Annotated in this window: 56 protein-coding genes, 3 tRNA genes and 1 riboswitch; of the genes, 33 read left to right on the forward strand and 26 right to left on the reverse strand. The window is 35.7% G+C overall.

What is annotated here, in order from left to right:
- Positions 1-88: 88 nt before the first annotated feature.
- From ACEWK1_RS12315 to ACEWK1_RS12350, 8 genes are all read left to right on the forward strand, one after another.
- Positions 89-163 (forward strand) — tRNA-Asn (locus ACEWK1_RS12315).
- 4 nt (positions 164-167) lie between these two features.
- Positions 168-258 (forward strand) — tRNA-Ser (locus ACEWK1_RS12320).
- 17 nt (positions 259-275) lie between these two features.
- A tRNA-Glu gene (locus ACEWK1_RS12325) sits at positions 276-347 on the forward strand.
- Between the two features lie 643 nt (positions 348-990).
- Entirely contained in the window at positions 991-2913 is a 1923-nt protein-coding gene (gene glgB, locus ACEWK1_RS12330) for a 1,4-alpha-glucan branching enzyme (RefSeq protein WP_416636345.1), read from the forward strand.
- On the forward strand, positions 2870-4036 hold the full coding sequence (locus ACEWK1_RS12335) for a glucose-1-phosphate adenylyltransferase (protein ID WP_121663167.1): 1167 nt from the start codon (positions 2870-2872) through the stop codon (positions 4034-4036). Before glgB ends, ACEWK1_RS12335 begins: the two co-directional genes overlap by 44 nt.
- A 152-nt stretch (positions 4037-4188) precedes the next feature.
- Positions 4189-5217, forward strand: a complete 1029-nt coding sequence (locus tag ACEWK1_RS12340; RefSeq protein WP_251406706.1) for a sugar phosphate nucleotidyltransferase — start codon at positions 4189-4191, stop codon at positions 5215-5217.
- Positions 5214-6659, forward strand: a complete 1446-nt coding sequence (gene glgA, locus ACEWK1_RS12345) for a glycogen synthase GlgA (protein WP_416636346.1) — start codon at positions 5214-5216, stop codon at positions 6657-6659. The genes ACEWK1_RS12340 and glgA overlap by 4 nt, the downstream gene beginning before the upstream one ends.
- Positions 6649-9054: a glycogen/starch/alpha-glucan phosphorylase gene (locus tag ACEWK1_RS12350; RefSeq protein ID WP_121663164.1), complete on the forward strand. Its 2406-nt coding sequence runs from the start codon at positions 6649-6651 to the stop codon at positions 9052-9054. Before glgA ends, ACEWK1_RS12350 begins: the two co-directional genes overlap by 11 nt.
- 779 nt (positions 9055-9833) lie before the next feature.
- On the opposite strand, the gene ACEWK1_RS12355 is transcribed toward ACEWK1_RS12350, so the two are convergent.
- From ACEWK1_RS12355 to ACEWK1_RS12370, 4 genes are all read right to left on the reverse strand, one after another.
- Positions 9834-10628 (reverse strand): TIGR00266 family protein, encoded by a 795-nt coding sequence (locus tag ACEWK1_RS12355; protein WP_121665075.1) that lies wholly within the window; start codon positions 10626-10628, stop codon positions 9834-9836.
- Between the two features lie 144 nt (positions 10629-10772).
- On the reverse strand, positions 10773-11744 hold the full coding sequence (locus ACEWK1_RS12360) for a bile acid:sodium symporter family protein (RefSeq protein WP_121663162.1): 972 nt from the start codon (positions 11742-11744) through the stop codon (positions 10773-10775).
- 144 nt (positions 11745-11888) lie between these two features.
- Positions 11889-12644 carry a TraR/DksA C4-type zinc finger protein gene (locus tag ACEWK1_RS12365; RefSeq protein ID WP_121663161.1) on the reverse strand — a complete coding sequence of 252 codons (756 nt, stop codon included), beginning with the start codon at positions 12642-12644 and terminating at the stop codon, positions 11889-11891.
- A gap of 123 nt (positions 12645-12767) precedes the next feature.
- Positions 12768-13700, reverse strand: a complete 933-nt coding sequence (locus ACEWK1_RS12370) for a 1,4-dihydroxy-2-naphthoate polyprenyltransferase (RefSeq protein ID WP_121663160.1) — start codon at positions 13698-13700, stop codon at positions 12768-12770.
- Between the two features lie 382 nt (positions 13701-14082).
- Between ACEWK1_RS12370 and ACEWK1_RS12375 the strand changes: the two genes are divergently transcribed.
- The 10 genes from ACEWK1_RS12375 to ACEWK1_RS12420 all read left to right on the forward strand — a co-directional run bounded on the left by ACEWK1_RS12375 (position 14083) and on the right by ACEWK1_RS12420 (position 26208).
- Positions 14083-15498, forward strand: a complete 1416-nt coding sequence (locus ACEWK1_RS12375) for an isochorismate synthase (protein WP_212137052.1) — start codon at positions 14083-14085, stop codon at positions 15496-15498.
- The gene (menD, locus tag ACEWK1_RS12380; protein ID WP_416636347.1) at positions 15485-17236 is read left to right on the forward strand and encodes a 2-succinyl-5-enolpyruvyl-6-hydroxy-3-cyclohexene-1-carboxylic-acid synthase; all 1752 of its coding nucleotides are present in this window, start codon (positions 15485-15487) and stop codon (positions 17234-17236) included. The genes ACEWK1_RS12375 and menD overlap by 14 nt, the downstream gene beginning before the upstream one ends.
- Complete coding sequence (gene menH, locus ACEWK1_RS12385; RefSeq protein ID WP_121663157.1) at positions 17233-18036, forward strand: 2-succinyl-6-hydroxy-2,4-cyclohexadiene-1-carboxylate synthase; 804 nt, start codon at positions 17233-17235, stop codon at positions 18034-18036. The genes menD and menH overlap by 4 nt, the downstream gene beginning before the upstream one ends.
- Before the next feature lie 11 nt (positions 18037-18047).
- On the forward strand, positions 18048-18866 hold the full coding sequence (gene menB / locus ACEWK1_RS12390) for a 1,4-dihydroxy-2-naphthoyl-CoA synthase (RefSeq protein ID WP_121663156.1): 819 nt from the start codon (positions 18048-18050) through the stop codon (positions 18864-18866).
- An 89-nt stretch (positions 18867-18955) separates the two neighbouring features.
- Positions 18956-20425: an o-succinylbenzoate--CoA ligase gene (locus tag ACEWK1_RS12395; protein ID WP_251406694.1), complete on the forward strand. Its 1470-nt coding sequence runs from the start codon at positions 18956-18958 to the stop codon at positions 20423-20425.
- Entirely contained in the window at positions 20422-21528 is a 1107-nt protein-coding gene (gene menC / locus ACEWK1_RS12400) for an o-succinylbenzoate synthase (RefSeq protein WP_416636348.1), read from the forward strand. Before ACEWK1_RS12395 ends, menC begins: the two co-directional genes overlap by 4 nt.
- A gap of 580 nt (positions 21529-22108) precedes the next feature.
- Entirely contained in the window at positions 22109-23056 is a 948-nt protein-coding gene (locus tag ACEWK1_RS12405) for a metal ABC transporter solute-binding protein, Zn/Mn family (protein WP_162987442.1), read from the forward strand.
- Positions 23057-23159: 103 nt separating this feature from the next.
- The gene (locus ACEWK1_RS12410) at positions 23160-23909 is read left to right on the forward strand and encodes a metal ABC transporter ATP-binding protein (RefSeq protein WP_251406689.1); all 750 of its coding nucleotides are present in this window, start codon (positions 23160-23162) and stop codon (positions 23907-23909) included.
- Positions 23910-23990: 81 nt separating this feature from the next.
- Positions 23991-25307, forward strand: a complete 1317-nt coding sequence (locus tag ACEWK1_RS12415) for a metal ABC transporter permease (protein WP_121663152.1) — start codon at positions 23991-23993, stop codon at positions 25305-25307.
- Positions 25297-26208 (forward strand): metal ABC transporter permease, encoded by a 912-nt coding sequence (locus ACEWK1_RS12420; protein WP_416636349.1) that lies wholly within the window; start codon positions 25297-25299, stop codon positions 26206-26208. The genes ACEWK1_RS12415 and ACEWK1_RS12420 overlap by 11 nt, the downstream gene beginning before the upstream one ends.
- Before the next feature lie 46 nt (positions 26209-26254).
- On the opposite strand, the gene ACEWK1_RS12425 is transcribed toward ACEWK1_RS12420, so the two are convergent.
- The 5 genes from ACEWK1_RS12425 to ACEWK1_RS12445 all read right to left on the reverse strand — a co-directional run bounded on the left by ACEWK1_RS12425 (position 26255) and on the right by ACEWK1_RS12445 (position 31718).
- Positions 26255-26440, reverse strand: coding sequence for a hypothetical protein (locus ACEWK1_RS12425; RefSeq protein ID WP_121663150.1), 186 nt, complete (start codon positions 26438-26440; stop codon positions 26255-26257).
- Between the two features lie 71 nt (positions 26441-26511).
- The gene (locus tag ACEWK1_RS12430; RefSeq protein ID WP_212137038.1) at positions 26512-27552 is read right to left on the reverse strand and encodes a cytochrome d ubiquinol oxidase subunit II; all 1041 of its coding nucleotides are present in this window, start codon (positions 27550-27552) and stop codon (positions 26512-26514) included.
- 24 nt (positions 27553-27576) lie between these two features.
- Entirely contained in the window at positions 27577-28929 is a 1353-nt protein-coding gene (locus ACEWK1_RS12435) for a cytochrome ubiquinol oxidase subunit I (protein ID WP_121665074.1), read from the reverse strand.
- A gap of 606 nt (positions 28930-29535) precedes the next feature.
- Entirely contained in the window at positions 29536-30444 is a 909-nt protein-coding gene (locus tag ACEWK1_RS12440; protein ID WP_416636350.1) for a nuclease-related domain-containing protein, read from the reverse strand.
- Between the two features lie 92 nt (positions 30445-30536).
- The gene (locus ACEWK1_RS12445; protein ID WP_416636351.1) at positions 30537-31718 is read right to left on the reverse strand and encodes a metal ABC transporter solute-binding protein, Zn/Mn family; all 1182 of its coding nucleotides are present in this window, start codon (positions 31716-31718) and stop codon (positions 30537-30539) included.
- 214 nt (positions 31719-31932) lie between these two features.
- On the opposite strand from ACEWK1_RS12445, the gene ACEWK1_RS12450 reads away from it, so the two are divergent.
- The gene (locus tag ACEWK1_RS12450) at positions 31933-32496 is read left to right on the forward strand and encodes a beta-class carbonic anhydrase (protein WP_212137031.1); all 564 of its coding nucleotides are present in this window, start codon (positions 31933-31935) and stop codon (positions 32494-32496) included.
- 22 nt (positions 32497-32518) lie between these two features.
- On the opposite strand, the gene yidD is transcribed toward ACEWK1_RS12450, so the two are convergent.
- Entirely contained in the window at positions 32519-32758 is a 240-nt protein-coding gene (gene yidD / locus ACEWK1_RS12455) for a membrane protein insertion efficiency factor YidD (RefSeq protein ID WP_416636352.1), read from the reverse strand.
- Positions 32759-32894: 136 nt separating this feature from the next.
- Between yidD and ACEWK1_RS12460 the strand changes: the two genes are divergently transcribed.
- Positions 32895-33368 carry an S-ribosylhomocysteine lyase gene (locus ACEWK1_RS12460; RefSeq protein WP_121663144.1) on the forward strand — a complete coding sequence of 158 codons (474 nt, stop codon included), beginning with the start codon at positions 32895-32897 and terminating at the stop codon, positions 33366-33368.
- Between the two features lie 37 nt (positions 33369-33405).
- On the opposite strand, the gene folE2 is transcribed toward ACEWK1_RS12460, so the two are convergent.
- Positions 33406-34314, reverse strand: coding sequence for a GTP cyclohydrolase FolE2 (gene folE2, locus ACEWK1_RS12465; protein WP_121663143.1), 909 nt, complete (start codon positions 34312-34314; stop codon positions 33406-33408).
- Positions 34315-34532: 218 nt separating this feature from the next.
- Between folE2 and ACEWK1_RS12470 the strand changes: the two genes are divergently transcribed.
- Together ACEWK1_RS12470 and ACEWK1_RS12475 are read left to right on the forward strand one after the other, a co-directional pair.
- Positions 34533-35537: a permease gene (locus ACEWK1_RS12470; protein ID WP_121663142.1), complete on the forward strand. Its 1005-nt coding sequence runs from the start codon at positions 34533-34535 to the stop codon at positions 35535-35537.
- Between the two features lie 22 nt (positions 35538-35559).
- Positions 35560-36501: a TIGR03943 family putative permease subunit gene (locus ACEWK1_RS12475; RefSeq protein ID WP_121663141.1), complete on the forward strand. Its 942-nt coding sequence runs from the start codon at positions 35560-35562 to the stop codon at positions 36499-36501.
- Positions 36502-36521: 20 nt separating this feature from the next.
- Here the strand turns inward: ACEWK1_RS12475 and ytzI are convergent, their stop codons facing one another.
- Positions 36522-36695: a YtzI protein gene (gene ytzI, locus ACEWK1_RS12480; RefSeq protein ID WP_212137025.1), complete on the reverse strand. Its 174-nt coding sequence runs from the start codon at positions 36693-36695 to the stop codon at positions 36522-36524.
- 157 nt (positions 36696-36852) lie between these two features.
- Between ytzI and ACEWK1_RS12485 the strand changes: the two genes are divergently transcribed.
- Positions 36853-37293: a Dps family protein gene (locus ACEWK1_RS12485; RefSeq protein WP_121663139.1), complete on the forward strand. Its 441-nt coding sequence runs from the start codon at positions 36853-36855 to the stop codon at positions 37291-37293.
- A gap of 38 nt (positions 37294-37331) precedes the next feature.
- On the opposite strand, the gene ACEWK1_RS12490 is transcribed toward ACEWK1_RS12485, so the two are convergent.
- The gene (locus ACEWK1_RS12490; RefSeq protein WP_121663138.1) at positions 37332-37547 is read right to left on the reverse strand and encodes a DUF6154 family protein; all 216 of its coding nucleotides are present in this window, start codon (positions 37545-37547) and stop codon (positions 37332-37334) included.
- 141 nt (positions 37548-37688) lie between these two features.
- On the opposite strand from ACEWK1_RS12490, the gene ACEWK1_RS12495 reads away from it, so the two are divergent.
- Positions 37689-38021: a hydrolase gene (locus tag ACEWK1_RS12495; protein WP_121663137.1), complete on the forward strand. Its 333-nt coding sequence runs from the start codon at positions 37689-37691 to the stop codon at positions 38019-38021.
- Between the two features lie 66 nt (positions 38022-38087).
- Complete coding sequence (gene ytkD, locus ACEWK1_RS12500) at positions 38088-38558, forward strand: RNA deprotection pyrophosphohydrolase (protein ID WP_121663136.1); 471 nt, start codon at positions 38088-38090, stop codon at positions 38556-38558.
- 47 nt (positions 38559-38605) lie between these two features.
- On the opposite strand, the gene ACEWK1_RS12505 is transcribed toward ytkD, so the two are convergent.
- Genes ACEWK1_RS12505 through ACEWK1_RS12515 form a run of 3 tightly spaced genes read right to left on the reverse strand, consistent with a single transcriptional unit; the run spans position 38606 to position 41180 of the window.
- Positions 38606-39421 carry an ABC transporter permease gene (locus ACEWK1_RS12505; protein WP_121663135.1) on the reverse strand — a complete coding sequence of 272 codons (816 nt, stop codon included), beginning with the start codon at positions 39419-39421 and terminating at the stop codon, positions 38606-38608.
- Complete coding sequence (locus tag ACEWK1_RS12510) at positions 39408-40178, reverse strand: ABC transporter ATP-binding protein (RefSeq protein ID WP_121663134.1); 771 nt, start codon at positions 40176-40178, stop codon at positions 39408-39410. The genes ACEWK1_RS12505 and ACEWK1_RS12510 overlap by 14 nt, the downstream gene beginning before the upstream one ends.
- Positions 40179-40190: 12 nt before the next feature.
- Positions 40191-41180, reverse strand: a complete 990-nt coding sequence (locus tag ACEWK1_RS12515; protein WP_121663133.1) for an ABC transporter substrate-binding protein — start codon at positions 41178-41180, stop codon at positions 40191-40193.
- A 282-nt stretch (positions 41181-41462) separates the two neighbouring features.
- On the opposite strand from ACEWK1_RS12515, the gene ACEWK1_RS12520 reads away from it, so the two are divergent.
- Positions 41463-42242 (forward strand): alpha/beta hydrolase family protein, encoded by a 780-nt coding sequence (locus ACEWK1_RS12520; protein ID WP_416636353.1) that lies wholly within the window; start codon positions 41463-41465, stop codon positions 42240-42242.
- Positions 42243-42328: 86 nt separating this feature from the next.
- Entirely contained in the window at positions 42329-42571 is a 243-nt protein-coding gene (locus ACEWK1_RS12525) for a DUF2584 domain-containing protein (protein WP_098794920.1), read from the forward strand.
- 42 nt (positions 42572-42613) lie between these two features.
- On the opposite strand, the gene ACEWK1_RS12530 is transcribed toward ACEWK1_RS12525, so the two are convergent.
- Positions 42614-43108, reverse strand: a complete 495-nt coding sequence (locus ACEWK1_RS12530; protein ID WP_121663131.1) for a CBO0543 family protein — start codon at positions 43106-43108, stop codon at positions 42614-42616.
- A gap of 117 nt (positions 43109-43225) precedes the next feature.
- Entirely contained in the window at positions 43226-44818 is a 1593-nt protein-coding gene (gene pckA, locus ACEWK1_RS12535; protein WP_121665073.1) for a phosphoenolpyruvate carboxykinase (ATP), read from the reverse strand.
- A 329-nt stretch (positions 44819-45147) separates the two neighbouring features.
- A riboswitch (SAM riboswitch) is annotated at positions 45148-45482 on the forward strand.
- Positions 45483-45706: 224 nt separating this feature from the next.
- Here pckA and metK point away from each other — a divergent pair.
- Entirely contained in the window at positions 45707-46903 is a 1197-nt protein-coding gene (gene metK / locus ACEWK1_RS12540; protein ID WP_098794921.1) for a methionine adenosyltransferase, read from the forward strand.
- Positions 46904-46928: 25 nt separating this feature from the next.
- Here the strand turns inward: metK and ACEWK1_RS12545 are convergent, their stop codons facing one another.
- From ACEWK1_RS12545 to ACEWK1_RS12555, 3 genes are read right to left on the reverse strand one after another with little or no spacing between them, the layout of a single operon-like run.
- Positions 46929-48365: a sensor histidine kinase gene (locus ACEWK1_RS12545; RefSeq protein WP_251406680.1), complete on the reverse strand. Its 1437-nt coding sequence runs from the start codon at positions 48363-48365 to the stop codon at positions 46929-46931.
- Positions 48349-49035 (reverse strand): response regulator transcription factor, encoded by a 687-nt coding sequence (locus ACEWK1_RS12550; protein WP_121663129.1) that lies wholly within the window; start codon positions 49033-49035, stop codon positions 48349-48351. The genes ACEWK1_RS12545 and ACEWK1_RS12550 overlap by 17 nt, the downstream gene beginning before the upstream one ends.
- A complete protein-coding gene (locus ACEWK1_RS12555; RefSeq protein ID WP_121663128.1) occupies positions 49025-49990 on the reverse strand; it encodes a hypothetical protein in 966 nt (321 codons plus the stop codon). Before ACEWK1_RS12555 ends, ACEWK1_RS12550 begins: the two co-directional genes overlap by 11 nt.
- 180 nt (positions 49991-50170) lie before the next feature.
- Between ACEWK1_RS12555 and ACEWK1_RS12560 the strand changes: the two genes are divergently transcribed.
- Complete coding sequence (locus ACEWK1_RS12560; RefSeq protein WP_121663127.1) at positions 50171-50578, forward strand: FixH family protein; 408 nt, start codon at positions 50171-50173, stop codon at positions 50576-50578.
- Positions 50579-50690: 112 nt separating this feature from the next.
- On the opposite strand, the gene ACEWK1_RS12565 is transcribed toward ACEWK1_RS12560, so the two are convergent.
- From ACEWK1_RS12565 to ACEWK1_RS12575, 3 genes are all read right to left on the reverse strand, one after another.
- A complete protein-coding gene (locus tag ACEWK1_RS12565; protein ID WP_416636354.1) occupies positions 50691-51833 on the reverse strand; it encodes a glycosyltransferase family 4 protein in 1143 nt (380 codons plus the stop codon).
- A gap of 71 nt (positions 51834-51904) precedes the next feature.
- On the reverse strand, positions 51905-52459 hold the full coding sequence (locus tag ACEWK1_RS12570) for a phosphatase PAP2 family protein (protein WP_121663125.1): 555 nt from the start codon (positions 52457-52459) through the stop codon (positions 51905-51907).
- A 366-nt stretch (positions 52460-52825) separates the two neighbouring features.
- Complete coding sequence (locus ACEWK1_RS12575; RefSeq protein ID WP_121663124.1) at positions 52826-53353, reverse strand: gamma carbonic anhydrase family protein; 528 nt, start codon at positions 53351-53353, stop codon at positions 52826-52828.
- 127 nt (positions 53354-53480) lie between these two features.
- On the opposite strand from ACEWK1_RS12575, the gene ACEWK1_RS12580 reads away from it, so the two are divergent.
- The gene (locus ACEWK1_RS12580) at positions 53481-54275 is read left to right on the forward strand and encodes an alpha/beta hydrolase (RefSeq protein ID WP_121663123.1); all 795 of its coding nucleotides are present in this window, start codon (positions 53481-53483) and stop codon (positions 54273-54275) included.
- Positions 54276-54327: 52 nt separating this feature from the next.
- Positions 54328-55407: a tetraprenyl-beta-curcumene synthase family protein gene (locus tag ACEWK1_RS12585; protein ID WP_121663122.1), complete on the forward strand. Its 1080-nt coding sequence runs from the start codon at positions 54328-54330 to the stop codon at positions 55405-55407.
- A 32-nt stretch (positions 55408-55439) separates the two neighbouring features.
- Here the strand turns inward: ACEWK1_RS12585 and ACEWK1_RS12590 are convergent, their stop codons facing one another.
- A complete protein-coding gene (locus ACEWK1_RS12590; RefSeq protein ID WP_251396138.1) occupies positions 55440-56012 on the reverse strand; it encodes a class I SAM-dependent methyltransferase in 573 nt (190 codons plus the stop codon).
- Complete coding sequence (locus ACEWK1_RS12595) at positions 56012-56974, reverse strand: TIGR01212 family radical SAM protein (protein WP_251396140.1); 963 nt, start codon at positions 56972-56974, stop codon at positions 56012-56014. The genes ACEWK1_RS12590 and ACEWK1_RS12595 overlap by 1 nt, the downstream gene beginning before the upstream one ends.
- A 180-nt stretch (positions 56975-57154) precedes the next feature.
- Between ACEWK1_RS12595 and ACEWK1_RS12600 the strand changes: the two genes are divergently transcribed.
- Together ACEWK1_RS12600 and ACEWK1_RS12605 are read left to right on the forward strand one after the other, a co-directional pair.
- A complete protein-coding gene (locus ACEWK1_RS12600; protein WP_121663119.1) occupies positions 57155-57427 on the forward strand; it encodes a YtzC family protein in 273 nt (90 codons plus the stop codon).
- The gene (locus ACEWK1_RS12605) at positions 57424-57594 is read left to right on the forward strand and encodes a glycogen biosynthesis protein GlgD (RefSeq protein WP_121663118.1); all 171 of its coding nucleotides are present in this window, start codon (positions 57424-57426) and stop codon (positions 57592-57594) included. The genes ACEWK1_RS12600 and ACEWK1_RS12605 overlap by 4 nt, the downstream gene beginning before the upstream one ends.
- Positions 57595-57671: the final 77 nt, after the last annotated feature.

Consider the following 57671-nt stretch of genomic DNA (forward strand, 5'->3'; position numbering starts at 1 on the left):
CCTATAGCTCAGCTGGTTAGAGCGCACGCCTGATAAGCGTGAGGTCGATGGTTCGAGTCCATTTAGGCCCACCATAAAATGTTATTGATCCGCAGTAGCTCAGTGGTAGAGCTATCGGCTGTTAACCGATCGGTCGTAGGTTCGAGTCCTACCTGCGGAGCCAAATTGGGGAAGTACTCAAGTGGCTGAAGAGGCGCCCCTGCTAAGGGTGTAGGTCGCGTAAGCGGCGCGAGGGTTCAAATCCCTCCTTCTCCGCCAGTAAATTATATTGTTAAGGCCCATTGGTCAAGCGGTTAAGACACCGCCCTTTCACGGCGGTAACACGGGTTCGAATCCCGTATGGGTCATTAAAAGCACTGCAATTTTGCAGTGCTTTTTTATTTTTTAGAAATATAGAAGTCAAATATAAAGCAGCATTTCTTTTAAGCAAATCCTTATAATTATAAAGATTTGCTATTTCCCTATTATTGAATATGCTTATATTTACAAAACATGCTTCGTTGAAAAACAATTATTCTCCTAATAAATATTATATAAAATATAATGTTTATTCCTTTCATCTCTACTAACATTTCCTATAAAAAACATACACATGGTTCTTTTGTTTAGCCTTTTGCTTTTTAAAATACCTTCAAACTCTGCGAAAATTTCTTTCAACAAAATTCTACAAAAAGTCGAAAAAATTATTTTGTTTATATAACATCCTCTATGAGTAATTAGTCTCCCATTAAGTAGGTAAAACGGTTTCCTTCATTAAAAATATATTATTTTCAACTCATAAATTTTTTCCTAAATCACTAGTGTTTTCTTATATTATTGTCAGTTATGGTAACAAACTGCTTTATTTGTCTACATTTTAAAAGAATAATAATACAAAAGTATTGTTATCCTCTTGTTGGTTTATGTCGGAAAAAAGAACGTTTTCATTAAAGGGAATTATTTGTAAGTCTTGAATGTTTAGCATAGATAATAAGAGGAAGGGTGAATTCTGTGATGCTCATGTGTCCATCAGACTTTGATATTCATTTATTTCATGAAGGACAGTCTTTTGAAAGCTACCGGTTCTTAGGAGCTCATGTACAGGAACAAAATGGTGTCCTGGGTACAAACTTTTGTGTTTGGGCACCACATGCGAGACAGGTAAATGTAGTAGGGAATTTTAACAAATGGAACGGTCAGGAACATCAAATGAAGAAATTAAATGAGGAGGGCATATGGAGCTTATTTATTCCTACAGTTACTGAGGGTGAGATCTATAAATATGAAATACATTCTTCAACTGGTCAAAAGCTTCTTAAGTCAGACCCATATGCTTTTCATTCTGAAGTAAGGCCTCATACTGCATCGATTGTTTATGATCTATCCGGGTTTGAATGGTCAGATCAAAAGTGGCAAAGAAGGAGAAAGCTAAGAGAAGTGTATGATCGTCCATTAGCTATTTATGAAGTTCACTTAGGTTCTTGGAAAATAAAAGAGGACGGTGAGCTATATAGCTACATTGAACTGGCGGAGATGCTTATTCCTTACGTAATAGAACACGGATTCACTCATATTGAGCTTTTACCTATAATTGAACATCCATATGATCGCTCTTGGGGATATCAAGGAACAGGGTATTATTCTGCTACAAGTCGTTTTGGATCGCCAAAGGATTTTATGGCATTTATCAATGCTTGTCATGAAGAAAATATTGGTGTCATCATTGATTGGGTTCCAGGTCATTTTTGTAAAGATGCTCATGGATTATATATGTTTGACGGGCTTCCAACGTATGAGTACACAAATGAAAAAGACCGTGAAAATTATATCTGGGGTACTGCAAATTTTGATTTAGGCAAAACAGAAGTACAAAGTTTCTTAGTGTCCAACGCGTTGTTTTGGATGGATTATTTTCATATTGATGGGTTTAGAGTTGATGCAGTCGCCAATATGCTCTATTGGCCAAATTCAAATGAACTTGTTGAAAACCCTTATGCTGTTTCCTTTATTAAAAAACTTAATGAAGCAGTATTTGCAAATGATCCGAATATACTTATGATTGCTGAGGATTCAACTGATTGGCCGATGGTTACCTCTCCAACCTCGTCAGGTGGTCTTGGCTTCAACTACAAATGGAATATGGGTTGGATGAACGATATTCTATCTTATATGGAGGCCTCTCCAGAGAATAGAAATGAACTCCACCATAAAGTTACATTCTCCTTTTTATATGCTTTTTCAGAAAACTTCATTTTACCTTTTTCTCATGACGAAGTTGTTCATGGAAAAAAATCATTATTAAATAAGATGCCGGGTGATTATTGGCAAAAATTTGCCCAATTAAGGCTTCTTTATGCATATATGTTTACACATCCTGGAAAGAAACTCCTTTTTATGGGAGGTGAATTTGGTCAGTATGATGAATGGAAGGATTTAGAGCAACTTGATTGGATATTGGAAGACTATGAGATGCATAACAAAATGCGGAGCTATTTTAAGCATTTGCTTTCAAATTATAATAAGCAAAAGTCATTGTTTGAAGTAGACCATTCATTTGAAGGTTTTGAGTGGATAGATGCAGATAACCGCGATCAAAGTATTTTTTCTTTTATTCGAAAAGGACAAAAAGAAAATGAAATGCTTGTTGTTGTTTGTAACTTTAAACCAATTGTTTATTATGATTACAAAATTGGGGTACCTATTGACACAGAATATGTAGAGATTGTAAATAGTGATGCAGAAGAGTTTGGTGGTTCAAATCAAATGAACAAAAAGAATCTTAAGGCAATAGAAGGCGAGTTTCATGGGAGGCCATATCATCTATCTATGACAATTCCACCGTATGGAGCAGTTATTCTACGTGCAGTTAAAAAAAGAGGGGAGAATAAGAATGGGAAAAAAACAATGCGTAGCAATGTTACTAGCAGGGGGTAAAGGTAGCAGGTTAAGCTCCCTTACTAAAAATTTGGCAAAGCCGGCAGTTCCGTTTGGTGGAAAATATAGGATCATAGATTTTACTTTAAGTAATTGTACCAACTCAAGCATTGATACTGTAGGGGTATTAACACAATATCAACCACTAGTTCTAAATTCATATATAGGAATTGGAAGTGTTTGGGATTTAGATCGTAAAAATGGTGGGGTAACCGTTCTTCCTCCTTACTCTGAATCCTCTGAAATGAAGTGGTATAAAGGGACAGCAAGCGCAATCTATCAAAACATAAATTATATTAAACAATATGATCCTGAATATGTACTAATTTTGTCGGGAGATCATATCTACAAAATGGATTATTCTAAAATGCTTGACTATCATATTGATAAAAATGCTGATGCCTCAATTTCTGTTATAGAAGTGCCGTGGGATGAGGCTAGTCGATTTGGAATTATGAATACCAATGACAAAATGCAGGTAGTTGAATTCGATGAAAAACCTGCTAATCCTAAAAATAATTTAGCCTCAATGGGAATTTATATTTTTAAATGGTCACTTTTAAAAGAATACTTGGAGATGGATGAACGTAATCAATATTCAAGTCATGATTTTGGTAAAGATATTATTCCTTTATTACTAGAAGAGAAACGCAATGTTGTTGCTTATCCTTTTAAAGGATATTGGAAGGATGTAGGAACGGTTAAGAGTCTTTGGGAAGCGAATATGGATTTATTAAATGATGAGTCGGAGCTAAATTTATTTGATCGAGACTGGAAGATCTACACGGTTAATTCTAATCATCCACCTCAATTTATTGCTGAAAATGCGGTAGTAACTGATTCTCTTGTTAACGACGGTTGTGTCATTATGGGAAATGTTCATCATTCCGTTTTATTCCAAGGAGTTACTGTTGGTAAAAATACAAAAATAAAAAATACGGTCTTAATGCCTGACACTATAATCGGGGAAAATGTCTACATTGAAAATGCAATCGTTCCATGTGGATTAGAAATTCCAGATGGTACTGTGATATGTCCTGATACGAATTCAGATGAAATTTTACTTGTTACAGAGGAAATCATAGATGAAATCATATCCTTGACAGAGAACAAAGTTAACTAATAGAAAAAGATCAACTGACTACAATACATTGGAAGTAGGAAGGTTAAGATGTTAGCATGTTTTTTCTTTATTATTGCATTTATTCTTTTTTAATTATTTCCAGCATGTGAAACATAAGACCTTACCTTTTCCAAAAAGGGGAGAAGGAAGAAATGAGTAATAAAATGTTAGGTGTTATTGATGCTACAGCATATAAACCGGAAATTGAAGATTTAACGATCCATCGTTCATTAGCAGCAGTTCCTTTTGGTAGTCGATATCGTTTAATAGATTTTGTTCTATCTAGTATGACAAATTCTGAGATTGAAAGTGTTGCTATTTTTCCTAAGTATTCTTATCGCTCCCTAATGGATCACATTGGATCCGGAAAACAATGGGATCTAAATCGTAAAAAAGATGGGTTATTTTTCTTCCCATCTCCTCATTTACACAATGAATATGATGAATTTGGATCTTTCCGACAATTTTCTGATCACATTGATTTCTTTTTAAGAAGTAAACAGGAGTATGCTGTTATTACCAATAGTCATACAGTTTGTAATATTGATTTTCAGAAGGTATTAAGTCGTCATATTGAAAATGGCTGTGATATAACAGAAGTTCGAAAAGATGGTCAGTCTTTACAAATGTATATTATGTCAACAAAGCTTCTTCTTGATCTTATTCAGGATAAAGAAAAAACCGGCTGCAAAACACTTGCTGACGTTATTATAGAAAATCAACATAATTTCACTATTTGTGATTATGAATTTAGTGGCTATGCCGCAGTAATAGATTCATTAGCCAACTATTATAAACATAGTATGGAAATGCTTAACCCAGCTATATGGAAAGAAATTTTCATGAAAAACCGACCGATTTTAACCAAAGCCAAAGATGAGCCACCAACCAAATATGGAAAAAATGCAGTTGTGAAGAATTCCTTAATTGCTAATGGATGTAAAATAGAAGGTTATGTGGAAAATAGTATTATTTTTAGAGGCGTTCATATCGGAAAAGATACAGTCATTAAAAATAGTGTCGTTATGCAAAAGACAAATATTGGAGAGAACTGTGTACTAGAGAATATGATTACAGATAAAGATGTAAAAGTATTGGACTATTCTAAATTAAGTGGATCACATTTAGAGCCAACGATACTAAGAAAAAGAACCATTCAAGGAGCGATGATGAACTCGTGAAAGTATTATTTGCTGTTTCAGAATGTGTACCTTTTGTAAAATCAGGAGGATTAGCTGATGTTGCAGGTGCATTACCAAAGGAATTAAAAAAACTAGGAGCTGACATTAGAGTCATTCTTCCCAAATATTCTTTAATATCAGAGTCTTATCGTGAAAAGATGACGAAAATACATGAGATCATTGTTCCGGTTGGATGGAGACAGCAGTATTGTGGAATTGAAAAATTAGAGGTTGATGGAATTACGTATTATTTCTTGGATCATGAATATTATTTTTATCGTGATTCTTTGTATGGACATTATGATGATGGTGAGCGCTTCTCATACTTTTGTAGAGCAGTACTAGAAACATTAGAAGCTATTGATTTTCAGCCTGACATCATACATTCACATGATTGGCATACAGGAATGATTAGTTATTTATTACAAAAAGAATATAGAGAGAAACCTTTTTATGAGGAAATAAAAACGGTGTTTACGATCCATAATCTCCAATTTCAAGGTGTATTTCCATACAGTATTCTCCACGATCTTTTAAATCTAGGGGATGAAGACTTTAAAAACCTAGAATTTTATGGAGATATTAGCTTTATGAAGGCAGCAATTATCTCATCAGATTTTATAACAACTGTTAGTCCAACTTATAAAGAGGAAATCCAGACAGCCTACTATGGAGAAAGGCTGGATGGTCTATTAAGATCCCGAAATACTTCTCTTTTAGGAATTTTAAATGGCATTGATGATACAGTTTATAATCCTGAAACAGATGAAAATATTCATTCACAGTTTACACCGGAAACACTCATAAAAAAAGCGGAGAATAAAGCTGCCCTACAAGCTGCTTTTGGGTTAACTGAGAGTAAAGATACACCAATTATTTCAATGGTAACTAGGTTAACGAAGCAAAAAGGTTTAGATTTAGTTAAACGTGTTTTGGATGAGGTATTAGCTAAGGATGTTCAGGTGATCATTCTTGGTACAGGAGAAAAAGAATTTGAAGATTATTTTAAGCATATGGAATGGGTTTATCCGACAAAGTTTAAAGCATACATAGGATTTGATGAGAAACTTGCACATCAAATTTATGCCGGCTCCGATTTATTTTTAATGCCATCAAAATTTGAACCATGTGGTTTGGGGCAGTTAATTGCTCTAAGATATGGGACTATTCCAATTGTCCGGGAAACGGGCGGATTAAATGACACAGTGTTTCCTTTTCAGGAAGAGTTAAAAGAAGGTAATGGATTTACGTTTAGTCATTTTAATGCCCATGATATGTTGTATTCAATAAATCGCGCTATTGAGTATTATCACCAAGATGAGGTTTGGCAAAAGATCGTCAATACTGCCATGACACAAGATTATAGTTGGAGCCAATCAGCATTAAAATATAAGCAGCTTTACACTGAATTGATCACTGGGAGTGAAGAGCATGTTCTCTAATAAAGATTCATTTAAAAAAAGCTTTTTAAAAAGGCTTGAAAGTATGTGTGGCAAAGGCTTTGAGGAATCAACTAGACGTGATCAGTACTTTACATTAGGGAATATGGTAAGAGAATATATTAGCTCTAAATGGATTGATACGAACGAGCTTTACCGAGCTGAGAATAAAAAGCAAGTATATTATTTATCAATTGAATTCCTCTTAGGTCGCTTACTTTGTCAAAACTTATTAAACCTAGGAATTAAAGAGGTTGTTGAGGAGGGTCTGGCAGAGCTTAATATTCACTTAAATGAAATAGAAGAGTGTGAGTCAGACCCAGCTCTAGGAAACGGTGGATTAGGAAGATTAGCAGCATGCTTTTTAGATTCATTGGCTACATTAAATCTTCCTGGTCATGGATATGGACTTAGGTATAAACACGGACTATTCGACCAAAAAATAGTGGATGGATATCAAGTTGAGCTCCCGGAGCAATGGTTACGACATGGAAATGTGTGGGAAGTACGGAAGCCTGATCAAGCTGTTGAGGTCTCATTCTGGGGCAGAATAGAATCAAGTTATGAAGGAAATTCTCTCATTTTTAAGCATGTAGGAGAACAAAAGGTGTTAGCCGTTCCTTATGATATGCCTGTTGTTGGCTACCAGGTCGATACCGTTAATACGTTGAGGCTTTGGAATGCAGAGCCTGCCTCATTTGGTCCAAATCAAGATGTTTTATCTTATAAGAGAGATACTGAGGCAATTACAGATTTCCTTTATCCTGATGATACACATGATGAGGGCAAAATTTTGAGGTTAAAACAGCAGTACTTCCTTGTGTCTTCAAGTTTACAAAGTATCATTCAGTCGTTTAAAAAAGAGAATTCTAACATTAGAGAACTCCATCATTACGTGGCAATTCATATAAATGATACACATCCTGCTTTGGCTATCCCTGAATTAATGAGAATATTAGTTGATATTGAAGGATTAACTTGGAATGAAGCATGGCATGTAACAACAAATACAGTGTCCTATACAAATCATACGATCTTAGCGGAAGCACTAGAGAAATGGCCAATTTATTTGTTTAAGCCATTACTTCCTAGAATTTATATGATCATAGAAGAAATTAATGAGAGATTTTGTGCAGAGCTCTGGGATCGATATCCGGGAGAATGGCAACGTATTGAGCATATGGCCATTATTGCTCACGGCCTTGTAAAAATGGCTCACCTCGCGATAGTTGGGAGTAATAGTATTAACGGGGTAGCCAAAATCCACTCCGATATTTTAAAAAATAGGGAAATGAAATCTTTCTATGAGGTTTATCCCGAAAAATTCAATAACAAAACAAACGGGATTACACATAGAAGATGGCTGCTTAAAGCAAATCCTGAATTAACAAACTTAATTAAAGAAACGATTGGTGAGGATTGGGTAAAACAGCCTGAAAAATTAATAGATTTAAAGAGACATGTTTATCATCCAACAGTAAAAGAACAGTTTGCACAGGTGAAAAGAAAACGTAAGGAAATACTAGCTAAGAAAATAGCAGAAAAAAATGGGATTCTTGTAGACATTGATTCTATTTTTGATGTTCAAGTTAAAAGATTACATGCATATAAAAGACAATTATTAAATGTTCTTCATATTATGTATTTATACAATCGAATAAAAGAAGATCCTAATTATGTTATACAGCCTCGTACATTTATTTTTGGAGCAAAAGCATCTCCAACGTATTATTATGCAAAGAAGGTTATAAAGCTTATTCATTCCTTAGCTGATAAAGTAAACAATGACCCAAGAGTTTCGCAGGTTATAAAGGTTGTATTTATGGAAAATTATCGTGTTTCACTGGCAGAGGATATCTTCCCAGCTGCAGATGTTAGTGAACAGATTTCGACTGCAAGCAAAGAGGCATCTGGTACAGGAAATATGAAATTTATGATGAATGGTGCTTTAACAGTCGGGACATTAGATGGTGCAAACATTGAGATAATGGAGGAGATTGGTAAAGATAATATTTTTACCTTTGGTCTAACTGCACAAGAGGTGCTCAAGTACGAAGAAAACGGCCGTTATCGATCAATGGAATATTATCATCATGATTTAAGAATTCGACAAGTTATCAATCAATTAACGAATGGGTTTTTCTCAGAGGATGAAGGAGAATTTGAGTCAATTGCTGATTCCTTACTCGTCCAAAATGACCAATATTTTGTTTTGCGTGATTTTGCCTCTTATATTGATATACAAGAAAAGGTCGGAATAGCTTATCAAAACCGAGAAAAATGGCTGGAGCAAGCATTAATAAACGTTTCACATTCAGGCTTCTTCTCAAGTGACAGAACCATTTCGCAGTATGCTGAAGGAATTTGGAATATTGAGCCGCTTGGAGTGAAAATGTAAAGAAAAGGGTTTGTTGAATCAAATCTTCTTTGCCTATGAAAAAAGGTTATGACAATAGTAGTAACGGCATCTGTTTCCGAATGTAAATACTAAATTAGCACACCAATTAGCAGTCTTATTAGCAACTGAATAAGACTGCTTCTTTTTAGCCTAATAAAATGGAGTTTTATAAAGTGGACAGTGGCGGAAAATACGCCCGAAATTTTGCCCCCCTTTTAACATGGTGATATAAGTTTGGCAGCATGAAAATGCGCGAGCTCAATTTTATTCATTTGTCTGTCTGCTAAAAATGATATTTAATTACCAGGGCGTGGGTGATGATGTCTCAGAGGCGGAAAATAAAGCAACTCTTCTTGCTTATCCTCAATTGAGTAACCGAAAGTTTAAATAGGCGGAGTTTTTCCGGTTAGACTAAAGAATGGGATTCGGTTTGGGGGATATAAGCGGAGTTACTCCGCTTAAGCAAAGTGAAATGATCCATTTTCAGTTTTTTTGATTAAATAGGCGTAATCTTTCCTTCTAATTAGTCGATTTTTCTTGGTATTTCCTCACTAAGAGGAATTTCTCCGCTTATTTCCTGGTGATTTTTAAAGATTGGAAATCGCTTAATTGAGTGCTTTTTTTGGTATAAAAAATGCTTGGAGCATATATGTCTCCAAGCATTTTTCTTGATTTGCTGAGTACGAATTGCTATACGAAAAGCAATGTTTATTCGTATTTTATCTTTCAAAACTGAACCCGTTACTATAAATAACAGCATATTTAATTTATAGGTTTTATCATCGATCACCATCTAAAAATCGACCTAAACCGCCAAGTATACTGCCTTCACCACGAGCTTCTCCACCAGCAGATGGTGCACTTGCAATCACTCGATCTGCTAAGCGGCTGAATGGTAAAGTTTGAACCCAAACTGTTCCTGGTCCTTGTACAGTAGCAAAGAATAAACCTTCTCCACCGAAGAACGCAGTTTTTACTTTTCCAACATATTCAATATTATAATCAACTTCTTTTGATAATGCGACTAGGCAACCTGTATCAATTCTTAATTTCTCTCCAGGTTGAAGATCACGGCGGATAATGGTTCCTCCTGCATGTAAAAAGCTAAGACCATCTCCTTCAAGCTTCTGCATAATAAAACCTTCTCCACCAAAAAAACCAGTCCCAAGCTTCTTCTGAAAATCAATCCCAATTGATACACCTTTTGCTGCACAAAGGAAGGAATCTTTTTGACAAATAATTTTTCCACCAAGCTCACTTAAATCAATAGGTATGATTTTACCAGGATAAGGCGCCGCAAACGAGACACGCTTTTTACCAACACCTTTGTTTGTAAATACCGTCATAAATAAACTCTCGCCTGTGAGTACACGTTTACCAGCTCCAACAAGCTTACCCAAAAAGCCTTTTTGGTTGTTGTCCCCATCACCAAAAATGGTTTCCATATCGATGCCATCTTCCATCATCATCATGCCACCAGCTTCAGCTACAACACTTTCATTTGGATCTAACTCAATTTCAACACATTGCATGTCATCGCCATGTAAAACATAATCAATTTCATGAGCGTTCATCAGGATCCCTCCATATGTAAGTAGCAGGTTATTTGCGGTAAATTCCTGCTTATCTTTTATTTTACTAGTTAAAGTAATTTTTGGAAGAAAAACTAAAAGAAAATTTTGGCATAATGAAAGGGAGCACGAATGCCCCCCTCATCTTTATGCCTTTTTTGAATTGTCAGTAGTCATTTCTAAATGAGATTCTTGCTCCATTTTTTTCCCCCACCATGTAGCGAGTAAAGGACCTGATATATTATGCCAAACACTGAAAATCGCACTTGGAACGGCAGATAATGGGGAAAAATGTGCAACAGCTAAAGCTGCACCAAGCCCGGAATTTTGCATACCGACTTCAATAGAGATAGCTTTTTGATCTGCAAAGTTTAATTTTAATGCTTTTGCTAATACAAATCCTAATAAAAGGCCTAGTAAATTGTGTAGAACAACAATGGTGAAGATTAAAAGACCTGTTTCTGCAATTTTCTCTGCATTCACAGCAACTACAGCTGAAGCAACCGCAACAATTCCTATTACAGATATTAGAGGTAAAACAGTTACACTTTTTTCAACTTGCTTTTTAAATAATAGCTTCACAACAATCCCTAAAATAATTGGAATAAGTACGATTTGAACAATTGATAAAAATAAGGAACCAGCAGAAACCGGCAGCCATTTACTAGCAAACAAAAGTGTAAGAGCTGGTGTTAAAATTGGTGCAAGTAATGTTGAAATTGACGTTACAGCAACAGATAATGCTGTATTTCCTTTCGCTAAAAATGTAATAACATTAGATGCTGTCCCACCAGGACAACAGCCTACCAAGATTACTCCAACAGCAACTTCAGGTTGTAACTGAAAAACTGTAGCAAGTAAAAAAGCCAGTAAAGGCATAATCGTAAACTGTGCAACAACACCTAATAGAACACTTTTTGGTGCTTGAAACACTGCTTTAAAATCTTGTAGAGATAAAGTTAGCCCCATTCCAAACATGATAATACCTAATAATAGTGCAATATGAGGGGCAATCCAAGTAAAGCCACCAGGAATAAAAAACGCTAACACAGCAAAAATAATGACCCAAATTGCAAAAGTGTTTCCAGCAGCCTTACTAATTTTTTCTAAAATTTGCATATTCATACAACCTCCTTTTTGAAATTATATAACTATATATTCAAAAGATTCAATAATTAAAGATCGGTTATTATAAAAATTTCAAGTAAAAGGGAAGAAAAGCTTACACAAAAAAACTCCCCTATGTATGGGGAGTTTTTAATATTATACCTCGTCCTCTGTATAAGGATCTTTCTCGTAAGGAGGTAAATCACCAAAGATCGTCATTGTACCTTCTTCATCTAGCATGTCTTCATATTGCTGATGTTGATTTGAAGGGTATATGGTAATTTCTTTTCCTTCTATATCAGTGCCGACAAAGTTTTCATAAGCCTCAACATATCCATCAGGGTCATTTGATTCCATATATACATCATTGTAGTGATCCTGTGGATCATAAAAATCAGATGGAGTTTCAGATGATCCGTAACTATTTACAATTTGATAAGCATCTTCTGCATCAAATGCTACGTTCTCATCTTGATCATCATAATCAAATTTTCCGAAAGGAGGCATTAAAACTCCTTCTTCTATTGGGCGATTATGTGAAACAACCTGTTCAGGTGCATGTTCTTTACAGGTAGTAGCTGTTGGAATTGCATCAAGTCTTTCAACAGGTATATCAATTCCACAAACTTCACATTTACCATAAGAACCATTGTCGATCGCTTGAAGAGCTCTTTCAATATCTAATAATTGTTCTTCTGTATGTTCATTTAAGGCAATATCTTTCTCTCTTTCATATAATTCTGTTGCATCATCTGCTGGATGATTGTCATAACTTGAGAGTTCCCCCATTGATTCATGCCAATGACCTTCTTCAAGACCAAAGTGACCATTCATCTCGAAGCGATCTTTTATCTCTTTTTTCATTTCGTTTAGCTGTGAACGGAAGGTCTCTACTTGTTGTGAACTTAGCATGCCATCCACGCTCCTTCCTTAAATAAATGTTTCTATACCTATTATGAGCAGTCAGGAGGAAAACATGATTGTTAAAATTGCACAAAAAAACACGGTATTTGAACATACCGTGTTAAGAAATAATTATAAGTAAAGACTGACAAATAAACCTAATGCTAATAAGAAGCCAAATTGTACATTTGTTTGAGCAGTTGCTTTCATTGCTGGCATCATTTCAATTGGAGCTGATTTCCCAATAAATTGTTTTACTGCAGAATATGCTTTAGGAACACTAATTAATACGAGCAATGCCCAAGCTGGTGCTAAACCTACAATAAGTAGTACAAATACAATGAAATACGCTGTAATAAACATACCAGCTAAAAAACGAATGGAGTTTTTTCTTCCTAGTAAAATGGCAAGTGTTTTTCTGCCATTTTCTTTATCACCATCTAAATCTCGAATATTGTTCGCAGTTAAAATAGCTGCAATTAAGATCGCAATAGGAATGGATAAAAGTATGCTGCCTAATGAAAGTGTCTCAGTTTGAATAAAATAAGCAATTAATACAATAACATTTCCCATAAAAAAGCCGGCAACAATTTCACCAAATGGCGTATAGGCAATTGGAACAGGGCCTCCTGTATAAAAATACCCAGCTAGCATACATACTATTCCTATAACAGCAATCCACCAAGTGGACATCATACAAATGTAAACACCTAATAATGTGGCAATACCAAAAAATGAAAAACCTAATGTTAAAACTGTGTTTGCCTTTATTCCATTTCTAACGATGGCACCACCTATACCAACAGATGATTCATTGTCTAAACCACGTTTATAATCAAAATACTCATTAAACATATTTGTTGCTGCTTGAATTAAAATAGAAGCTACAAGCATAGCTATGAATAATGAGAGCTTTATTGATCCTTCATGCAAAGCTAACACAGTCCCAATTGTAACAGGAATAAATGCTGCAGATAGTGTATGCGGTCTTAATAGCATCCACCAAACTCTCCAGCCTTTGTCCTTTTTAATCATAGGAGCATGTGGCGTTGTCTGAGGTTGCATAATATCTCTCCTTTTTTTAGCAAAAAACAAATAGAACATGTAAAACGACTCCATAACATAGTTTAGAAAAATAACCAAGGGGTGTCAATGCTTTTCAAATCAAAGATCCTAGCTTATTATTACCATTTGTACCTATAAAATGACTTTGTCATCAAGACGTTTTCATTTTAATCCTGAACAACAAGATATATAATAAGCTTATAACAATTTGGTTCTAAAAACAGAATTGATAAAATATGAACTTAGTTTGGTGTATAGTTTTAAAAAGCCTAATCAAGGCACAGGACGGGCAAGTTAAGGTGCCGCGCGCTTTTCTATATTGACACACAACCTAGCTAGGTGTATCTTAATATAAGCAATTTTTGGTGTCGGGGGGATAAGCTTGATAACTACTTTGGATCATACAATAAAAGAATTTATACAGCAGGCATTGGAAGAGGCAAAGCAGACGAATCAATCTGTGATCGTTAGCAGCGTAAAAGAAGTGGATGCAATGGACCCCCTTCATTTCTTTGCTTCCGGTGAAGAACTTTCCTTAGGAGAACGATTTGTTTGGTCAACACCTGAACGGGATTTTACGATGGTTGGTCTAGGAAATGAATTAGTTATCGAAAATAATAAAGAGTCTAATCAAAGATTTCAGGAAATTGAAAAAGAATGGAAGCGCTTCCCTAAAAAGGTTATTTCTGATCGGAAGAATGAAATAGGGACAGGCCCACTGTTATTCGGAGGTTTTTCATTTGATCCTATAAAAGAGAAAAGTCCTCTTTGGGATTCATTTGCAGAAGCAAAATTTGTACTTCCAACTACAATGCTTTCAATTGTTCAGAATAAAACATATCTTACTATTAACAAAATCATTTCACCTTACGATGAACTTGATGTTTGTATTAAGCACTTTGAAAATAGTATTGAACTTAGTCATTCGTTTCCTTATTCATTAGATTGTGAAAAGGTTAACGAATTTTCAACTATTGAGTATAAAACGTCTGAATGGTTAAAGGCAGTCCAACAGGCAACTAAGGATATTCAATCAAAAGAAATGGATAAGGTAGTTTTAGCTCGTGAAGTACATCTAAAGTTCACAGAGAAAATAAATTCTTATCAAGTCATAAATAATCTTCTAAAGGAACAGCCAACAAGCTATGTTTTTGATTTTGAAATTGGAAATCAGCACTTTGTTGGGGCTACTCCTGAAAGATTAATTAAAAAGAAAAACACTCAGGTATTATCAACCTGTCTGGCTGGGTCCATTAAAAGAGGGAAAACAGAAGAACAAGATCAAGGATTAGGTCATCAACTATTAAATGATGACAAAAACTTAATTGAACACAGTATTGTTGTTAAAATGATCAAGGCTGCTATTGATACTTGCTGTGATGAAGTAAGTGTACCGAAATATCCAATCTTATATAAAACGAAAAATATCCAACATCTCTACACTCCTGTGAAGGGGATTGCCAAAGAAGGACTTTCCTTTCTTTCAATGGTAGAAAGATTACACCCCACACCTGCTTTGGGTGGGTATCCTAAAGATAAAGCGATTGAAAAAATTAGAGAGCTTGAACCAATGCATCGCGGATGGTATGCAGGTCCAATTGGTTGGCTTGATCATGATAATAACGGTGAATTTGTTGTAGCAATTCGCTCCGGGTTATTGGAAGGTCAGAATGCTGCATTATTTGCAGGATGTGGAATTGTGGAAGAATCAGATCCGAAATCGGAATATCTAGAAACTAAAATAAAACTTAAGCCAATGCTGTCTGCTTTGGGAGGAATCGTAAATGAAGACTGGTGATACACTAACCAGATACGTCGCCAACTTTGTTGATGAACTGGCTCGTTTAGGAGTTGCAGAGGTTGTTATTAGTCCAGGTTCTCGCTCAACTCCTTTGGCCATTTTAATGGCGGAGCATCCAGATCTTACTTGTTACATTAATATTGATGAACGATCAGCAGGCTTTTTTGCACTTGGTATAGCTAAGTGTAATAAAAGACCTGTTGTATTAGTTTGTACATCTGGTACTGCAGCAGCTAATTATTATCCAGCAATTGTTGAAGCGCGTTACTCAAGAGTTCCATTAATAGTCATAACTTCTGATAGACCTCATGAGTTAAGAGATGTTGGAGCACCACAGGCAATTGATCAAATTCAAATGTATGGCCATTACCCAAAATGGTTTGTCGACGTAGCCTTACCTGAAGAACAAGTAGGAATGTTTCGATATGTTAGGACAATTGCAGGTAGAGCAGTGTCAATTGCTTCTGCACATCCTGAGGGAGTGGTTCATTTGAATTTTCCATTTAGAGAGCCTTTACTGCCCAATTTAACTCTTAATGACTTATGGAGTACAACAGAAGATCGAACAACTTATTTACATACTACACTAGGTGAAGTACTTTTAACGAAAGAACAAATGGAGATGTCGGTTCAACTTGTGAACAGCTTTTCTAAAGGAATTATTGTGTGTGGAGAACAAAACGATCCAGATTTTATTACAGAAGTGAATAAGCTTTCTGAAAAACTAAAATTCCCGATCCTTGCCGACCCTCTTTCTCAACTAAGAGCAGGTAAGCATAAAAAGCAAGGTATCATTGATGGATATGACTCGATATTAAAAGATCCTGAATTAGTTAATGAGCTTAAACCAGAAGTGATTATTCGGTTTGGCCCTATGCCTGTTTCCAAGCCTCTTATGCTTTTATTGAAAAATAATCCGGATATTGTACAGGTTATTGTCGATTCAAGTGAAGAATATCGGGACCCAACTTTAAATGCTTCACATCTCATTACTTGTATGCCGCATTATTTTTGTAAGGAGCTTGGGAACATAATACCAGCTAAGGAATTCTCGGATTATTATAATAAATGGTTGTTATGTAATCAGGTCTTTTCAGAAAGAATTAATCATAAGCTGGTTAAAATCGATGAGTTATTTGAAGGAAAGGTAGTAAGTGAACTTCAACAACTCTTACCTGATGGTAGCCGATTATTCGTCGGAAACAGCATGCCGATACGGGATGTTGATACGTTTTTTAGAAATCATGATAAAGAAATAGAGATCATTGCTAATAGAGGAGCCAACGGTATTGATGGAATTGTATCTACGGCATTAGGTGTTAGCGTAGATCAGAAAAAGCCTACGTTTTTATTAATAGGTGATTTATCGTTCTTTCATGATTTAAATGGTCTTTTAGTAGCAAAAATGAACCAGCTTAATCTAACGGTCATTTTAGTTAATAATGATGGTGGCGGGATCTTTTCTTTTCTTCCTCAGTCAAAAGAAGAAAAGCATTTTGAAACACTTTACGGAACTCCGACTGGATTAAATTTTTCGAAAGTGGTAGAAATGTATGAGGGGAAATATGTGAAGATTGAGAGCTGGAATGAACTCCAGAATTATCTTACAAATGAATGGAACAACAGCGGATTACAGGTTGTTGAACTTGAAACAGATCGACTGACACGTGTCAAGATTCATCGGGAATTGTTAGATCATGTTTCCCAGGAAATAAGAAAAGTGTTGAAACAATGAAAATAAGAGGTATCGATTATAACGTTGAAGTCATTTCAAACGGTGAACCACTTGTTTTACTACATGGTTTTACAGGATGTATTGCCAATTGGAACCATATATTAGCTGAATTTCCACAGCATCAACTTGTTTTAATTGACATTATTGGACATGGTAAAACAGAATCTCCTTCAGATCCTTCAAGATATGAAATGAATGAGGTTGTTAAAGATATTGTTGAAATATTAGATACTTTATCAATTAACCGTGCGAATATTTTAGGATATTCTATGGGAGGAAGATTAGCTTTATCTGTTGCTGCTTCATTCCCGGAACGAGTAAAAACACTGATTCTTGAGAGTAGTTCACCTGGTTTAAATAACCCGAAGGAACGACACAATCGAAAAGTATCGGATGAAAAGCTTGCTGAAGAAATTTTGAGTCATGGAGTAGAAAAATTTGTACAACGATGGGAGGAAATTCCCTTATTCTCCACGCAAGACCAATTATCACTGGAAACAAAACAAAAACTGAGATTACTTAGGCTACAAAATAATCCTGTAGGACTTGCTAACAGTTTAATTGGGATGGGGACAGGATCTCAACCATCCTGGTGGGAGCAGCTCCCAAGTATAGAGATCCCTGTGTTATTGTTGTGTGGTGAATGGGATATAAAGTTTTGTGATATAGCTAAAAATATGCACAAATACCTTCCTACTAGCTACTTAAAGGAAATAAATCATGCAGGACATACAATTCATGTAGAACAACCGCGAATTTTTGGTAAAATAGTAAGTGAGTTTTTATCTCAAAATAATTAGGAGGTACAAAAATGGCATTTGAATGGGTTACACAGCGTGAGTATGAAGAAATTATTTATCAAACATATAATGGAATAGCAAAGATTTCAATTAACCGTCCACATGTACATAATGCATTTACACCGAAAACGGTGACAGAGTTAATTGATGCATTTGCTCGAGCTCGAGATGATGAAAATGTAGGTGTCATTATTTTAACAGGTGAAGGTGGAAAAGCCTTCTGTTCAGGTGGAGACCAAAAAGTGCGTGGCCATGGTGGTTATGTAGGTGATGATCAAATTCCCCGCTTAAACGTACTTGATTTACAACGATTAATTCGTGTCATTCCAAAGCCTGTTATCGCGATGGTTGCAGGATATGCAATCGGTGGTGGACATGTATTACATATCGTTTGTGATTTAACAATTGCTGCGGATAACGCTGTATTTGGACAAACTGGTCCTAAAGTGGGAAGCTTTGATGCAGGGTATGGCTCAGGTTACCTAGCTCGCATAGTAGGACACAAAAAAGCACGTGAAATCTGGTATCTATGCAGACAATATGGTGCACAAGAAGCTTTAGATATGGGCTTAGTCAATACAGTTGTTCCATTAGAACAATTAGAAGAAGAAACGGTAAAATGGTGTGAGGAAATATTAGAAAAAAGTCCAACAGCTATTCGTTTCTTAAAAGCAGCATTTAATGCGGATACAGATGGACTTGCAGGAATTCAGCAATTTGCTGGGGATGCAACATTGCTTTATTATACAACGGATGAAGCAAAAGAAGGCCGCGATGCGTTTAAAGAAAAACGTACTCCGGACTTCAAACAATTCCCTCGTTTCCCTTAAGCCTTATACGATTTCAAAAGCTTGGTGATCCTTTTCTCATCAAGCTTTTTTTATTAAAAATATATATTAAAGGAGGTAAGGTATTTTTTATGAATGAGACATTCCCTAACTGGTTAAAGCAACGAGCAAATCTTACACCAAATCGTTTGGCTGTTAAAGTAGAAAATGAAGAATTGACGTTTGACGAGCTTTATAAACGTGTTCAAAAGAGAGTAAAACAATTAATCTCTCTTGGGGTAAAAAAGGATGAGCATATAGGGGTGCTCATGAAAAACAGCATAGATATGATTGAAGTGATTCATGCGCTCTTCTCTGTCGGGGCTATAGCTGTATTATTAAATCATCGCTTAACAAATCAAGAGCTAGCTTTTCAACTATCAGATGCTGAAGCTGTTTCTGTTATTTGTCATGAAGAATTAGCGGAAAAACTAGATGATCATGCAAATTTAATTGTTGTAGACCACCTCAAAGATATAGAAAGTCCTGTTTACATACAAGAAATTGAGGAGTACAAGGCAGATCAAGTGGCAACCATCATGTATACATCTGGAACAACAGGATATCCAAAAGGTGTACTACAAACGTTCGGAAACCATTGGTCAAGTGCAATTGGTTCTGCATTAAATCTGGGACTAGTACAAGAAGATCGTTGGTTGTTAGCTGTTCCGTTATTTCATATTAGCGGATTATCGATTTTGTTTCGAAGTGTTATTTATGGAATCGGCATCATCTTATTTGAGAGATTTGATGCTAAAAAAATGAATCGAGCTATCTTTGAAGATGGGGGAACCATTGTGTCAGTTGTCACAACAATGCTAAATCAAATGGTAGATGACCTTGGCCATAACAAATACCCGGAGAGCTTTCGATGTATGCTTGCAGGAGGAGGACCAGTTCCAAAAGACTTGCTTGAAAAAAGCCTCACAAAACAAATCCCCGTTTTTCAAACGTATGGAATGACCGAAACCTCTTCACAAATTGTTACCTTATCTCCTGAATATAGCATGAAAAAGATAGGATCAGCAGGTAAACCATTATTTTTATGTCAAATGAAAATCATGCAAAATGGAAGAGAATGCTCACCGTTCGAAGAGGGCGAGATTTTCGTTAAAGGACCAACTATTACAAAGGGTTACTGGAAGCGGGAGGAAGCGACAAAAAGCGGATTTACAAATGGTTGGTTTCACACAGGTGATCAAGGTTATATCGATAATGATGGTTTTTTATATGTATTAGATAGAAGATCAGATTTAATTATTTCTGGTGGAGAAAATGTATATCCTGCAGAAATCGAAAATGTCTTACTCTCATACCCAGCTGTCCAGGATGCGGGTGTTGTTGGTATAGAAGATAAGAAATGGGGACAGGTCCCTTATGCTTTTCTTGTTACAACTGAAAAAATGGATCGTGAAGATCTTCTTGCATACTGTCAAGAGCGATTGGCAAAATACAAAGTTCCTCATCATATAACATTTTTAGAAGAGCTTCCAAGAAATGCATCTAATAAGCTTTTGAGAAAAGAACTTAGAAAATATCTAGAAAAAGGAATGTCTATATGATTAAAGTTGAAAAAGTCACATTGTATCATATAACTCAGAAGTTGAAAGTCCCGTTTACATCAAGCATAGGATATGTTTCGGATCGAGATAGTATTTTAGTTGAGGTGATTGATTGTGATGGAGTAAGTGGATGGGGAGAGGTAGTGGCTTTTTCAACGCCTTGGTATACAGAAGAAACGATTTCAACCTGCTTTCATCTTCTTAAAGACATTCTTATCCCATTAGTCATTTCTGAGACATTTGAACACCCAGATGAACTGCAGGAGATTTTTAAAAGAATAAAACGAAATCAAATGGCTAAAGCCTCTCTAGAGGGGGCAATATGGGATCTTTATGCTAAGAAGAAAAATATATCCTTATCAACGGCATTAGGTGGCGTAAGAAATGAAATTGAGTGTGGTGTTGTTGTCGGGATATCTTCCCTTTCAAATATGATCGAGCAAATTACTCGATACAATGAGGAAGGATATAAACGATTTAAAATAAAGATATCACCAGACCAAGATATGAAAATAGTAGAGGAAATACGCAAAAGGTTTCCTGATTTACCTTTAATGGCAGATGCCAATTCTTCCTATACACTGAAAGATGTTGAAAGATTAAAAGAACTAGATCAATTTGGATTAATGATGATTGAACAACCACTCGCAGCAGATGACATTATTGATCATGCCAAGCTTCAAGAGAAACTATCAACTCCTATATGCTTAGATGAAAGTATTAGAACTAGTGAAGATGCCAGAAAAGCAATTGAATTGGGAAGTTGCCAAGTTATTAATATTAAACCGGGGCGCGTAGGTGGGTTAACTGAATCAAAGAAAATACATGATCTATGTCTTAAAAATGATATACCCGTCTGGTGTGGTGGAATGCTTGAAACAAGTATTTCAAGGGCACATAATCTTGCATTAGCATCACTAGCAAACTTTACAATTCCGGGAGATATCTCATCATCCTCAAGATATTGGGAGCAGGATATCGTTGATCCGGAAATAAAAAGTGTTGCAGGGAAAATTAGTTTACAAAATGGACTAGGGATAGGGTTTGATGTGAAAAAAGATATGATAAAGGAACTCGCAACATCAATTACAACTATAAAATAGGTAATGTTGTAAAATATCTATAAAAACATATTTTTGATGGGAATAACAGGTTAAAATTAAATTTTCAGCTTAACAAAATTAAATTTTAGAGTCATTTTTTGAGGCAAAATAAAATGATCAAGATTTTTATGAGAGCAAGCAACCGAGTATAATCATGGTGAAAGATTAACAAATTTACTGAAAGTTAGTTTCTCTTTCTGCTCTTTTAAGGATAACTCAAGATTATGAATTCAGTATAACCACTGAGTGCATAGTTAGAGTTGTCCTTTTTTTTACGATCAGAAAGTATATAAATTTTATGGGCGATCGTATAAGAAAAACGAAGGCTTTCGCCATTAGGACTGGTGATAAGCAAGTTTTTCTAATACTGCAAATTGTCGAGAAAAGATGATTGACATAAAAGTCCAGATGTTTTATTGTTGCCTTAAGGAAACTTTTTTAGATCGACTAACAAAAAATGATACGAGTAAAAAAAGTAGCACACATACTAAATTACTACATAAACTACTTTTGACCCAGCAAAAATAGGAAAGTTTCAACCATGAATATAAAAATGAAACGCGAAATGGAGGAGTAAAAGGTGAAAAAATGGTTGGCGAGTGTAGGAACAGCAATTCTAGCAGTATTTTTATTATCGGCATGTGGTAGTGAACAGACAAATGGTGATGTAGCTGAAGGAAACGGAACTTCTAGTGAAACAATTAATGTTACAACAACTACAGGTCAAGTAGCAGATATCGTAAAACATGTGGGTGGAGATAAAGTGGAAGTTACTTCATTAATGGGACCAGGAGTCGACCCTCATCTTTATCAAGCTTCTCAAGGAGATATCCAGAAATTAAATGAAGCAAATATGATTTTTTACAATGGTCTTCATTTAGAGGGTAAAATGGGTGAAATTTTTGAAAAAATGTCAGAGGATAAAGCGACAGTTGCTGTTGGTGATTCAATTCCAGAAGATCTGTTATTGGCAGCAGATGATTCAACTGCACACGATCCTCACGTATGGTTTGATATCAAAGCATGGATTCATGCTGTTGATGCAGTTGAAGAGGAATTAACAAAGCAATCTCCTGATAATGAAGAATTATTTAAGGAAAATGCGGCCAACTATAAAAAAGAATTAGAGGATTTGGATGCTTATGCAAAAGAGCAAATTAAAACCATTCCAGAAGAAAGTCGTGTTCTAGTAACAGCTCATGATGCCTTTGCTTATTTTGGGCATGCATATGGATTAGAAGTAATGGGATTACAAGGATTGAGTACTGATTCTGAATATGGACTAAAAGATGTTCAAGCGTTGGTAGATACATTAGTAGAGAGAAACATTAAAGCTGTGTTTATTGAAAGTAGTATTTCAGAGAAGTCAATTAGTGCAGTAGTAGAAGGTGCAAAAAAACAAGGTCATGAAGTAGTAATCGGTGGTGAGCTTTTCTCTGACGCTATGGGTGAAGAAGGAACAGAAGAAGGCACATACGTTGGTATGTTCAAACACAATGTAGACACAATTGTATCTTCTTTAAAATAGAGTAACGATAGGTTATAAGGGTTGATAGCTAAGAATGAAAACAATTTGTTCTTAGCTATTGGTATATATATAAGTGAAACCGCAAAAAGGTTGGTGTTAATGAATGTATCCTGTTACAGTTGAAAATTTAACAATTGCGTATCATCAGAAGCCTGTTTTACAGGAAGTAAGTTTTGAGGTACCTGAAGGAAAATTAATTGGCATTATTGGCCCAAACGGTGCTGGAAAGTCAACCTTAATTAAAGGAATTTTAGGGTTAATTCCAGCAGCTTCTGGTGAAGTAAATATATTTGGTGAACAATACAAGAAGCAAAGAAAGCGTGTGGGCTATGTTCCACAACGTGGATCTGTGGATTGGGATTTCCCAACAAATGCTTTAGATGTTGTTTTAATGGGGAGATATGGTCATGTTGGCTGGTTTAAACGACCAGGTAAGAAAGATAGTGAGTTTGCTAGAGAGTGTCTTAAAAAAGTAGGAATGCTTGAGTTTGAAAATCGTCAAATCAGTCAGCTTTCTGGTGGGCAGCAGCAAAGGGTTTTTTTAGCAAGAGCACTTGCTCAAGATGCAGATGTTTACTTTATGGATGAACCATTTGTTGGAGTGGATGCAGCAACTGAAAAAGCCATTATCGCTCTACTAAATGAATTAAAGGCAAAAGGGAAAACGGTTCTAGTTGTTCATCATGATTTACAAACAGTAGAAGAGTATTTTGATTGGGTTCTTCTATTAAATATGAGAAAAGTTGCGTTTGGTCCAACTAAGGATACTTTCTCAATCGATAATCTTCAAAAAACGTATGGTGGAAAACTAACATTTCTACAAGATCAATCGGTTGTTGTTAAAGGGAAATAAAATGAAAGATAGTAGATCATGGCTTTCTTAAAGAAGGATACGGAACGGTTAGTTCCTTTAGAATAAATAGGAGTGAAGCAAATGTTTGAAGAACTATTGTTACAACTTCAAAATCCAAATACCCAATGGGTACTAATTGGCACAATGCTCCTGGGGATTGCTAGTGGAGTTGTCGGGAGCTTTACGTTATTAAGAAAGCAAAGCTTAATAGGTGATGCGATGGCTCATTCGGCTTTACCTGGAGTGTGCATTGCCTATTTACTATATGGTTCAAAATCGCTTCTTTGGTTTTTAATTGGAGCTATAATAGCAGGCTTAATTTCTTCGTTTTTCATTCAAGTGATTATTAATCATTCCAGAATAAAAGAGGATTCGGCACTTGGTATTATCATTTCTGTGTTTTTTGGATTCGGGATTGTTCTATTAACCTATATCCAACATAATGGTGCTGGAAATCAAAGTGGTTTAGATGACTTTATTTTCGGGCAGGCAGCTTCAATGATTGCAGCAGATGTACAATTAATTACAATAATAGCGATCATCTTATTGGCGATTACGGCAGTCTTTTACAAAGAATTCAAATTGCTTACATTTGATCCTCAGTTTGCAAAAGGAATTGGGATACCGGCAAAATTCTTTAATGGGCTCTTACTCTTACTCATTGTTTGTTCAGTTGTCATTGGCTTACAAACAGTTGGTGTTGTGTTGATGGCAGCTATGCTCATTACTCCTGCGATTAGTGCAAGATATTGGACTGAGAAATTAAGCTCAATGATTATTATTTCAGGCTTTATCGGCGGCATTTCTGGAGTATTTGGAACACTATTAAGTACAATTATGGAAGGGATGGCAACAGGTCCACTTATCATTATTGCTGCAACAATCTTATTTATCATTTCGCTCATTTTTGCTCCAAAAAGAGGCTTGCTTGCAAAGGCAATAAAACAACTACATTTAAGAAAACGAACAGCAGTAGAGCAAATTTTCTTAAGCTTTTATGATGTAGCAGAAGGCGGAAACCTGCGTGAAATTACTGAAGAAGAGGTTTTATTAAAAAGAAAGGTTACACCAAGCCTTTACCAACATGCTAAAAATGTATTGGAAAAGAAGGAGTATATTAAACCATCAAGTAATGGTAAATGGATGTTAACCGAAAAAGGCATTGAGTCAGGATACGAACTAGTTTTACAACAGCGACTATATGAAATGTATTTAATGCATGAGATGGAATTTGCCCATTTAGAGTTGAAAACAAGAGACGATCTTAATTTAAATGCCATTTCAAAAGAAACGAAAGATCAGCTGCTTAAATTGTTGCGTATCCATGATCGTGCACCATTACTGATACCGAAGTCAACGAGTCTGGGAGATAGGAGAGTGATGGTAAATGACTTATGATGCTTGGATTATCATCACAGGGTCATTAGTAGGCATTACATGTGCAATGATTGGGTGTTTTCTCGTTTTAAGAAAAATGGCGATGCTAGCGGATGCGATCTCACATACTGTTTTATTAGGAATAGTCGGTGGATATTTAGTTAGCCGTAGTCTAGATGGTCTATCCCTTTTAATTGGTGCAGTTGTTGTAGGCTTATTAACAGCCTTACTTGTTCAGGTATTGAGTGGTAAGGGTGTTCAAGGTGATGCTGCGATTGGGATTGTGTTTACATCTCTTTTTGCCGTCGGAGTTATTCTTCTTTCTGTTTTTGCAGGAAATATCCATTTAGATGTGGATCACGCCTTAATGGGGGAAATTACATTTATCCCGTGGGATACAGTCGAGTGGAATGGGATGGAATTGGGTCCAAAAGCAGTTTGGCTTCTAGGTTTTGTGTTTATTGTCAATTTATTAATCATTATCTTCTTTTATAAAGAATTTAAGATTAGCTCATTCGATCCTGAAATGGCTGTAGCCATTGGAATTCCCGTCTTATTTATTCATTACTTACAGATGGGTATGCTCTCAATTACTACAGTTGCCTCATTCGATAGTGTCGGTGCCATTTTAGTTGTGGCAATGCTCATTGTCCCTGCCTCTACAGCATATTTACTAACAGATAAATTACTAAATATGCTGTTTATTAGCGCGGGAATCGGTGTTTTCTCTGCGATAAGTGGTTATTACATGGCAACCTTATTAAATGTGTCGATTGCAGGTGCGATGGCAACGTCAACTGGTGTTCTTTTCGCCCTTGCATTTTTATTTTCACCAAAGCATGGATTGCTTGCAAAAAAACGAGCACAAAAAAAGCTATCAAAAGCTACTGCTAAAACTGCAACAACAAATCCCGGCATCTAACAGCCGGGATTCTTTAAGTATTAAGGGTATCATTAGTATGTTATTGTTATTCCATTAATCCATATTCAATTGCACGATCAGCAACTAAGTCATCAACATCTTGTGGAAGGTCATCCAGTGAACCGAACTCATAGTCCCATAAATTTGTAAAAGAATCTACAAACATCGGAAACGAGTCAGCATTTGAATTTTTCACATCTTGACGGAATGACTCAATCAGGCTTTCTTTCATGTTACATCCCCCTTGCTCGTTTTATCACCACTTTATTTTTTCTAAAAGAAGAAAAAATATGTAAGACTTATTTAAGATTCATTTTGTTTTAAATAGCGCTTATCTTTCATAAATAGTTTCCAAAAGTAAACGAATCCTGGGAAAAGAATAAGAAATCCAACAATATATGTGATGAATAACGCTCGAAACGTATTCGGATGTGTAAAACCAGATTCAATTGTAACGTCAGGATAAATCATATATGGAAGATGTGCTCGTCCATATGCGTAACTTGCTAATAAATATTGAATGGTTACAGCAACTACTGCTAATCTAGGTCTTCCAATTCGTTGCTTATGCTTTGCTGATGGAAGAAATAAAGCAGCACCAGCAACAACAAACAAAAGAACTGACCCAATTAAAAAGGGGAGGTACTCAAGCATATTCGTATAAAGCCAATTTGCCTCGACTCTTAAGGTTAGCATAATTAAAAACGCTGTAAATAAAGAAAGGGGACCAAGAATTAATGCATCACGACGATAAACACGATAAGCTTCGAGTTCATCCGCCACATTTGAATAGTCTGCAAGCAGCAGTGATGATAAAAACAGTGTACTACTAACAGCAAATCCAATGAAGGCGTAGATGTTCGGACTTGTAAATAAAGCACCGAAGTTAAGCTGATGTACACCATTTACAACATCAATATAGCCACCATGTGTAATCGGCAACACAAGCATAAGTAACGCTGGAATAATAAATCCTGAAATTCCGGAAACATAGGTTAAACCTTTTTCATAGTCCTTTGCAACATGTGAAAACACTAAAAAACCACTTCGTAAAGCTAATAGTATTAAGATGAAACTCCCAGGAAGGAGTAGGACTGTCCCCAAGATAAATGTTGCTCCTGGGAAGAAGCTAACTAGCGCGATAACAATGGCCACAATGAATACATTTGTTACTTCCCATGTGGGAGAGAGATAACGGTTCGCGATGTTTGTTGCATTTGTTTTTTCTTTATTAAAATAAACCATGGACCAGAAGCCTGCTCCAAAATCCATTGTAGCCATAACAGCATAAATAAACACGAACCCCCATAATACTGTGATTGCGAGTAATGAATCTGCAGTCATTTTGATTCACACCTTTTCTAAGGATTAATAACTAAGATTATTTTGGTTAGGTACTCCTCCATCAAGCTCATCCTCAACAGGGTGGCGCTTGAAGTAATATCTTAATACAGCTAAAACCGCAATACCTAAGACAACATAAATTAGAGAGAAAAGAACAAACAACATCCCAATTTGGGTTGACTTTGTTACGACATCTTCGGTAGCTAAAATACGATAAATCACCCATGGTTGTCTCCCAGTACAGGCAAAAATCCATCCAAATTCAATGGAAAGAAGGGACAGTGGTCCTGCTAAAACGAAGGCATACATAAATAGCTTAGGAAAATGTGGTTTTTTCAAAAATTTGTTCCAAACAAACCCAGCAAGGGATAAAAAGATTAAAAAGCTCCCAATAAGAACCATGCCGTTAAAAAGTGTGTGCACAAATAACGGTGGCCAGTATTCTTCAGGAAAGTCATTTAAACCAACAACCACAGTTTCAAAGCTATTTCCTGCTAAAAAACTTAATGCCCACGGTATTTCAATCCCATACTTTATTTCTTTTGTTTCTCGGTCTGTAAATCCTCCAATAGCTAGGGGAGCGTAGTCCTGTGTTTCAAAAAGGCCTTCTGCTGCAGCAAGCTTTTCAGGCTGGTATTCATGTAACATTTGAGCCGACTCATGGCCGTTGATTGCCGTGAGAAAAGAGAAGATTCCACCAATAACCAAACTTAACATAAGCGCTTTTCGATGAAATTTGTATACACGTTCATTTTTCCTGCTTTTTAACATTTTGAACGCTGCAATTGTACTAATCATAAAAGCACCGGTCATATAAGCTGAAACAGCTACATGTGCAGCTGAAATGAAGAAGCTAGGGTTAAAAAACGCAGCCCATGGATCCACATCAACAATTTCCCCATTCTCTATCCTGAAACCAGCGGGAGTTCCTTCAAATGCATGAACATTCGTAATGAGAACGGCAGAAGCACTTGCCCCTATGAGAACGAGGGTAACACTGATGATTCTCATTCTAGGAGAAATTCGATCAGCCGCATAAACATAAATGCTCATAAACAAGGCTTCAATAAAGAAAGCATAAATTTCAATTTGGAAAGGTAATGACATTACTCTCCCTATTACCTCCATAAATCCCGGCCATAATAATGCGAGCTGAACCCCGGCAATTGTTCCTGTTGGAATGGCAACCCCAAGTAAAACAGCCTGTCCTTTTGTCCATCGCTTTGCCATGATGGCATAATCCTGATCCTTTGTTTTTTGAAAAAGAAGTTCCGCACATAATATCATTAAAGGCAACCCAACACCCAAAGTGGCAAAAATGATGTGAAAGCCCATTGTGGTTCCGAACAGTGAACGCGCTAATACTAAATCATCCATTGCGATCCGCCTTTCTCTTCCTACCTTGTCGTAATCACCCATAGTGTCCACTATTTTCTAGAGAATATTCTAGTGGGTTTTTCAATGTTTTGGAGTGAGTGTATAGTTTCGTTCCGTTCATAAGAGGGTGAACGACAAAAGTGAATGAGATAGAGCGGATGGTGTCGTTCATAAGGGGTATGAACGACAAAAGTGATTGAGATAGAGCAGGTGGTGTCGTTCATAAGGGGTATGAACGACAAAAGTGATTGAGATAGAGGGGGTGGTGTCGTTCATAAGGGGTATGAACGACAAAAGTGATTGAGAAAGAGTGTGTAATGTCGTTCATAGGTGGTATGAACGACAAAAGTGCTTGAGAAAGAGTGTGTAATGTCGTTCATAGGTGGTATGAACGACAAAAGTGCTTGAGAAAAAGTTTCCAGTGTCGTTCAAAGTTCCGCTCATTAAATCAAGTAGGGGGTATTAAAGAAAAAGAAATATCGTTCTTTAAGGCAATGAAGGACAAACAATTAGCAAAGCAAAAAACACTAAGTGTTGTCCTTCATATAGATAATTACAAATTTTAAACAAAAGAATTAAGAGAATTTCAAGGCACCTAATTGCATTTTATTCAACATAATATGCCCATTGATGAGCTCCTTTAATTTTAAAGTTTTTCTCTAGAATTCTTTGTATTCTCCTTTTGCATGTTACAATTTCACACCAATCGTGAATGGCATTTGTTGTTATTTTTTGTTCTGGAAAAAGAAGTTGAAACTCCTTCACATTACGCATTACTGCAGTTTCGACTATTTCTTTTTGTCCACATTTTTTACATATACAATGTTTACCCAAAACAGACATTGATAAAGACAAACACTCCCCACAAATAACCCCTTCACGAAGCTCCTTATACTCAAAGCTAGGTAATTCTCTATAAGGAGAGTCCATGACATGTAATGAAAGTAACTTGTCAGCAAGCCTCTTATGATCATCAGTTAACTTCGACGATACAGTATTTAGTTCTTTCAAGTGCCTATAAATTTGAGTGGGAAAAATAAATGGTTTGTTCAGGGGTGATTGATATAGAGTGAATTCAGGGTTGATGAAAACGACTGAAGCAAAAATCGAAGTAGGGTATCCAAGATGTTTGAGTAATTGTCTAAATAATGATTCGGTTCTATTTAATTGAATGAGAGGATTGATTATTTCTTTTTGGTTTTTCTTATATAGTCGATCAGAGTCGTAATAATAGTCTCCTTCATAATTTTTCACCTCATAAAGGTAAAGAGAGTCTTGTGTGATCAGTAAAGTGTCAATTTGGAACAACGTGTTATTTTGTTTTAAGAGCAAATCATTTAGGATAAGGCATTCACAGGTAAGCTTTTCTATTAATCTATCGAACATTACCTCGCCCTCATACCCTTTCTTAAGGTTAGCATAATACTGCTTGTCCTTTTCATCCAATCTCATTCGGGTATCTAGGTTTTTCAGAATAAGTAATTCACTAGGTATTGCACGCTGCTTGTAAATCATATTTCACATCCTTTTTATTTTTTGAAGATCAAGTTGATTATATGATAGATGCATCTTTCTGTCTAAATAAAAAAAGTGAGCGAAATATTCGCTCACTTACTAGATAGTGCTGTTTTTAATGTTTCTAAATTTCTTTCCATAATACTAAAATAATCCTCATTATTTTTTACATCTTCTTCTGTAATAGACTCTAGGTTGCTAAGGGTTAATGCTTCTGCACCAATTTCAGCTTGAACGATATCTGTTACATTGCTTGTAACATTTGTTTCAAAAATGATGTAGTTGATCTCATGTTCCTTAGCTGTTTCAATAATTGTTTGTAATTCTTTTTGTGAAGGTTCCTCGGTTGGAGAAAGCCCTAGTACACTGATTTGTTCAATTCCATAACGGTTTTCCCAATAACCGTAAGCAGCATGAGATACTAGAATCTCTTTCTTTTCTGCATTACTTATAACTTCTTTAAAAGATTGATCAAGGTCTTCAAGCTGCGTTTTTAAAGCTTGAAAGTTATCCTCAAATGTTTGCTTTCCTTCTGGATTAAGTTCTATTAATGCATCTTTGATGTTTTCTGCTAGAGTAATAGAATGAATAGGGTCAATCCAAACGTGAGGGTCCTGATCACCGTGATCGTGTGCGTGTTCAGTTTCATCATGAGCGGCTTCGTCCTCAGCATGCTCAGTTTCATCATGAGCGGCTTCGTCCTCAGCGTGTTCAGTTTCATCATGAGCGGCTTCGTCCTCGGCATGTGCACTTTCATCATAAGCGGCTTCATCCTCAGCATGTGCACTTTCATCATGAGCGGCTTCGTCCTCAGCATGCTCAGTTTCATCATGAGCGGCTTCGTCCTCGGCATGTGCACTTTCATCATGGGTGGCTTCTTCTTCGTGTCCTTCGATATATTCGATTCCTTCACCAGCATTGATAAAGGCAACATCTTCAGATTTTAATGATTTTTGAACTTTTTCTGTAAAACTTTCAAATCCTACACCTGTATAAATGAATCCGTCTGCTTCAGCGATTTCAACCATCGCCTTAGTAGTAGGTTCGTATGTGTGGGCGTCAACCCCAGGAGGAAGAATGTTTTCAACTTCAACTAGGTCTCCACCTATCTTTTTTGCGAAGTCTTCTAGTGGATAAATAGTAGTATAGATTTTTAATGTATCTTCAGTATTTGTTTCATTCGCCGATTTTCCTTCTTCGTTACTTGCATTACAGCCGATTAATAAGCTTGATAGTAACAGGAATGAGCTCATGAGTAATGTGTGCTTTTTCATGTATATCCTCTCCTTTCAATAAATCAGTATGATTACGATTAAGACTTCATTATTATATCTTAATGATTACGGTTTGAGAACTAATTTTTAGTAAAAAACAAATAGTAACTGTTACGATTTAATGTCCTTAACCATATTAACTCATCGTTAGAGAAAATTCAAGAGTTATGATATGATAAAAAAACAGAAAACTAGAATAGTGGAGGAATAAAATATGGGATTAGTAGATGAGATTTTAGCACATAATGAAAAATTTGTAGCAGATAAAGAATTTGAAAAATTTGAAACAACAAAGTTTCCTGAGAAAAAGCTTGTCATCTTATCTTGTATGGACACTAGACTAGTTGAGCTTTTGCCACAAGCGATGAACATTCGAAATGGTGACGTAAAGATTGTGAAAAGTGCTGGTGCTATTGTTGCTCATCCTTTTGGAAGTATCATGAGAAGTATTTTAGTCGCTGTTTATGAATTAAAAGCAGATGAAATCTGTGTAGTAGGTCACCATGATTGTGGAATGAGTAAATTAAATTCAGAATCCTTCTTATCAAAAGCAATGGAACGCGGAGTTTCCTCTGAAAAAATTGAAACGGTTAAATATTCTGGAATAGATTTAGATCAATGGTTAAAAGGCTTTGAGAAAGTTGAAGATAGTGTTCGTGATAGTGTAGAAACAATTAAAAATCACCCATTATTAGTTGAGAATATTCCAGTGCATGGTCTTGTTATAGATCCTACAACAGGTAAGCTTGATGTTATTGTAAATGGATACGAAAATTAAAACAAAAAAAGCTATGATAATTTTATAGCTTTTTTTCATTTTTACCCTGTTTTTCTGGTACAAGATCAATACCACCGGGATGAAACGGATGACATTTTACAATACGCTTTAACGTTAAATAACTTCCTTTTAGTACACCAAACCTTTGAAACGCTTCGATTCCATAATGTGAACATGTTGGATAAAAGCGACAGGTAGGTGGTGTAAGGGGCGAAATAAACTTTTGATAAAAACGGATAGCCGAAATGAAAATTTGTATCATAACTTGTTGACCTCACTTTTAAGAATGAAGTTTTCCTCCACTAGAATAGTTGATCATTCGCCATTTTTCATTCATGTGTTACAATATAAACGAGCATAGTATGCTAGTCCATTTTAACATTATAGGAGTGAAAAAGATGCCTTCAGTAGAAAGCTTTGAATTAGATCATAATGCAGTAAGGGCACCATATGTTCGTCATTGTGGCGTTCATAAAGTTGGTAGTGACGGTGAAGTGAATAAATTTGATATTCGCTTTTGTCAGCCAAATAAACAGGCGATGAAGCCTGATACCATTCACACGTTAGAGCATTTATTGGCTTTTAATATTCGTGAGCATTCAGAAAAATATGATCACTTTGATATTATTGATGTTTCACCAATGGGATGTCAAACAGGCTATTATTTAGTTGTAAGTGGAAAGCCAGAAGTAAGTGAAATTATTGATCTTTTAGAAGATACTATGAAAACTGCTGTTGAGATTACGGAAATTCCAGCAGCTAATGAAAAACAATGTGGCCAAGCAAAGCTTCATGACTTAGAAGGAGCGAAGCGTTTAATGCGTTTTTGGCTTGATCAAGATAAAGAAGAATTAGCCAAAGTATTTGGTTAAGAAGAAAACGGTGTTCCGATTGGGACACCGTTTTACATTAGTCTTCTTTTCTATAACTTAAACTAGCAATCGCATCATGTAAATGAATAGATTCTTCGTTACGACATTCTACTGTAAATGCCTGTACATAATCTAATTCATATAAGTCAGCAGCCACAAGCCGAACCATATCTTCAACAAAACGAGGGTTTTCATAGGCAGTTTCTGTTACAACCTTTTCATCTGTACGTTTAAGAACAGGGTGTATCATTGCACTTGCGTTTGATTCAGCTGCTTCTAAAAGTGCTGCTTTCCAATCAGTTTTTTCATCATATCCCTCAGTAAATTCTACATTCATCGTCACGAATCCACGTTGGTTGTGTGCACTATATTCACTAATTTCCTTAGAGCACGGACAAAGTGTTGTGATTGCACTAGTTAAAGAAGCTGAGCTTGTAAACCCAACACCATCTTCGTACGTAACGGAAATTGAGGCTTCAGCATGATTTAATCCGACTAATTCTGAGCTTGGTCCTTTGCGTTCATAGAACCAAGGGAATGTTACCTCTATACTAGCATCTTTTTGCTTTAGACGTTCTGCTAATTCTTTCGTAAAATCATAGAGATTTGAAAGAGTAAGAACAAACCCTCCATTTTGACGGTATTGCTCCAGTTGTTCAGTAAAACGGCTCATGTTTGTTCCTTTTGAATCATATGAAATTTTACTTGTCATTTTAAAAGTGGCAATTGTCGTTTGTTCCTTTGGCAGTAAGTCAGAATGAATAATGATAGGATGCTTAACATTACTAATTCCTACAGCGTCTATAGTAAAAAGAAAATCTTTTTTTGTATTTTGTAAATCAGGCATTTGCTCTTTTTCTGTGGGTTTTAGCTTCACTCCTGGTTCAACAGAGCCGAATAAACGGTGTCGTTCCTTTTTTGGTGGTAAATTTATCTTTCTTGTCATTTTAATCCCCTCTCACTTACTCGATATTGAGAGTATACTGTAAGTCAACAGCAAACTTCAACGAATAAATCTCTGGAATGTGTTGGGATGTGTCGAATTTCAGGAAAAAAACTAGAATGAAAAAAGAATGTAAAGAAAAGTTCATAATTAAAAAGACATAATCTCGCAAGAAAACTAGTATGATATAGAACAAAGATTAATAGGATAGGAGTTCAAAAATGAATAAAATCGTCATACCACTATTCCGTGAATTTATTGCTCTTGGGTTAATAGGTTTGTTTTTTTACTTATTCCTATTTGTTGATTTTCAGGATCTATCATTTAACATTCCTTCAGAATTATTAACAGTCAACACGATGTTTTTAAGTATTCTATTAGAAGCGATACCTTTTATTTTGTTAGGAGTTTTTGTTTCAGCGCTTATTCAAACATATGTATCAGAAGATTTAATTAAAAGAGCATTGCCTAGAAATGCGATTCTTGCTCTTTTTCCAGCTGCATTGCTAGGAGCCATTTTCCCTATTTGCGAATGTGCAATTGTTCCGATTGTAAGAAGGTTGATGAAAAAGGGCATGCCATTACATATTGGGGTAGTCTTTCTGGTTGGGGCACCAATCTTAAATCCAGTCGTATTTGCTTCAACCTATTATGCCTTTTCTTCAGAGCTTCATATTGCTTATGCAAGAATGGGGTTAGCGTTTGTTTTGTCAATTGTCATCGGGTTTATCATTTATCTTTTGTTTAAGAATAGCAATCAATTAAAGTGGACGAAAGAGGATGTAGTGGTTGAAGGGAATACTAATCAAGAAGAAAAAGTAGGAAAGTTAAAATCTACGTTATTTCATGCAAGTGATGAATTTTTTGAAATGGGTAAATTCTTAATAATGGGGGCGTTAATCGCCAGTCTTTTTCAAACATTTCTTGATCGTACTCTGTTGACTGAGCTCGGAACGAACGAGTTCCTCTCTCCTGCATTAATGATGGGGTTTGGTTATATTCTTTCACTATGCTCTGAAGCAGATGCCTTTGTTGCGGCTTCTTTTGGTGGTACATTTACTGCTGGCTCATTGCTTGCTTTTTTAGTATATGGTCCAATGCTTGATTTAAAAAATACAATTATGCTTTTTGCTTTCTTTAAAGCAAGATTTGTTGCAGCGTTTATTCTAGTCGTTACTATTGTTGTTTATATCGCTATTATTTTCTATCAGTTTCTATTTTTATAAGTAAAGGAGGTTTAGAGATTATATGGAAAAACAAAATGCGCAGTATCGTTTTCAAATATATATCCGAGGAATTATTTTAATTGGCTTTACATTATTAATGCTTAAGTTAGTGATAACAGGAAATATGGTTCATTTTATTGCGCCAAAAATGATGCCTTTTATGTATTTTGCGATTATTGTTTTTGCTCTGTTAGGTGCGATCCAAATCTGGAGAAGTGGTTCTAAAAAGCAAGCTGAGCTTTATTGTGATTGTGGGACAGACCATGCTGTTTCATCATCCCCAATAAAAACACTTCTTGTTTATTCTTTATTTGTTTTTCCTATTATAACTGGATTTTTATTTCCGGATGTTGTATTGGATAGCTCTGTTGCTGCTAAGAGAGGATTTAAGACAAATTTGGGAGAACAAGATACATCAAAGGCTGAGGCTTACTTAAGTGATCCTGAAGCTTATTTGAATGAGCTAGATGAGAGTGTAGGAAATAAAGTTGCGCAGTCTTCCAACATTCCGGATGTACCACTTGAGCACCCTGAAGGATTTGAGGTTCAGGAAAAACCAGTGGACTTTTATGCACAACTTGAGCAGAAAATGCTTGAAATGGAAACCATTCAATTTACTGAAGAAAATTTTATAGCAATGACCTCGATACTTGACGAAAACCCTGAAAAGTTCGTTGGAAAAAAGGTAGAGATGCTAGGGTTTGTTTTTAGAGAACATGATTTTGAAGAGAATCAATTTGTCATTGCAAGGTTTGGTTTATCATGTTGTGTGGCAGATGCATCAGTGTTCGGCACATTAGCAACATATCCAGAAGCAGAGCAATTTGGTGATGATCAATGGGTGAAACTAACTGGTACAATCACAACAGTAAAGTATCAAGATTGGACATTACCTTCAATTGAGGTTTCCGAAATTGAGCGTGTTGAACAACCGGAATCACCTTATGTTTATGAAAGTTACTAAAAAGCTAAGCCCCACGCAATTTATTGATTTTGCGTGGGTTTTTCTTGTTCTTTCTCTTGTGTTTCTTGGTTGTTAACTGGCTTTTTAATTGGATCAACAGTATGTTTATATTGGTAGGCCTTTCTTGTCGTTAAGAGGCTAAGCAAAAGTACAATAATGACAATGATGATGCAGATAATAAAAACAGTTTTCAATACATTTTCCTCCCGAAAATCTTCCTCTACTTATTCTATTAATAGCTATCATATCATGAAAGATCTAACATGTTGATACAATGTTTTTAGTATTTTCAAGCGTTTAAAGTAGAAAAACTGGGGTAAAGTACTAGTAGATAATAAAGGAGGAATTAAGATGTCAGAGAAATTAGTAACTACAGTAAATAAACAAATTGCCAACTGGACGGTGCTTTATGTAAAACTACATAATTATCATTGGTTTGTTAAAGGGAAAAACTTCTTTACACTACATGAAAAATTTGAAGAGTTCTATACCGAAGCAGCTGTCCATATTGATGAACTAGCTGAACGCTTATTAGCTCTTGAAGGAGCACCAGTTGCTACGATGAGAGAATGCTTAGAGCTTGCTTCAATTAAGGAAGCTGATGGAAGTGAAACAGCAGAACAAATGGTTCAAAACATTTATGAGGATTTTAGTGTGTTAGTAGATGAGCTAAAAGAAGGAATGGATTTAGCTGGTGAAGTAGGAGATGAAACAACTGGTGATATGCTATTGGCTATTCATCAAAGCTTAGAAAAGCATAATTGGATGTTAAAGTCTTTCTTAGGGAAATAAGAGGAAAGCAGGCGATCTGATCATCGCCTGCTTTTTTTCTATTCAAGCTCTCTGTCAGCAAGCTCTTTAGAAAGCTTTTCTGAAAAATATGGAATCATAAGAGAGTGCAGATCTTCCTCTGATAGAGTGTTGACCCAAGAAAGCATGTCCTGCTTACTTGTTTTTTCTAGAATTGATTTAACATAGGCATAAACATCCTCTTCATCTGCGCGGAATTTACTAAGCTCCGGGTTTGTAAAAAGTTCAAGGTTCACGATATTTTCCTCCAGTTTATAATCGTAGCTTCCCCGTATTTTTTGTTATGAAGAGGAGAACTATTCTAATTAATATCTCGCTGAATATTACAAAGAATATGAACAAAACATAACATAAGGATAGTTGAAGGAGTTGTCGAGATGGAGAACAATAAGAAAACGTATTATATTACGGTGGGAAGTGGGCAAATTTCACAGCTAAGTACAGCTTCTGCATGGGATTTTAAAATTGAGGCAACCGATGAAGAAATCGTTCAGCTTAGAGAGTATTTTGATCAGGTATACTCAGCTGATTTTCAAGGTTTCCTTCGCTCACATACACCATATGTTCAATACCATTATGATCGTGAAAATGATGCAATTGATGATACGAATATGAAAATATATCGTATGATTTATGAGCTAGGTGATGAAGAGGCAAAAGAGCATATTCGGACAAATCAGCTCATGTCAAAAATTAATGAACAAGAATAAACCCTTATACAGAGTTTTGACATTGTGATAAGATTTGTTTATTAGGAAAAAAATAGAGGGATTAAAATGTACCGATTTATAGATTATTATCACAATGAAGTTGTTTTATCTTTTGAAGATCATCCTTTTTCAAAAGATCCCAAGCATGTTTGGGTTGTTTGTCGTCATCAAGACCAATGGTTGCTAACAAAGCATTCTGACCGTGGATTTGAATTTCCAGGAGGAAAGGTTGAGGACAATGAAACGGCCCTTGAAGCAGCTATTAGGGAAGTGAAAGAGGAGACAGGTGGAATTGTTAAAGAAATAGAATATATTGGTCAGTATAAAGTTAAAGGAAAAGAAAAGATTATCGTAAAAAATATCTATTTTGCAATGGTTAATCAATTAGTTAAGCAAGATGGCTACTTTGAAACATATGGACCTGTTCTACTTAAGGAGCTTCCTGAGGGGATTCAAAAGGATAAAAAGTTTAGTTTTATTATGAAAGATGATGTATTACAAAGAAGTATTGAGGAAATATCAAAAAGATTAAAATAGAGGCGGCAAACGATGAACCCTCAAGGAGCAATGAGGGAACATCGTAGTCAGCCTCTTTTGTCGTTTTTAATCAATCGTTTCTCCAGCAACTCAACGCCCTGGTACATAATAGTAGCAAAAAAGGCAATAATGATTAGGCTCAATAAGACAAGAGTGAAATTAAATACTTGGAATCCATAAATGATCATATACCCCAGCCCTTTTGCTGAAACAAGAAACTCTCCTACAATAACACCTACCCATGATAACCCTACATTTACTTTTAAAGTTGAAACAATTGTAGGAAATGAAGCTGGTAAAACGGCTTCTTTAAAAGTTTGGAATTTGCTCGCCTTAAACGTTTGTAGCACCTTTATATAATTTGTATCTACTTCTTTAAAAGACGTGTACACAACGATTGTTGTAATGATAACCGAAATAATTGTCCCCATTGCAATGATGGAGAAAAACCCTGGACCTAGACCAACAATTAAAATTGGACCAAGAGCAACTTTAGGCATAGCATTCATTATGACAAGGTAAGGATCGAGTATTTTTGATAATCTTGGTGACCACCATAAAATAGCTGCAAGTAGGGCACCTAGAGCTGTCCCTAATATAAAGCCAAGGACTGTTTCAAAAAGAGTTACACCAAGGTGAGAGAGTAGGGTTCCGTCATTTATTTTCGTAAGGAATAGCTTCCATATCTTTGAAGGTGAGCTGAAAAGTAGTGGATCAATCCATTCTCTTTTGCCCGCTATTTCCCAAAGACCAAAAAAACAAACGAAAATTAATAGTTGATAAAATCTGATCCACTTTTTTTCTCGTTCAAGACCTCGTTTATAATTTCTATGAAGGAGTTCAATGCTTTCATTCTGTTTCATGCTGATCCAGCTCCTTCCATATTTGCTGAAATAATTCTGAGAACTTTGGATGCTGTCTTGCATAAAATGGAGGAAGCTCGCGAATTTCTTTAGGTATTAAATAGGTTCTATTTATTCTCCCTGGTTTAGCTGAGAAAACAAATATTCTGTCACTCATTGCAATAGCCTCACCTATATCATGTGTGACAAGGATTGCTGTTTTATTAAAATCCTTTAACGTTTGAACAACAAGGTCTTCAAGTTTCAATTTTGTTTGGTAATCAAGAGCAGAAAATGGCTCATCAAGCAATAAAATCTGGGGGTTTGTCGCTAATGTACGCACAAGAGCCGCCCGTTGTCTCATTCCACCTGAAAGTTGGCTGGGAAACTGTTTTTCTACTGAATCAAGTCCCATTTTCCTTAATAAATCTAATGTTTTTTCAGTTGTTTCAGGTGTTTTTTGATTGGTTATTTTCAATCCTAATGTGACATTTTCTTCTATGGTTTTCCAAGGAAATAAATAATCCTGTTGAAGCATATAGCCAATTAATTCATCAGGTTTTGTAATAGGTTTATTTGCAATACTTACTGTACCTTCAATTGGTTTAATTAGGCCGGCAATAATCGATAACAATGTTGTTTTGCCACAGCCGCTAGGACCAAGGAAGGAGACAAACTCCCCTTCCTCTATTGAAAGCTGAATATCTTCTAGAGCAACTGTTGCTGAGTCTTTTGTTAAATAAATGTGGTGAACATGATCGACGAGTAAAAATGACATAATAGCTCCTCCTTACTTGCTTGACACTTCTTCTGCAAAAGAGGTATTAACAAGTGTTTCGTGATCGACTCGCATTGGCAGTTCCCCGGCTTCATCCATAATGTTTTGGAGATTTTCCCACTCTTCAACATCCAAGATTGGGTCGGTTGCAAATGAGCCTTGTTCTTTGTATCGTTCTACAACTGTTTCAATCAACTCAAGTTCTGTATCTTCGAACTGAGGAGCGATGGATTCTGCAATTTCTTTTACGCTTTTTTCTTGAACCCATTGCTGTGCTTTATAAATAGCGGTAGTAAATTTCTTAGCAGCTTCCGCGTTTTCATCTAAAAAGCTTTGCTTGCTCATAAACGTTGTATAAGGAACCTTGCCGGATTCCGTACCAAATGAAGCGACGATATGGCCTGTGCCTTCTTTTTCAAAAATACTGGCTGTTGGTTCGAAAAGCTGAACAAAATCTCCAGTACCAGAAGCAAAAGCACTTGGAATATTTGCAAAATCAACATTCTGAATGAGTTCAAGATCTGTTTGGGGATCGATTCCATGCTGCTTTAACACGAATTCCCCGACCATTTGTGGCATTCCGCCTTTCCTTTGCCCTAGGAAGGTACTGTCTTTTAGCTGTTCCCATTCAAAATCATCAATTTTTTCTCTACTAACAAGGAAGGTTCCATCTGTTTGAGTAAGTTGAGCAAAATTAATGATCGGATCATTTGAGCCTTGCGCATGCACATAGATAGATGTTTCTGAGCCAACTAAGGCAATATCTGCGCCATCTGAGAGGAGAGTGGTCATTGTCTTATCTCCACCCCATGTTGTTGTTAACTTCACGTTAAGTCCTTCTTCCTCAAAGAAACCTTCCGCCATTGCAACATATAAAGGAGCGTAGAAAATTGAGTGTGTTACTTCGGCAAGATTAATCGTTTCAACCTTTTCCTGACTGCATGCTGAAAGGGGTAAAACAATTAATAACGCAACACATAAATACAACAGCCATTTTTTCATGTCATTAACCTCCTTGATGCATAGCACCGTTTTTTAAACAAGCAAGTAGAATAAGGTTTGGATGGATAGTAGAAATAACTAAGGTTTCGCCTTAAGAATTGGCGATAAACTGAGTTTTCTAATAAGATGATGTAGAAACTTGTATTCTCTTGTAATGTATGAATTGTGATTTCTAAAGAATATAGGATAATTTATGATCTTTTTAAAAATGTGTGAATGCCTAGATATGTAATTTGGGGAAAGGTAAAGGAATAGAACAAAAGAAGAAAGAGTGATTGTTAGATGAATGGAGAAATCATTAGCAAAATAAAGTACCCCTCACCAAATCCAAACATTCATTTATGGATTGTGACATATCGTTCCGAACAGTTAAAAATAAAGGGCTTACTAGCTGAGCCCGTACATGAAGGAAAATACGAGGGATTATTGTATTTACGTGGCGGGATTAAAAGTGTGGGAATGGTGAGGATCGGTAGGGTGATTCAATTTGCCTCTGAAGGATTTGTTGTTATGGCTCCTTTTTATCGTGGAAATCAGGGGGGAGAAGGAAATGAGGATTTTGCTGGAGAAGATCGCTATGATGCTATTTCTGCAATGGAAATTCTAAAACATCATCCAAAAGTCCAGCCTGATAGGGTGCATGTGTTCGGATTTTCAAGAGGAGGGGTCATGGCCTTATTAGCAGGCATTATCGCTGAAGATATCCGCTCTGTTGTAACGTGGGGTGGTGTAACGGATATGGTCTTAACATATGTTGAGCGAGAAGATTTACGTAGGATGATGAAAAGAGTGATTGGAGGTACACCAACTAAATTTCCAAAAAGATATGCCTGGAGAACACCATTATATGAATTGGACAGGCTTCACGCACCAATTTTAATTATACATGGTGTAAAAGACAAGAATGTATCAGTTGAACATTCATACAGGCTAGAAAAACGGTTAAAGGAGCTAAATAAACCAGTCGAAAGTTGGTACTTTGATCAATTTACACACTATTTTCCTCCGAAAATAAATCGTGATACATTACAAAGACTTTGTTTATGGATGAAAAAACAATAAGAGGTTAACTAAGTTTTATAGGTGTTATAAAAAAGCTCTGGTGGTATGATGAGTATAAGTCCAAGTAGAAAGAGGAGGGGTTCTATATGGGAATGCCAATGGAATTTAACACAATGATTGTGACAAAGGGAAAAGAAGTCCGTATTGATGAAAATACATTTGAGTTATCAAAGGATGGATATCGAGTTTATCCGATAGATATACCGATTGAGGTAAGAAAAACAATGAGTGGTGAAGTAACTGGACAAGCTGTTGTTCAGAAATTAGAATTAACGAACATTAAAACAATTGTCACGTATCAACTTATCAACTTAAATTCAACCAACTAATACATAAAGCCAGGTAATTGAGGTTATCTCATTACCTGGCTTTTATTCGACTTTAGGAACATGTGTATCATCAGCTTTTCTTACAAAAGCAATGAAAGTTCTTACGATAAGAAAGGTTATTGTTATTGATGCAAAGCTTGATAAACTGTTCCAGCCTCTTTTGAATTTGACCAATTTTGTATTAGCTTCAAGCCAATGTTCGGCTAATGCCATTGGAATGCTGAAATAAAACACTTTTAAAAGAATCTTAGGAATGCTAGAGGTTTTCGTTAATTGATTGTAATACACACAAGATAGAGGAAACAGTAAATAATCATAGATAAAGCTTATATCAAAAGATTTAAATAGTTTTACTGGGTATTTTATATATCCACGATGAATTAGAAGATTGTCCATTATGGAAGAAATATACCCTTTAAAAAGGAAGATAATTAACCAATCCTTCATAGGTGGCTTTTTAATAATTTTAAAAACTGAAATAAGCCCAAATAATAATAGAAATTTGAGTGTGTTTTTTTCAAACTGGTGTTTTCTCAACTATCATCCCTCCTAATAAAGAAAGTTTGTCCTAACTTTCGTTAAAATATTGAAACAATATGGAGAAGAGGTATAAAAACTAAAGAAAGCCCATCATATGATGAGCTTTAAAACATACTAGTTATAACGAATTGGACCGCCCAATTTCTCGATATCGTTAGATAAACTATTGAATTTCTTGAAGTTATCTTTAAATTCTGTAGCTAATTCGATTGCTTTGACAAGGTATTCATCTTGAGAGCTCCATGTTTTGTGTGGCTGCAATACATCGTCAGGAACCCCTGGTACATGAATTGGAATATTTAAACCAAATACTTCATCCTTTACGGTTTCAATGTGATCAAGGTCACCTTCAACTGCAGCCTGAACCATAGCTCTTGTATACTTGAGATTCATCCGTTTACCAACACCGTATGCTCCTCCGGTCCAACCGGTGTTTACTAAGAATACTTGAACTTCATGTTCATCAATTTTTTGACCAAGCATATTAGCGTAACGTGTTGCTTTCAGTGGTAGGAATGGAGAGCCAAAGCAAGTAGAGAATGTAGTTTCAGGAGCTGTTACGCCACGCTCTGTTCCTGCTAATTTGCTTGTGTATCCACTCAGGAAGTGATACATTGCTTGTTCTTTTGTTAACTTACTAATTGGCGGTAATACTCCAAAAGCATCTGCAGTTAAAAAGACAATCGTTTGTGGATGACCAGCAATACTTGGGATAATTGCTTTGTCAATAGCAGTTAGTGAGTAGGCAGCTCGAGTATTTTCTGTGAAAAAGGAACTGCTGTAATCAGCTTCTCTTGTGTCATCATCAACAACGACATTTTCAAGAACTGATCCATATCGGATAGCATTAAAAATTTGTGGTTCTTTTTCTTTCGTTAAGTTGATACACTTTGCATAGCAACCACCTTCAATATTAAAAATGCCAGAAGTAGACCATCCATGTTCATCATCACCAATTAAACGACGGTTAGGGTCAGCAGATAACGTTGTTTTCCCTGTGCCAGAAAGTCCAAAAAACAGAGCAACATCACCTTCAAAGCCAACATTTGCTGAGCAATGCATAGGGAGGATGTTATTTTCAGGTAATAATAAATTCATAACTGAGAATACAGATTTCTTCATTTCGCCAGCATATTCAGTGCCACCGATTAAAATCGTTCTTTTCTCAAAGGAAATGATAATGAATGTTTCTGATTTTGTACCATCAACTTCTGGATCAGCTTTAAAATGAGGAGCTGATAAAATAGTAAAAGGTAGTTCCTTTGACTCGTTTTCTTGTTCTTGGTCTTTAATAAACAGTTGACTTGCAAAAAGATTATGCCAGGCAAACTCATTTATAATTTTTAGTGGTAACTGAAAGCGAGGGTCAGCACCTGCAAATCCATCAAATATAAAGATTTCATCTCGTTTCTTAAGGTGTGAAATCATTTTACTGTATAAGCGATCAAATGCCTCTTCTGAAATAGGCTGATTCACTGGACCCCAATTTATTTTACTTTTTACTGAACTTTCGTCTACAATAAACTTATCCTCTGGTGATCTCCCGGTATAAGCTCCGGTTGTTGCTCGAATTGCACCTGTTGATGTTAATAATCCTTCTTTACGTTCAAGTACTTTTTCAACAAGCTGTGCAACTGATAAATTATGTTTTGCATTCTCCCCATTAACAAGCTGATTAAGCTCATTTGTTATATCTGTAATATTCATCCCCATTACCTTCCTTCTAGAAAAGAATAATTTCCCTTATGTTGATAATTAGTATAACACATTAATTTTAATAAAACATACTATTTAGTGATTTGCTATCATTAAATTTTTGAATTGAAAAAATATTTTGCTATTAGAAAAACTTAAGCTTTGTACAACACATCACACTAGCACAATGTAGAAAAACAATTGATATTTATATTTCTATAGGATATGGGACACAATAGTGATAGACATCTATCAAATATTTTAATAAATCAATGGTAATAGTTGTCGATTTTTGTTGACACCAATAGGTTAGTGCGCTATGATATGTCCTTGAACGGATTCTCTTATCCCGAGCTGGTGGAGGGACAGGCCCTATGAAACCCAGCAACCTGCTATCAAAGGAAAGCGGCGACTGCGCACTAATTATATAGTTTTATTGAACAGTTTTTTTGCCTGACCTAAGAAAAGCACGTTATGAATCAAAACTCGTTTTGATTCATGTTGTGTTTTTCTTAGGTCAAGAATGATGCGAGAGCATCATTCAAGCAAGCGATAGCTTGCTTAGGCAAAAAAGACCAATCTGTGGAACTATGTTAAACCGACGCAATCTAGAACGACATTTTCCGACGCAAAGGTGCTAACCTGAAGCAAGGCGAAAGCCCTTGATCGATAAGAGCGAAAGGCGATGAACGATGATAAACCTTTCCTCACATGGGAAAGGTTTTTTTTGATAACAGAAAAAAGTATTCTTCATTAGAGTTTTACCAGGACAAGCATGTGGTAAAGGTACATAATACTTCTGTTCACAAAATATGCCAACGTGATTTTCTAAAGGTCATACTTTGGGAAGAGTTCCGGATCAAATGAATGAACATGAATATGAGGAGGAAGCTTTTAATTATGTCTAAAAAACGTCTTTTTACTTCAGAATCTGTAACAGAAGGCCATCCAGATAAGATCTGTGACCAAATTTCAGATTCAATTCTTGATGCAATTATTGCAAAAGATCCAAATGCACGTGTAGCGTGTGAAACTTCTGTTACTACTGGTTTAGTGTTAGTTGCAGGAGAAATTACAACTAGTACGTATGTAGATATCCCAAAAATTGTCCGTGAAACAATCAAAGACATTGGTTACACTCGTGCTAAGTATGGTTTTGATGCGGAAACTTGTGCTGTATTAACATCAATCGATGAGCAATCAGCAGATATCGCTATGGGTGTAGACCAAGCTCTAGAAGCTCGTGAAGGTCAAATGTCAGATGAGGAAATTGAAGCAATTGGTGCAGGGGACCAAGGTTTAATGTTCGGGTTTGCATGTAATGAAACAAAAGAATTAATGCCACTTCCAATTTCGTTAGCACATAAATTATCACGTCGCTTAACAGAGGTTCGTAAAGATGAAATTCTTCCATACTTACGTCCTGATGGAAAAACACAGGTAACTGTTGAATATGATGAAAATAATAAACCAGTTCGTATTGATACAATTGTTATTTCAACTCAACATCATCCTGAAGTTACACTTGAGCAAATCCAACGTAACCTAAAAGAGTATGTTATTAATCCTGTTGTTCCTGCAGAATTAATTGATGAAGAAACAAAATACTTTATTAATCCAACAGGTCGCTTCGTTATTGGTGGACCACAAGGAGATGCTGGATTAACTGGACGTAAAATCATTGTTGATACTTACGGTGGATATGCACGTCATGGCGGTGGAGCATTCTCTGGTAAAGATGCAACAAAGGTTGACCGTTCTGCAGCATATGCAGCTCGCTATGTAGCGAAAAACATCGTTGCAGCTGGTTTAGCTGATAAATGTGAAGTTCAATTAGCATATGCAATTGGCGTAGCACAGCCAGTATCTATTTCAATTGATACGTTCGGAACAGGAAAAGTTTCTGAAGAAGTATTAGTAGAAGTTGTTCGCAGTAATTTCGATTTACGTCCTGCTGGGATTATTAAAATGCTTGACTTAAGACGTCCTATTTACAAACAAACTGCAGCTTACGGACATTTTGGCCGTAATGATCTTGATCTTCCTTGGGAAAGAACAGATAAAGCAGATGCTTTAAATAAAGCTGCATTACAATAAGGTATAAAAGGTCTGATGTGAATGTTCACATCAGACCTTTTTTGTTGGAGCCAAGTTCGTTTGGGAATACAAGCGTAAACGTAGTACCTTTGCCGAGCTTACTATTGAATTCCATTCTACCCCCGTGCAAAAGAACTAATTGTTTTACAATAGCTAGTCCTAACCCAGTACCGCCTTCTTTACGGTTCCTTGCTTTATCTGCACGATAAAAACGTTCACCAATATGCATAATATCTTCTTCTGACATCCCGATTCCATTATCAGCAATAGAAAAGAAGATGCTTTCTTGATTTTGTGTGAGAGAGATCGAGATCGTTCCAGGTTTATCTGAGTATCTTATTGCGTTTTCAAGAAGGTTATATATAATTTGTTGTAGGCGGTCATGACTACCTATAATAATGATTTCATCGTCTAAGTGTTGCTGAAGGATTAATTGTTTTTCTTGGAGACGATGATAAAATCGATCCACAGTGTCATTTACTAATTGAGAGAAGGCAATAGGCTCTTTTATTAAAGGGTAATTTTCTCCTTCAAGCTGAGCTAAATCTAATAAATCATTAACAAGTCTTTGCATTCTCTCAGATTCTCGCTGAATAAGGGAAAGGTATTTTTCAGCTTCATCCTCAGTTTCATATAGTTTTTCTTGAAGCACCTCACTATATCCCTTTACATAACTTAATGGAGTTCTTAGTTCATGGGCGACGTTGGCTAAGAAGTCTTTTTTCTTTTGATCTGACTCATCCAATGCCTCTGACATCTGATTAAAGGTTTTGGATAATCCACCAATTTCATCAGACGTTCTTACGGGAATTCGATTTTTGAAGTTTCCTTTAGCAAGTTCTTTAGCATATTTTCTCATCTCATGGATAGGTTGCAAAATCGTATTGCTCATTGAATTCACGATTTTAAAGATAACTAAAAAGAAAATAATGCCAACAGCAATTAACAAAGGTGTTGTTCTATTAAAAACCTCTTCAATAGGGGCAAGCGGTAAATAAAGATAAATAATACCGACTAACTTATTATCATCAAGTAAGGGCACGACAACACCCATGATTTGTCGGTCAAATCTTTCTTCATAGCCTATCTTGATTAAATGCTCTCCACGTAATAAGTTTCTTCGCTCTTCTTCGCTAATTAAACCCTCATGATTAATTTCAAATGGTAAACATGCACTCAATTCTCTCGGGTTATTAACCAATAAAATCTCTGATTCACTAATTGTGTTATACCAACTAAGATGGGTCTTAAACTCATCTGAAATTTCGCCTGATGTATAACTACTTGCTAGCTTTAATCCTTCATTTAAAAGAGACTGCTCCACTTCATTTACATAAAGATTTCGATATAAATAATGAATAAATAAAAATGAAAACAAGATTGAAACACAGAGGATAACAGCAAATAATAGGCGGATTTTTGTTTTTAACGAACTAGATGACCAATTACATTTCAGCTTCAAATTTATAGCCAACCCCCCAAACTGTTTGAATACTGTTTGCTGCAGCATCTAACTTTAGTCTCAATGTTTTGATATGGGTGTCAACCGTTCTTTCACTTCCTGTATAATCAATCCCCCAAATCTTCTCAAGTAAATGCTCTCTAGAGAATACTTGAGATTTATGGGTTGCAAGAAATAAAAGTAATTCGTACTCTTTGAGTGTTAAGGATAAGGGTTTTTCATGACAAAATGCTCTTCTGGATTTTAATTCAAAGGAGATTGAACCAAAGTTTTGTCGATTATCCTGGAGTTGGTTTGTATTATAGCTTGTTCTCCTTAGTACGGCTTCGACCCTTGCTAGCAGTTCACCTGTACTGAAAGGCTTAACAATATAATCATCTGCACCTAACTTAAGACCATGTATACGGTCCCATTCGTCACCACGTGCTGTTAAGAATATAATCGGAATGCTATATTCTTCTTGAATTTGCTTTCCAAGTGTAAATCCATCTATTTTTGGCATCATCACATCTAACAGAATCAAATGTGGTGAAAATTGAGGAAGGAACGTTAATGCTTCATCACCATCCTCAGCTTGTAAAACCTCATATCCTTCTTTTCGTAAATAAAGATTGACTAATTCTCTCATTTCAGGTTCATCATCAACGACTAAAATCTTTTTATTTAGCATTAGCTGTTCCCTCTCTTGCAATTAACTGTAAAGGACCATCACCAACCGGTATGGTTTCTATTTGCTTGAAACGATGAAGATCAATAATTTCCACTTCATTTGCGTCATAGTTGCTAATATATAAATAATTATTATATAACGTCATTGAAAAGGGGTTTGCACCGACCTCAACAGAACGGAGAATTTGATGGGAGGTACTATCAATTTCTCTTAATATATTAGAGCCATGACTTAAAACATAAACCTTGCCATCTTTTGTTATAAAATCAATTGGCATCAATGGTGCATGAACCGTTGCTGTTAATTGTTTGTTTTTAAGATCATAAATATAAATATTTTCTTGGATATGAACTCCTGAGCCATGGCCACCGAGCCAAAGTTCTTGATTCTCCGTTATAAATCCACCAGCTGCTCCATCATGAGAAGGAATGGTGCCTTCCATTTCTAACTGATCTATAGAAAGGATCGCAATACCAGGATGATCGAGATAACTAACATACAAATGATGTTGATCTTCAAAAATTGCAAATGGTGTGTGCTCCACCGTTGTTTCTTTCAAAAGATTACCATCTAAGTTAAACATTTTTATTTTATTGGTTTGTTGGTCAGCAAGATATAAGATTTTTTCAGAAGAAAGAAGACCGGTTTCTATTCCTTCACCAATCTCCCACTCTTTGCTCTTACCTGTTGAAAGTTGGTATACATAGCCTTTTGCTGATTCTTTATTTAATAATAGTAGTTTGTCATTCGATAACAGGATTCCATTTTTAAATGGGTGCGGTACTTCCCAGATCATTTTTTCTTTTGTATCACCATCTATAAAAGTAATAGACTGGTCGTATATATTCAAACTTGCAATAACAGATTTAGATAATGGGATTTTTGGTAATGAAGGTTCTGTAGAACAGGAGACCATTAAGAGTAGAAGAATGGTTCCAAAGACTAAACGTTTCATTGATTTTCCTCTCAAATTCTTATTTTTATTTTAGTGTAGGTAAGGTATTCATTTGGATGGTATAGTGATTATTATAACTTTAAAATGTGAATAATGAATGAAGTCATAAATTCATATTGTTTTTCTTCATAAAAATATCACATTTGTTCGCTATCTTTAAAGAGTAGGAGGGAAATAAGAATGAAGCTTAAGATCGTGATAAGTAGCCTAGTGATAAGTATACTTCTTGCAGCAGGCTGCCAGCAATCTGCTGAACCTCAGCATACTAATCATTCAGAAGAAGTTGAAGTGAAGGCACCAAAAGTTGAAATACTAGCGAATGTACATACAAATCCAAATCAACAAGAAACAATTAGTGCGAATGTATATTACGGCGAAGAACTTGTTGATGATGCCGAAGTAACATTTGAAATAAAAAAAGGTGAAGAAGAATCCGAGAAAATTTTGGCGGAACTAACAGATACCGGTACTTATTCAATTGATTATATTTTCGATGACCCTGGAGTTTATCAAGTAATAGCACATACTAATGTAAAAGGATACCATACAATGCCAACGGTTGATATTCAAGTTGGTGAAGGTACCTGATCATTCAAAGAAACTAGAAACTGATTTGTCAGAGGGACATTAAAAAGCAAAGGAGACGTTTGAGAAGACTCCTTTGCTTTATGTTTTTGTTTCATAAATTAATCAGCAAACCTTATGCATAGCGAATAATCTTCTTTTCAATTAATGCATCTTCATATTCTGTTAATAGTCCTTCAAAGATTTGATCCCATGTTTGAGAAAGAGCATATTGACGTGCCTCTTTTCCCATTTGTGTTTTTAAAGAATGATTAGTTAATAAATGAATAATAGCATTTGTAAATTGTTCCACGTTCCTTGGTTCACATAAATGTCCGGTTTGATTTTCTTTGAAAATATTTTTAACTCCACCAGAATTAGCTCCTATGACTGGTGTACCTGAAGCAAGGGCTTCTAAAACGACATTTCCGAATGTTTCCGTTGGAGATGGAAAGACAAATAAATCTGATGCAGCATATACTTTTGCGAGATCCACACCATTTAAGTAGCCAGCAAATGTCATGTTTTCAGGAGCTTTCTTTTGCATATCTTCTTTAGATGGTCCATCTCCTACAATTAACCAATGAATATGATTCTTCATATTCTGAGGAAGGCTTTGTGTGATATTCATAAGAGTTTCAATATCCTTTTCAGGAGCTAAACGGCCAACGTAGGATAAAATATATTTTTCTTTAATACGATATTTATGACGAATTTCTTCACTAGGGTAATTAGGATGAAATAATTGACACTCAACTCCTCTTCCCCAAATATGAAGGTTGGAAAAACCTTTTCTCTTTAATTGTTCCAGGGTCTCTTTAGATGGAACAAAGATTTTGCGTAGAGGTTTGTGAAACCAATGCATATACTTCCAAAGAAACTTAGATAGAAATTGAAAATCATAGTACTCCAAATATTGATCAAAATCAGTGTGGTAGGATCCAACAAGCGGGATGTTTAGCTTTTTAGCATAATGCAGTCCGCAAAGACCTATATTAAAAGGTGTGGCAACATGGATTAAATCTGGCTTAAATTTTTGGAGCTCTGACTTTACATGTAGCATATTGGGAAGAGCTAATCTACATTCTGGATACAAAAAAAATGGTAAGCTTGTGAAACGATGGATATGACTTGAAAACAAGCTTTCATTTGTACTTTCTGGTGCAAAAACTCTAAATTCATAGCCATTGTGTTCTAGATAGTCTGTAAATCTCTTTAATGTTCTTGCAACCCCATTTACATCTGGTGCAAAAGTATCTGTGAAAATAGCTATTCTCATCGAAATCCCCCCAGTTACTAAAAAGTGAAAGGTACCATTAATGAGTTTCTATTTTTATGTTCATACTTTGGTTAAAGAAGGCCCTTATACAATATTTCATGGCAAATTGTGTAGCTAACAAATCCAGCAGAGCTCCCGAGTAAACATCCAGCCAGAACATCTGAAGGGTAATGTAACCCAAGATACATTCTTGATAAACCTACACTTATAGCAACTGGTAAAAGAATGAGTGCAAATTGTGGCATAAATAAAATAAATGGAATGATGACAGAAAAAATAGCTGTTGTATGTCCTGATGGAAAGGAATGATCTTCCAATGGATTTGCAGGCACTTTTGTTTCTACAAGTGCAATGTAAGGTCTTTTACGTGGATACAGTTTTTTAACCATTGCCACGGGAAGATGACTTAAAAGAAGTGATAACCCACTAGCAATGCTTGTAGTTTGTACGTTACCTTTTGTGAAAAACATAAGACAAAGACAAACCGTGATTGTGATAATAGCTCCACCAAGATGTGTAATATTGCGAAAATAGAAATTTAGAATCTTTTGGTCAAAATGACGGTTCACACTTCGAAACAGCCTGCATTCAAAATCATACATGTTCGATAAAAGCCTTGTTTTCATCTTAGGAACGCTCCTTTTTATTTACCCCTTTACTATTATTTTAGTTGACGAATATTTAGTTAATAATAAGATAATGTAAAAAATTCCTTCACATCATTTTCAAAAAATTAATGATAGCTAAATAAATAAACATAACGAAATGAAATGATTTTCTTAAGATAGGTATAATATGTAAGATGTAGAGGTATTTGTGTCTGTCCAGATTACATTTTAAACAATTTATGAAAGAAGTTATTGAAAGTGGTATGGAAAGGTAGAGGGTGGTAACATAATAATAAAGATTAGAAAAACTTGGCTTATCGCCAAGTTTCCATTGGTAAATTTATTCCTTAAAAAGACTTTATAGAATGTATGATCCCATAATAATTATTCACGGTGCTTATCTTTTTTTATGGATTTATAATATTGTCCTTTTTCAACATATTCGCGACGGATTCGTTCCATATCTTTTATATCTTCTTGAGTTAGTGATCTTACAACCTTTGCTGGTCGACCAAGAGCAAGCGTGTTAGGGGGTATTTTTTTTCCGGGAGGAACAAGACTACCTGCTCCAATAAAGGCTCCTTCACCAATTTCTGCACCATCTAAAATGATGGAACCCATACCAATTAAAGCTTTCTTGCGAATAATGCTACTATGTAGAATGACACTATGGCCAACAGTCACGTCATCTTCAAGGATTAGTGGTTTGTTAGGACTTTGATGAAGACAACATAAATCCTGAATATTCACACGCTTTCCTATAATTGTTGGTGAAACATCTCCGCGAATGACTGTTTGAAACCATATGCTTGATTCGTCTCCGACAATTACATCACCAGTAATTGTTACATAATCTGCAATGAAAGCTGATTCAGAGATTTGGGGCTCTTTGTCTTTAAATGGATAAATCATGTTTGTCATTCCTTTCTAATGGAAAGAATATACTTTTATTCGTTTATTATACCACTGGTTTATAATACTGAAATGTTGATTTCCATAGATAGTTAAAAGAGATGATAGTGAAAGGAGAGGCAGCATTATGTGGAAATGGGAAGCTGAAACTGATGATGTAAAGGGATGTATTGTTATTGTCCATGGAGCTGCTGAACATCATGGTCGCTATAAAATGCTTGTAGAAATGTGGAGATTAGCTGGATATCATGTTGTAATCGGTGATTTACCAGGTCAGGGAACTACAACTAGAAGAAGAGGACATATAGAATCTTTTGATGAATATATAAAAGAAGTGAATGAGTGGATTACGGAAGCAAAGAAATTTGGTGTTCCGCTATTTTTATTAGGTCATAGCATGGGAGGGCTTATTGTTATTCGTGCCTTGCAGGAAAAGCATCATGATGTGAAGGCGGTTATTTTGTCTTCTCCTTGCCTAGGAATATTATTTAAGCCTAATAAGGCGCTTGAGCTCGCTTCAAAAGGCTTGAATTTAATTATGCCATCTTTTAAAGTACAGTCACAATTGAATGTTGCTCTTGCTACTCGAAGTAAAGCTGTACAGGAGCTTGATGAAAATGATTCTTTATATGTGACAAAGGTCTCCGTAAGATGGTACCGTGAGTTAAAAAAGGCTATGGAAGAAGCACAAAATCAGGTTGGGAAATTTCAAGATGTACCGTTACTTCTTATGCAAGGCGGAGCAGACAAGATTGTTGATAAGTCACTTGTGAAAGCATGGTTTAACAAAGTAGATCTTCATGAGAAAAGTTACAAAGAGTGGAAAGGGCTTTATCATGAAATTTTTAATGAGCCAGAGCAAGAAATTGTTTTCGAAACGGCAAAGAGGTTTTTTGACTCCCATTCACATGATCAAAAGTAAAACTAGTTAAAATTCTTTTATTTTACTATATATACAAGAGGTGACAACCCCTTTGACAGTACCCCAGCATCCGATTAGGTTAATGACTAAGGTTTATAAAGAAATATTTCCCATCACCCATTTTTATATCAAACATTGGAAAGAGAAGGCAGAGAGCATACCGAATAGGGAATTAAGATTACAAGCATTAAATAGTATTCAGGAAAAAGAGTTTCACTGTGAAGGTGGAGCCATTTTATCAATGATTTCAGGTCAGCATAAACAGCAATGCATCGAATTTATTGTTGCTTATCAAACAATAAGTGATTATCTAGATAATCTTTGTGATCGTAGTACTTCTCTAGATCCTGTTGATTTTCGCATGCTTCATCAGTCTATGTTAGATGCTTTATCATGTGGTGCTCCATGTAAAAATTATTACCAATTCAGGGAAGATCAGAATGATGGTGGCTATCTACATGATTTAGTTCAAACATGTCAAAATGTTTTATCGGACCTACAACACTATCCTTTGATATCAAAGTATTTACTAGAATTATCAAATTATTATTGCGATCTTCAGGTACATAAGCATGTTAAAAAGGATGAACGAGTGTCACGCCTTGAGGACTGGTTTGAACGGCATAGAGGAAATGTACCCCAAATGGAATGGTATGAGTTTTCAGCTTGTACAGGGTCAACTCTTGGCATTTTTTGTTTAGTAGCATATGCTTTTCAAGAGGGGTTTGAAGAGAATCAAGCTAAACAAATTATGGAAAGCTATTTTCCTTATATCCAGGGTCTTCACATCCTGCTTGATTATTTAATTGACCAAGAAGAGGATAAACAGGGTGGAGACTTGAATTTTTGTAGCTATTATTCGTCAGAAGAAGTCATGATCAAAAGATTGGAGTACTTCGTTGAGAAGGCAGATACTCATTTAAAAGGGATTCCACATGAGAATTTTCATCGCTTGATTAATCGGGGATTACTTGGAGTTTATTTATCAGATGATAAGGTTGCATCAAGGAAAGAGCTAAATAAATTAGCAAAGAGATTAATAAAGTTAGGTGGATTAACATCCTTTTTCTTTTATTTTAATGGAAGAGCATATCGTACAATTCAAAAATTCCCTTGGAAAAAAAGTTCATAATGAAACTAAGAGGCGCCTTTATGTGGGCGCCTCTAGCATTTTTCAATTGCAACAATATATGGTGGATTATTTTGTTTGTTTATAAATTGATATTTTAGAACATGAGCTACACTTGAATCGATTCTTTCTACAAAGCTCATAAGCTCATCTCGTTCTATCTTTCCTTCAGGATGACCGTGATAAATAACAATGACAATCATCCCTTCAGGTTTCATCACATGTAAAAGCTGTTTAATAGCTGATATTGTTGTTTCATAATTCGTAACAATAGAAGGATCTCCACCTGGTAAATAACCTAGATTGAACATAGCCCCGCTTATAAGCCCGTGCTTTTCTTCAGGTATAACTGATTGAATAAAGTGGTGTCCTTGTTGAGAAAGTGTGACTCTTTCTTGAAGGTCATTTGTTTTGAGTCGTTCCACTGTATTGAGAAGAGCCTGTTTTTGAATATCAAAGCCGTAAACATGTCCTTGTTCTCCGACGAGTTGTGCTAGAAAGACAGTATCGTGACCATTTCCAATTGTAGCATCAACAACAATATCTCCCTCATTTATTGCTTCTTCTAATAATTGTTTGGCAAAAGGCAATATACGTTTTAACTTCATTAAGAAAGTACCTCTGTTTTACGATAATATTTCCCTTGAAAGCTATTTCTTCGCTTTAATTCAGCATCAATCGAATTTAAAACATTCCATTTGTTTACGCTCCACATAGGCCCAATCATAAGATCAATCGGCCCATCTCCTGTAATACGGTGGACAATCATCTCGGGTGGAAGAATTTCCAATTGATCACAAACAAGATTTACATATTCTTCTAAACCTAAAAACTCAAGCTTTCCTTTTTCGTATTGCTTAACCATTGGTGTTCCTTTTAATAAATGTAAAAGGTGGATTTTAATTCCTTGAACATCAAGGTTTGCAACTGCTTTTGCAGTTTCCATCATCATTTCATTATTTTCTAGTGGTAATCCGTTAATAATATGAGAACACACTCTAATTCCATGTTTACGTAATTTTTTTACCCCATCAACATAGCATTGAAAATCATGAGCCCGGTTAATGAGAAGTGCTGTTCGTTCGTGAACAGTTTGCAAACCAAGCTCAACCCAAAGGTACGTACGTTGGTTTAATTCTGCCAAGTATTCGACCACATCATCAGGTAAACAATCTGGTCGTGTTGCAATAGAAAGACCTACAACATCTTCTTGAGCGAGAACAGATTCAAACTTTTCTCTTAACACTTCTACAGGAGCGTGTGTATTTGTATAGGCTTGAAAATAAGCCATATACTTTCCGTTCTTCCATTTTGTATGCATTTTATCTTTAATGTCATGAAATTGCGTAATAAGATTATCTGCACGATTCCCTGCAAAATCACCAGAACCTGCCGCACTACAAAAAGTACATCCTCCATGTGCAACAGTACCATCTCGATTAGGGCAATCAAAGCCACCATCTAATGCTACTTTAAACACTTTATGTCCAAAGTGATGTCGTAAATGATAATTCCATGTATGATAACGTTTATTATCCGTAGAATAAGCAAATGAAGAGGATTGCTTCAAAATAGAAACCTCCTTTAATAGTATGTCAAATTTCCATCTAATCATTTTACCATTTTAGCTTCAGGAAAGACAGATTACTTGATGGCTTTCCAGATATTTGAACACAAGTTTTTTCATCCGTTGTAAACAATATAACTGATGAAGCTTCAATTGACTTCATATCGTTTGGAGGAGATGGACATGGCAACAAGACAATCAGTTAATGAATATTTACAACGCTGTACGGACGCAATTGAATATGCTCGTGAACAATATAAAGGTGGAGCGCAACAAGAGCATTACAATGAGACAGAATATACAAAAGCACTTCAAGGATTAGAAGATTCTGTTAACGAAATTAATCATCTTTCATTAAGTGCAAATGATCAGCAGCAAGATCAGCTTTATCGTATGAGATTGCAACTTCAAGAACTCCAAAATAAGATGATTCTTAAAGGGGATGCTGAGCGATGAAAAAACGATCAAAGCAAAATAACCCTGAGCAAAAAACAAAGAACGGTGTTAACAGCAATGATCTAGAGCTTGGTCAAGATTATGATCCAATAAAAGAAACAAAAGCTAAAAATGCAAAAAAGGGTCAACCAATTAAATCTAAGCAAAGAGTAGAAGATGAGTTATAAAAGGACCAGATTGGTCCTTTCAGGTTGTAGACAAAAAGGGTTTGGAATGGTCGCATTCCAAACCCTTTTTGTCGATA

The organism is Metabacillus sp. YM-086 (genome assembly GCF_048059995.1).
GTDB lineage: Bacteria > Bacillota > Bacilli > Bacillales > Bacillaceae > Metabacillus > Metabacillus litoralis_B.

Bases quoted from the DNA above. Each gene is read 5' to 3' on its own strand.
- ACEWK1_RS12335 (WP_121663167.1), top strand. From the start codon at position 2,870: ATGGGAAAAAAACAATGCGTAGCAATGTTACTAGCAGGGGGTAAAGGT.
- ACEWK1_RS12340 (WP_251406706.1), top strand. From the start codon at position 4,189: ATGAGTAATAAAATGTTAGGTGTTATTGATGCTACAGCATATAAACCG.
- ACEWK1_RS12350 (WP_121663164.1), top strand. From the start codon at position 6,649: ATGTTCTCTAATAAAGATTCATTTAAAAAAAGCTTTTTAAAAAGGCTT.
- ACEWK1_RS12355 (WP_121665075.1), bottom strand. From the start codon at position 10,628: ATGAACGCTCATGAAATTGATTATGTTTTACATGGCGATGACATGCAA.
- ACEWK1_RS12360 (WP_121663162.1), bottom strand. From the start codon at position 11,744: ATGCAAATTTTAGAAAAAATTAGTAAGGCTGCTGGAAACACTTTTGCA.
- ACEWK1_RS12365 (WP_121663161.1), bottom strand. From the start codon at position 12,644: ATGCTAAGTTCACAACAAGTAGAGACCTTCCGTTCACAGCTAAACGAA.
- ACEWK1_RS12370 (WP_121663160.1), bottom strand. From the start codon at position 13,700: ATGCAACCTCAGACAACGCCACATGCTCCTATGATTAAAAAGGACAAA.
- menD (WP_416636347.1), top strand. From the start codon at position 15,485: ATGAAGACTGGTGATACACTAACCAGATACGTCGCCAACTTTGTTGAT.
- menH (WP_121663157.1), top strand. From the start codon at position 17,233: ATGAAAATAAGAGGTATCGATTATAACGTTGAAGTCATTTCAAACGGT.
- menB (WP_121663156.1), top strand. From the start codon at position 18,048: ATGGCATTTGAATGGGTTACACAGCGTGAGTATGAAGAAATTATTTAT.
- ACEWK1_RS12395 (WP_251406694.1), top strand. From the start codon at position 18,956: ATGAATGAGACATTCCCTAACTGGTTAAAGCAACGAGCAAATCTTACA.
- menC (WP_416636348.1), top strand. From the start codon at position 20,422: ATGATTAAAGTTGAAAAAGTCACATTGTATCATATAACTCAGAAGTTG.
- ACEWK1_RS12410 (WP_251406689.1), top strand. From the start codon at position 23,160: ATGTATCCTGTTACAGTTGAAAATTTAACAATTGCGTATCATCAGAAG.
- ACEWK1_RS12415 (WP_121663152.1), top strand. From the start codon at position 23,991: ATGTTTGAAGAACTATTGTTACAACTTCAAAATCCAAATACCCAATGG.
- ACEWK1_RS12420 (WP_416636349.1), top strand. From the start codon at position 25,297: ATGACTTATGATGCTTGGATTATCATCACAGGGTCATTAGTAGGCATT.
- ACEWK1_RS12425 (WP_121663150.1), bottom strand. From the start codon at position 26,440: ATGAAAGAAAGCCTGATTGAGTCATTCCGTCAAGATGTGAAAAATTCA.
- ACEWK1_RS12430 (WP_212137038.1), bottom strand. From the start codon at position 27,552: ATGACTGCAGATTCATTACTCGCAATCACAGTATTATGGGGGTTCGTG.
- ACEWK1_RS12435 (WP_121665074.1), bottom strand. From the start codon at position 28,929: ATGGATGATTTAGTATTAGCGCGTTCACTGTTCGGAACCACAATGGGC.
- ACEWK1_RS12440 (WP_416636350.1), bottom strand. From the start codon at position 30,444: ATGATTTACAAGCAGCGTGCAATACCTAGTGAATTACTTATTCTGAAA.
- ACEWK1_RS12445 (WP_416636351.1), bottom strand. From the start codon at position 31,718: ATGAAAAAGCACACATTACTCATGAGCTCATTCCTGTTACTATCAAGC.
- ACEWK1_RS12450 (WP_212137031.1), top strand. From the start codon at position 31,933: ATGGGATTAGTAGATGAGATTTTAGCACATAATGAAAAATTTGTAGCA.
- yidD (WP_416636352.1), bottom strand. From the start codon at position 32,758: ATGATACAAATTTTCATTTCGGCTATCCGTTTTTATCAAAAGTTTATT.
- ACEWK1_RS12460 (WP_121663144.1), top strand. From the start codon at position 32,895: ATGCCTTCAGTAGAAAGCTTTGAATTAGATCATAATGCAGTAAGGGCA.
- folE2 (WP_121663143.1), bottom strand. From the start codon at position 34,314: ATGACAAGAAAGATAAATTTACCACCAAAAAAGGAACGACACCGTTTA.
- ACEWK1_RS12470 (WP_121663142.1), top strand. From the start codon at position 34,533: ATGAATAAAATCGTCATACCACTATTCCGTGAATTTATTGCTCTTGGG.
- ACEWK1_RS12475 (WP_121663141.1), top strand. From the start codon at position 35,560: ATGGAAAAACAAAATGCGCAGTATCGTTTTCAAATATATATCCGAGGA.
- ACEWK1_RS12485 (WP_121663139.1), top strand. From the start codon at position 36,853: ATGTCAGAGAAATTAGTAACTACAGTAAATAAACAAATTGCCAACTGG.
- ACEWK1_RS12495 (WP_121663137.1), top strand. From the start codon at position 37,689: ATGGAGAACAATAAGAAAACGTATTATATTACGGTGGGAAGTGGGCAA.
- ytkD (WP_121663136.1), top strand. From the start codon at position 38,088: ATGTACCGATTTATAGATTATTATCACAATGAAGTTGTTTTATCTTTT.
- ACEWK1_RS12505 (WP_121663135.1), bottom strand. From the start codon at position 39,421: ATGAAACAGAATGAAAGCATTGAACTCCTTCATAGAAATTATAAACGA.
- ACEWK1_RS12510 (WP_121663134.1), bottom strand. From the start codon at position 40,178: ATGTCATTTTTACTCGTCGATCATGTTCACCACATTTATTTAACAAAA.
- ACEWK1_RS12515 (WP_121663133.1), bottom strand. From the start codon at position 41,180: ATGAAAAAATGGCTGTTGTATTTATGTGTTGCGTTATTAATTGTTTTA.
- ACEWK1_RS12520 (WP_416636353.1), top strand. From the start codon at position 41,463: ATGAATGGAGAAATCATTAGCAAAATAAAGTACCCCTCACCAAATCCA.
- ACEWK1_RS12525 (WP_098794920.1), top strand. From the start codon at position 42,329: ATGGGAATGCCAATGGAATTTAACACAATGATTGTGACAAAGGGAAAA.
- pckA (WP_121665073.1), bottom strand. From the start codon at position 44,818: ATGAATATTACAGATATAACAAATGAGCTTAATCAGCTTGTTAATGGG.
- metK (WP_098794921.1), top strand. From the start codon at position 45,707: ATGTCTAAAAAACGTCTTTTTACTTCAGAATCTGTAACAGAAGGCCAT.
- ACEWK1_RS12550 (WP_121663129.1), bottom strand. From the start codon at position 49,035: ATGCTAAATAAAAAGATTTTAGTCGTTGATGATGAACCTGAAATGAGA.
- ACEWK1_RS12555 (WP_121663128.1), bottom strand. From the start codon at position 49,990: ATGAAACGTTTAGTCTTTGGAACCATTCTTCTACTCTTAATGGTCTCC.
- ACEWK1_RS12560 (WP_121663127.1), top strand. From the start codon at position 50,171: ATGAAGCTTAAGATCGTGATAAGTAGCCTAGTGATAAGTATACTTCTT.
- ACEWK1_RS12565 (WP_416636354.1), bottom strand. From the start codon at position 51,833: ATGAGAATAGCTATTTTCACAGATACTTTTGCACCAGATGTAAATGGG.
- ACEWK1_RS12570 (WP_121663125.1), bottom strand. From the start codon at position 52,459: ATGAAAACAAGGCTTTTATCGAACATGTATGATTTTGAATGCAGGCTG.
- ACEWK1_RS12575 (WP_121663124.1), bottom strand. From the start codon at position 53,353: ATGATTTATCCATTTAAAGACAAAGAGCCCCAAATCTCTGAATCAGCT.
- ACEWK1_RS12580 (WP_121663123.1), top strand. From the start codon at position 53,481: ATGTGGAAATGGGAAGCTGAAACTGATGATGTAAAGGGATGTATTGTT.
- ACEWK1_RS12590 (WP_251396138.1), bottom strand. From the start codon at position 56,012: ATGAAGTTAAAACGTATATTGCCTTTTGCCAAACAATTATTAGAAGAA.
- ACEWK1_RS12600 (WP_121663119.1), top strand. From the start codon at position 57,155: ATGGCAACAAGACAATCAGTTAATGAATATTTACAACGCTGTACGGAC.
- ACEWK1_RS12605 (WP_121663118.1), top strand. From the start codon at position 57,424: ATGAAAAAACGATCAAAGCAAAATAACCCTGAGCAAAAAACAAAGAAC.